This is a genomic window from Neptuniibacter caesariensis, assembly GCF_000153345.1.
Lineage (GTDB): Bacteria > Pseudomonadota > Gammaproteobacteria > Pseudomonadales > Balneatricaceae > Neptuniibacter > Neptuniibacter caesariensis.
Genome location: NZ_CH724125.1, coordinates 1990872 through 2048542, shown reverse-complemented (window position 1 = coordinate 2048542; position 57671 = coordinate 1990872). Strand labels below are relative to the sequence as shown.

54 protein-coding genes (2 of these 54 cut by a window edge) are annotated in these 57671 nt (G+C 47.2%); 24 read left to right on the top strand and 30 right to left on the bottom strand.

What is annotated here, in order from left to right:
* The 5 genes from ribBA to glyA all read right to left on the bottom strand — a co-directional run.
* On the bottom strand, positions 1-84 hold the start of the coding sequence (gene ribBA, locus MED92_RS09480) for a bifunctional 3,4-dihydroxy-2-butanone-4-phosphate synthase/GTP cyclohydrolase II (protein WP_007021311.1). Its footprint begins 1035 nt before the window's first position; the window shows 84 of its 1119 coding nt (coding positions 1-84); its start codon is at positions 82-84; its stop codon lies off the left edge, out of view.
* Between the two features lie 15 nt (positions 85-99).
* Complete coding sequence (locus tag MED92_RS09475; protein ID WP_007021310.1) at positions 100-768, bottom strand: riboflavin synthase; 669 nt, start codon at positions 766-768, stop codon at positions 100-102.
* Positions 769-1908, bottom strand: a complete 1140-nt coding sequence (gene ribD, locus MED92_RS09470; RefSeq protein WP_007021309.1) for a bifunctional diaminohydroxyphosphoribosylaminopyrimidine deaminase/5-amino-6-(5-phosphoribosylamino)uracil reductase RibD — start codon at positions 1906-1908, stop codon at positions 769-771.
* On the bottom strand, positions 1909-2379 hold the full coding sequence (gene nrdR, locus MED92_RS09465; RefSeq protein ID WP_007021308.1) for a transcriptional regulator NrdR: 471 nt from the start codon (positions 2377-2379) through the stop codon (positions 1909-1911).
* Between the two features lie 129 nt (positions 2380-2508).
* Positions 2509-3765, bottom strand: coding sequence for a serine hydroxymethyltransferase (gene glyA / locus MED92_RS09460; RefSeq protein WP_007021307.1), 1257 nt, complete (start codon positions 3763-3765; stop codon positions 2509-2511).
* 291 nt (positions 3766-4056) lie between these two features.
* Between glyA and ettA the strand changes: the two genes are divergently transcribed.
* On the top strand, positions 4057-5721 hold the full coding sequence (gene ettA, locus MED92_RS09455) for an energy-dependent translational throttle protein EttA (RefSeq protein ID WP_007021306.1): 1665 nt from the start codon (positions 4057-4059) through the stop codon (positions 5719-5721).
* Positions 5722-5785: 64 nt separating this feature from the next.
* Here ettA and MED92_RS09450 read toward each other — a convergent pair whose 3' ends face one another.
* A complete protein-coding gene (locus tag MED92_RS09450) occupies positions 5786-6943 on the bottom strand; it encodes a GGDEF domain-containing protein (RefSeq protein ID WP_007021305.1) in 1158 nt (385 codons plus the stop codon).
* 160 nt (positions 6944-7103) lie between these two features.
* Between MED92_RS09450 and MED92_RS09445 the strand changes: the two genes are divergently transcribed.
* A complete protein-coding gene (locus MED92_RS09445; protein ID WP_007021304.1) occupies positions 7104-7487 on the top strand; it encodes a PilZ domain-containing protein in 384 nt (127 codons plus the stop codon).
* On the opposite strand, the gene radA is transcribed toward MED92_RS09445, so the two are convergent.
* Complete coding sequence (radA, locus tag MED92_RS09440; RefSeq protein ID WP_007021303.1) at positions 7484-8863, bottom strand: DNA repair protein RadA; 1380 nt, start codon at positions 8861-8863, stop codon at positions 7484-7486. The genes MED92_RS09445 and radA overlap by 4 nt on opposite strands.
* A 146-nt stretch (positions 8864-9009) precedes the next feature.
* Here radA and MED92_RS09435 point away from each other — a divergent pair, with 146 nt between their 5' ends.
* Complete coding sequence (locus MED92_RS09435; RefSeq protein ID WP_007021302.1) at positions 9010-10287, top strand: O-acetylhomoserine aminocarboxypropyltransferase/cysteine synthase family protein; 1278 nt, start codon at positions 9010-9012, stop codon at positions 10285-10287.
* 74 nt (positions 10288-10361) lie between these two features.
* On the opposite strand, the gene can is transcribed toward MED92_RS09435, so the two are convergent.
* From can to hemE, 3 genes are read right to left on the bottom strand one after another with little or no spacing between them, the layout of a single operon-like run.
* Positions 10362-11090: a carbonate dehydratase gene (gene can, locus MED92_RS09430; RefSeq protein ID WP_007021301.1), complete on the bottom strand. Its 729-nt coding sequence runs from the start codon at positions 11088-11090 to the stop codon at positions 10362-10364.
* A gap of 50 nt (positions 11091-11140) precedes the next feature.
* On the bottom strand, positions 11141-11605 hold the full coding sequence (locus MED92_RS09425; RefSeq protein ID WP_007021300.1) for an SHOCT domain-containing protein: 465 nt from the start codon (positions 11603-11605) through the stop codon (positions 11141-11143).
* Positions 11606-11659: 54 nt separating this feature from the next.
* Entirely contained in the window at positions 11660-12724 is a 1065-nt protein-coding gene (hemE, locus tag MED92_RS09420) for a uroporphyrinogen decarboxylase (protein WP_007021299.1), read from the bottom strand.
* Between the two features lie 91 nt (positions 12725-12815).
* On the opposite strand from hemE, the gene MED92_RS09415 reads away from it, so the two are divergent.
* Complete coding sequence (locus MED92_RS09415) at positions 12816-13253, top strand: hypothetical protein (protein ID WP_007021298.1); 438 nt, start codon at positions 12816-12818, stop codon at positions 13251-13253.
* A gap of 45 nt (positions 13254-13298) precedes the next feature.
* On the opposite strand, the gene MED92_RS09410 is transcribed toward MED92_RS09415, so the two are convergent.
* From MED92_RS09410 to pilM, 10 genes are all read right to left on the bottom strand, one after another.
* The gene (locus MED92_RS09410) at positions 13299-14720 is read right to left on the bottom strand and encodes an FAD-dependent oxidoreductase (RefSeq protein WP_007021297.1); all 1422 of its coding nucleotides are present in this window, start codon (positions 14718-14720) and stop codon (positions 13299-13301) included.
* Between the two features lie 81 nt (positions 14721-14801).
* Entirely contained in the window at positions 14802-19253 is a 4452-nt protein-coding gene (gltB, locus tag MED92_RS09405) for a glutamate synthase large subunit (RefSeq protein WP_007021296.1), read from the bottom strand.
* Between the two features lie 195 nt (positions 19254-19448).
* A complete protein-coding gene (locus MED92_RS09400; protein ID WP_007021295.1) occupies positions 19449-21011 on the bottom strand; it encodes an AAA family ATPase in 1563 nt (520 codons plus the stop codon).
* 22 nt (positions 21012-21033) lie between these two features.
* Positions 21034-22128: a 3-dehydroquinate synthase gene (gene aroB, locus MED92_RS09395; RefSeq protein WP_040662526.1), complete on the bottom strand. Its 1095-nt coding sequence runs from the start codon at positions 22126-22128 to the stop codon at positions 21034-21036.
* Between the two features lie 13 nt (positions 22129-22141).
* Entirely contained in the window at positions 22142-22666 is a 525-nt protein-coding gene (aroK, locus tag MED92_RS09390) for a shikimate kinase AroK (protein WP_272941713.1), read from the bottom strand.
* A gap of 14 nt (positions 22667-22680) precedes the next feature.
* Positions 22681-24789, bottom strand: a complete 2109-nt coding sequence (locus tag MED92_RS09385; RefSeq protein ID WP_007021292.1) for a type IV pilus secretin PilQ — start codon at positions 24787-24789, stop codon at positions 22681-22683.
* An 11-nt stretch (positions 24790-24800) separates the two neighbouring features.
* Positions 24801-25364, bottom strand: a complete 564-nt coding sequence (locus MED92_RS09380; RefSeq protein ID WP_007021291.1) for a pilus assembly protein PilP — start codon at positions 25362-25364, stop codon at positions 24801-24803.
* Between the two features lie 7 nt (positions 25365-25371).
* On the bottom strand, positions 25372-25968 hold the full coding sequence (locus MED92_RS09375; protein ID WP_007021290.1) for a type IV pilus inner membrane component PilO: 597 nt from the start codon (positions 25966-25968) through the stop codon (positions 25372-25374).
* 1 nt (position 25969) lies between these two features.
* Positions 25970-26452, bottom strand: a complete 483-nt coding sequence (locus MED92_RS09370; RefSeq protein WP_238321502.1) for a PilN domain-containing protein — start codon at positions 26450-26452, stop codon at positions 25970-25972.
* Positions 26453-26521: 69 nt separating this feature from the next.
* A complete protein-coding gene (gene pilM, locus MED92_RS09365) occupies positions 26522-27583 on the bottom strand; it encodes a type IV pilus assembly protein PilM (protein WP_007021288.1) in 1062 nt (353 codons plus the stop codon).
* Between the two features lie 171 nt (positions 27584-27754).
* Between pilM and MED92_RS09360 the strand changes: the two genes are divergently transcribed.
* On the top strand, positions 27755-30094 hold the full coding sequence (locus MED92_RS09360; RefSeq protein ID WP_007021287.1) for a penicillin-binding protein 1A: 2340 nt from the start codon (positions 27755-27757) through the stop codon (positions 30092-30094).
* Positions 30095-30155: 61 nt separating this feature from the next.
* On the opposite strand, the gene MED92_RS09355 is transcribed toward MED92_RS09360, so the two are convergent.
* The 3 genes from MED92_RS09355 to rpmE form a co-directional block, all read right to left on the bottom strand.
* Complete coding sequence (locus MED92_RS09355) at positions 30156-31403, bottom strand: malic enzyme-like NAD(P)-binding protein (RefSeq protein WP_007021286.1); 1248 nt, start codon at positions 31401-31403, stop codon at positions 30156-30158.
* 161 nt (positions 31404-31564) lie between these two features.
* A complete protein-coding gene (locus MED92_RS09350) occupies positions 31565-32338 on the bottom strand; it encodes a thermonuclease family protein (protein ID WP_007021285.1) in 774 nt (257 codons plus the stop codon).
* A gap of 11 nt (positions 32339-32349) precedes the next feature.
* Positions 32350-32565 (bottom strand): 50S ribosomal protein L31, encoded by a 216-nt coding sequence (gene rpmE / locus MED92_RS09345; RefSeq protein WP_007021284.1) that lies wholly within the window; start codon positions 32563-32565, stop codon positions 32350-32352.
* Between the two features lie 173 nt (positions 32566-32738).
* On the opposite strand from rpmE, the gene MED92_RS09340 reads away from it, so the two are divergent.
* From MED92_RS09340 to MED92_RS09305, 8 genes are all read left to right on the top strand, one after another.
* Complete coding sequence (locus MED92_RS09340; RefSeq protein ID WP_007021283.1) at positions 32739-34934, top strand: primosomal protein N'; 2196 nt, start codon at positions 32739-32741, stop codon at positions 34932-34934.
* Between the two features lie 130 nt (positions 34935-35064).
* Entirely contained in the window at positions 35065-36750 is a 1686-nt protein-coding gene (argS, locus tag MED92_RS09335) for an arginine--tRNA ligase (protein WP_007021282.1), read from the top strand.
* A gap of 3 nt (positions 36751-36753) precedes the next feature.
* Positions 36754-37377, top strand: a complete 624-nt coding sequence (locus MED92_RS09330; RefSeq protein ID WP_007021281.1) for an SPOR domain-containing protein — start codon at positions 36754-36756, stop codon at positions 37375-37377.
* Between the two features lie 161 nt (positions 37378-37538).
* Positions 37539-38069 carry an ATP-dependent protease subunit HslV gene (gene hslV, locus MED92_RS09325; RefSeq protein ID WP_007021280.1) on the top strand — a complete coding sequence of 177 codons (531 nt, stop codon included), beginning with the start codon at positions 37539-37541 and terminating at the stop codon, positions 38067-38069.
* A gap of 20 nt (positions 38070-38089) precedes the next feature.
* A complete protein-coding gene (gene hslU, locus MED92_RS09320) occupies positions 38090-39424 on the top strand; it encodes an HslU--HslV peptidase ATPase subunit (protein ID WP_007021279.1) in 1335 nt (444 codons plus the stop codon).
* 11 nt (positions 39425-39435) lie between these two features.
* Entirely contained in the window at positions 39436-39816 is a 381-nt protein-coding gene (locus tag MED92_RS09315) for a gamma-butyrobetaine hydroxylase family protein (RefSeq protein WP_007021278.1), read from the top strand.
* A gap of 71 nt (positions 39817-39887) precedes the next feature.
* Complete coding sequence (ubiE, locus tag MED92_RS09310; protein ID WP_007021277.1) at positions 39888-40646, top strand: bifunctional demethylmenaquinone methyltransferase/2-methoxy-6-polyprenyl-1,4-benzoquinol methylase UbiE; 759 nt, start codon at positions 39888-39890, stop codon at positions 40644-40646.
* A 14-nt stretch (positions 40647-40660) separates the two neighbouring features.
* A complete protein-coding gene (locus MED92_RS09305) occupies positions 40661-41272 on the top strand; it encodes a ubiquinone biosynthesis accessory factor UbiJ (protein WP_007021276.1) in 612 nt (203 codons plus the stop codon).
* A 6-nt stretch (positions 41273-41278) separates the two neighbouring features.
* Here MED92_RS09305 and MED92_RS09300 read toward each other — a convergent pair whose 3' ends face one another.
* The 4 genes from MED92_RS09300 to MED92_RS09285 are packed head-to-tail and all read right to left on the bottom strand — an operon-like array spanning position 41279 to position 44377.
* Positions 41279-41698 (bottom strand): CopD family protein, encoded by a 420-nt coding sequence (locus MED92_RS09300; protein WP_007021275.1) that lies wholly within the window; start codon positions 41696-41698, stop codon positions 41279-41281.
* 10 nt (positions 41699-41708) lie between these two features.
* On the bottom strand, positions 41709-42473 hold the full coding sequence (locus tag MED92_RS09295; protein WP_007021274.1) for a DUF2927 domain-containing protein: 765 nt from the start codon (positions 42471-42473) through the stop codon (positions 41709-41711).
* 2 nt (positions 42474-42475) lie between these two features.
* On the bottom strand, positions 42476-43138 hold the full coding sequence (locus MED92_RS09290) for a fumarylacetoacetate hydrolase family protein (RefSeq protein WP_007021273.1): 663 nt from the start codon (positions 43136-43138) through the stop codon (positions 42476-42478).
* A gap of 33 nt (positions 43139-43171) precedes the next feature.
* Positions 43172-44377, bottom strand: coding sequence for an MFS transporter (locus MED92_RS09285; protein ID WP_007021272.1), 1206 nt, complete (start codon positions 44375-44377; stop codon positions 43172-43174).
* An 88-nt stretch (positions 44378-44465) separates the two neighbouring features.
* Between MED92_RS09285 and MED92_RS09280 the strand changes: the two genes are divergently transcribed.
* The 3 genes from MED92_RS09280 (at position 44466) to serA (ending at position 47140) form a co-directional block, all read left to right on the top strand.
* Positions 44466-45353: a LysR family transcriptional regulator gene (locus tag MED92_RS09280; protein WP_007021271.1), complete on the top strand. Its 888-nt coding sequence runs from the start codon at positions 44466-44468 to the stop codon at positions 45351-45353.
* 56 nt (positions 45354-45409) lie between these two features.
* A complete protein-coding gene (gene ppnP, locus MED92_RS09275; RefSeq protein ID WP_007021270.1) occupies positions 45410-45691 on the top strand; it encodes a pyrimidine/purine nucleoside phosphorylase in 282 nt (93 codons plus the stop codon).
* Between the two features lie 216 nt (positions 45692-45907).
* Entirely contained in the window at positions 45908-47140 is a 1233-nt protein-coding gene (gene serA / locus MED92_RS09270; RefSeq protein WP_007021269.1) for a phosphoglycerate dehydrogenase, read from the top strand.
* A 31-nt stretch (positions 47141-47171) separates the two neighbouring features.
* Here serA and MED92_RS09265 read toward each other — a convergent pair whose 3' ends face one another.
* Entirely contained in the window at positions 47172-48149 is a 978-nt protein-coding gene (locus tag MED92_RS09265; protein ID WP_007021268.1) for an alpha/beta hydrolase, read from the bottom strand.
* A gap of 266 nt (positions 48150-48415) precedes the next feature.
* On the opposite strand from MED92_RS09265, the gene MED92_RS09260 reads away from it, so the two are divergent.
* On the top strand, positions 48416-50593 hold the full coding sequence (locus MED92_RS09260; protein WP_007021267.1) for a malate synthase G: 2178 nt from the start codon (positions 48416-48418) through the stop codon (positions 50591-50593).
* Between the two features lie 122 nt (positions 50594-50715).
* A complete protein-coding gene (locus tag MED92_RS09255; RefSeq protein ID WP_007021266.1) occupies positions 50716-51549 on the top strand; it encodes an NAD-dependent protein deacetylase in 834 nt (277 codons plus the stop codon).
* Here the strand turns inward: MED92_RS09255 and MED92_RS09250 are convergent.
* The gene (locus MED92_RS09250; RefSeq protein ID WP_007021265.1) at positions 51546-51740 is read right to left on the bottom strand and encodes a (2Fe-2S)-binding protein; all 195 of its coding nucleotides are present in this window, start codon (positions 51738-51740) and stop codon (positions 51546-51548) included. The two genes, MED92_RS09255 and MED92_RS09250, sit on opposite strands and share 4 nt — an antisense overlap.
* 340 nt (positions 51741-52080) lie before the next feature.
* Here MED92_RS09250 and bfr (MED92_RS09245) point away from each other — a divergent pair, with 340 nt between their 5' ends.
* The 4 genes from bfr (MED92_RS09245) to MED92_RS09230 all read left to right on the top strand — a co-directional run bounded on the left by bfr (MED92_RS09245) (position 52081) and on the right by MED92_RS09230 (position 54731).
* A complete protein-coding gene (bfr, locus tag MED92_RS09245) occupies positions 52081-52545 on the top strand; it encodes a bacterioferritin (RefSeq protein WP_007021264.1) in 465 nt (154 codons plus the stop codon).
* Between the two features lie 15 nt (positions 52546-52560).
* Positions 52561-53034 (top strand): bacterioferritin, encoded by a 474-nt coding sequence (gene bfr, locus MED92_RS09240; protein WP_007021263.1) that lies wholly within the window; start codon positions 52561-52563, stop codon positions 53032-53034.
* A 185-nt stretch (positions 53035-53219) separates the two neighbouring features.
* Positions 53220-54374 (top strand): alpha-hydroxy acid oxidase, encoded by a 1155-nt coding sequence (locus MED92_RS09235; RefSeq protein WP_007021262.1) that lies wholly within the window; start codon positions 53220-53222, stop codon positions 54372-54374.
* A 75-nt stretch (positions 54375-54449) separates the two neighbouring features.
* Positions 54450-54731, top strand: coding sequence for a peptidylprolyl isomerase (locus MED92_RS09230; RefSeq protein WP_007021261.1), 282 nt, complete (start codon positions 54450-54452; stop codon positions 54729-54731).
* A 4-nt stretch (positions 54732-54735) separates the two neighbouring features.
* Here the strand turns inward: MED92_RS09230 and MED92_RS09225 are convergent, their stop codons facing one another.
* Positions 54736-56169 (bottom strand): sensor domain-containing diguanylate cyclase, encoded by a 1434-nt coding sequence (locus tag MED92_RS09225; protein WP_007021260.1) that lies wholly within the window; start codon positions 56167-56169, stop codon positions 54736-54738.
* Positions 56170-56347: 178 nt separating this feature from the next.
* Between MED92_RS09225 and MED92_RS09220 the strand changes: the two genes are divergently transcribed.
* Together MED92_RS09220 and MED92_RS09215 are read left to right on the top strand one after the other, a co-directional pair.
* Positions 56348-57514 (top strand): cytochrome-c peroxidase, encoded by a 1167-nt coding sequence (locus tag MED92_RS09220; protein ID WP_007021259.1) that lies wholly within the window; start codon positions 56348-56350, stop codon positions 57512-57514.
* Positions 57515-57653: 139 nt separating this feature from the next.
* A protein-coding gene (locus tag MED92_RS09215) for a hypothetical protein (RefSeq protein ID WP_007021258.1) crosses the window boundary here: on the top strand, positions 57654-57671 show its 5' portion. Its footprint extends 255 nt past the window's final position; only the first 18 of its 273 coding nucleotides appear in the window; it begins with the start codon at positions 57654-57656; its stop codon lies off the right edge, out of view.

The window sequence follows — 57671 nt, the reverse complement described above, 5'->3', positions numbered from 1 at the left end:
CTCGCGATCTTCATCGTCCATCAGGATAACCATTTTGCCCTGACGAATATCTTCAAGCAGTTCTTCTGGTGTATTCAATTTCATCTATATATACCGTCGTTAACGGTTAAAACCGTTTGCTATCAGGGTAGCCATAGACAACCCCTGAGTGTTCTCTTGATTATGTTCTTCAGCCTGACCATGGCCGATTAGTCGTTCCAGGTAACGCGCAATAATATCCACTTCTAAATGGACAAGGCGCCCAGGGACATATTCAGTCATAATCGTCTCTTGTGCTGTGTGTGGCACAATATTCAATTCAAAGCATTCCCCGTCAATGGCATTTACCGTCAGGCTAATACCATCAACCGTCACCGAGCCTTTTGCCGCCAGATAACGCTGTATATTTGCAGGCGCCTTTACACTAAAGCGGATAGAGCGAGCATCTTCTTTACGCTCAACAATCTCTCCCAGACCATCAACGTGGCCTGTAACGATATGCCCTCCCAGTCGACTGGTCGGCATTAACGCTTTTTCCAGGTTAACCCTTTCTCCCACACTCAAGGTATGGAATCGGGTATGCGCCAGCGTCTCCCTGGACACATCAGCAACAAAGCCATCACCGGGAAGCTCGACCGCCGTCAGGCAAACACCGTTAGTTGCGATACTGTCACCCAGCTTTACATCGGCCAGATCTAACTCACCGGTACGGACATACAAACGCATATCACCCGATTGTTCTTCAATACCTGCAATCGTACCTACGGCTTCAATGATTCCGGTAAACATCTAACTGTTTTCTCCATACAGGGGCTTAAGTATCAGTTTCATATCGTCCCCCAGCATGCGCATATCCATTCTTTTTAATCTAACCTGCTCTGACATTTTAGCTAAAGGTAGCTGAAATGCTGGACGCGCACTGCTACCCATTAATGTCATCGCCATATACAGATGCAATTGATCAACAAGCTTTGCGTCTATAAATGCACCGGCCAGGGTCGCCCCGGTTTCCACGAGTAGTTCGTTACACTGCTCTTCACCTGCCAGGTGCTTTAACAGCGCCACTAAATCTACGCGCCCCTGATTAGCAGGCATCTGGATAACCTCAGCGCCGGCTGCCTGTAATTTTTCAATGACAACAGCATCTTTGGATATCGTCGCAATCAACGTTCGTCCAGGCTGGCTCAGGATACTCGCATCAATCGGCGTTCTGAGATTAGAATCGAGAACCACCCTCAAAGGCTGCTGTTTGACGATCTCTTCTGCCTGCGCCAACCCAAGCTGTTCAGCCCTGACCGTCAGTGCCGAGTTATCGGTTAGAATAGACTCAACACCCGTCAAGATCGCAGAGCTCCTTGCTCGAAGCTTCTGCACATCACTTCGAGCGGCGGCGCCGGTAATCCATTTTGACTCACCAGATGCCATTGCCGTTCGGCCATCAAGACTCGTTGCAATTTTCAGGCTCACAAATGGGAGCCCTGTTTCCATGCGCTTTATAAATCCGGGATTGAGCGCCCTGGCTTCAGCTTCTAACAACCCAGATTCAGCAGAAATTCCCGCACTTTCGAGCATCTGGATACCCCGCCCTGCAACCTGCGGGTTTGGATCAACCATGGCACAGACAACACGGTTCACCCCGGCTTTAATCAAGCCTTCTGCACAAGGAGGTGTTCGTCCATAATGACTACAAGGTTCCAGCGTCACATAGGCTGTCGCACCTTTAGCCAGATCTCCAGCTTGCGCCATTGCATTCACTTCAGCATGGCCTTCACCGGCACGAAAGTGAAAACCTTCTCCGACAATTACCTCATCCTTGACCAGAACACATCCAACACGGGGATTAGGGTTTGTCGTATATAAACCCTGCTTCGCTAATACTATGGCACGTGCCATGTAGCGATGATCTGCAATTGACCAGGCGCCTGCCACTCAGGCATCCTCCTGCTGATGTTCCTCGGAGAGGCGCTCGATCTCTGCTTTAAATTCGTTGATGTCCTGAAAACTACGATAAACCGAAGCAAAACGAACATAAGCCACTTCATCAAGTTTGCTCAGCTCTGACATCACCTCTTCACCTACCTGACGAGAAGGTAATTCACGCTCCCCCGTCGCACGTAAACGGTGTTTAATACGACTGATACAAGCTTCGAATTCTTCAATAGAAACAGGACGTTTCTCAAGTGCTCTATGTATGCCTGCGCGGAGTTTGTCATCATCAAAAGGCTGACGTGAACCGTCCGCTTTAATCAAACGAGGCATCAGCAGCTCAGCTGCTTCATAGGTAGTAAAGCGCTCATTACAGTTAACACATGTCCGACGACGTCTGACCTGCTGACCTTCAGCCACCAGCCGCGAATCAACCACTTTGGTTTCATTGGCATTACAAAACGGACAATGCATCAACTATTCCTATCTAAAGAGCGTTATTGCTCTCTTAAACCAGATACCAGAGAACAAAAAGGGCGACCCTATTGGGTCGCCCGGGGATTGTACATTTTTCCGGCTATCAGGGATAGCGGAAAACCCTGATTACTTGTAAACAGGGTAACGTGCGCAGATCTCTTTTACCTGACCTTTAACACGTGCAATCACTTCATCGTTATCGATGTTATCAAGAACGTCACAGATCCAGTTAGTCAGCTCTGTCACTTCTGCTTCTTTGAAGCCACGGCGCGTTACCGCTGGTGTACCAATACGCAGGCCAGACGTCACAAACGGAGAGCGTGGATCATTTGGTACAGAGTTTTTATTCACAGTGATGTTTGCACGACCCAGCGCCGCATCCGCATCTTTACCTGTGTACTCTTTACCGATCAGATCAACCAGGAACAGGTGATCATCTGTACCATCAGAAACGATCTTAATACCACGTGATTTGAATGTTTCAGCCATTGCCTGAGCATTCTTAACAACCTGGCCTTGATACGCTTTCCACTCAGGCTCCATCGCTTCTTTAAAGCAAACCGCTTTAGCAGCGATAACGTGCATCAGTGGCCCCCCCTGAGATTCAGGGAATACTGCGAAGTTTAGCTTCTTCTGCAGATCTTCATCAGCGCGCGCAGACAGGATCAGACCACCGCGAGGACCGCCCAGTGTTTTATGTGTCGTTGTCGTTACTACGTCAGCAATCTGAATTGGTGATGGGTATTCGCCCGCCGCAACCAGACCCGCAATGTGCGCCATATCAACAAACAGGTAAGCGCCTACTTTATCTGCGATATCACGGAAACGCTGCCAATCAACAACACGTGAGTATGCAGAGAAACCGGCAACGATCATTTTTGGCTTGTGCTCTTCAGCCAGGCGCTCAACTTCTGCGTAATCGATCTCACCTGTTTCTGGGTTCAGACCGTACTGGACAGCGTTATAGATACGACCTGAGAAAGATACTGATGCACCATGAGTCAGGTGACCACCGTGTGCCAGGCTCATACCCAGAACAGTATCACCCGGCTGACAAAGCGCCATGTAAACAGCAGCGTTAGCCTGTGAACCTGAGTGAGGCTGAACGTTTGCGTATGTAGCACCAAACAACTCTTTAGCACGGTCAATCGCCAGATCTTCAACTACATCAACGTGCTCACAACCGCCGTAGTAGCGCTTGCTAGGGTAACCTTCAGCATACTTGTTAGTCAGTTCTGAACCCTGAGCTTCCATTACACGTGGGCTAGTGTAGTTTTCAGACGCGATCAGTTCGATGTGCTCTTCCTGACGTACTGCTTCAGCCTGCATAGCAGACCACAGATCAGCGTCGAAATCAGCGATAGTCATATCTTTGCTAAACATTGGATTTTCTGTCCCCTGAATACAATGTGGACCCTGTTCTGCTGCAAGGACAACGGCTAAAGCCGCCAGAACATTCCAGCGAAGAACCTTTTGGGAATTGGGAAAGCGCGTATTATAGCGAAACATTGCGCCGGATACACTTGAATCATCCGCAAAACTGCTTCAATTTCGCTCAATCAAAACAGATGAATCGGGAGCTGCGAGAATAACGTCAATCCAGATAGCCATAACAGGCTCCTTTCAGCTAAAATCAGTTCATTATTTTTTATCTATTACGAGACGGATTACTGCATGGCTCAGTACGTATATTCAATGAATCGCGTTGGCAAAATCGTGCCACCAAAACGTGAGATCCTGAAAGATATCTCCCTGTCTTTCTTTCCTGGCGCAAAAATCGGTGTACTAGGTCTAAACGGTGCAGGTAAATCCACCCTGCTGAAAATTATGGCGGGTATCGATACAGATATTATCGGTGAAGCACGCCCAATGCCTGGTATCAACGTTGGCTACCTGCCACAGGAACCAGAACTTGATGAAACCAAAACCGTCCGCGAGATTGTTGAAGAAGCAGTTTCCGATGTGAAAGAAGCACTGGATGGACTGGAAGCCGTTTACGCAGCCTACGCTGAACCCGATGCAGACTTCGATGAGCTAGCGAAGAAACAGGCGGAATACGAAAATCTTATTCAGGCTAAAGATGGCCATAATCTGGATACTGCCCTGGAACGTGCGGCCGATGCAATGCGTTTGCCTGCCTGGGATGCAGAAGTGAAGCACCTTTCCGGTGGTGAGCGCCGTCGTGTGGCTCTGTGCCGACTACTGCTGGACAAGCCGGACATGCTATTGCTTGATGAGCCTACCAACCACCTGGATGCAGAATCCGTTGCCTGGATCGAGCGTTTCCTTCAAGAATACCCAGGCACCGTTGTGGCTATTACCCATGACCGTTACTTCCTGGATAATGCAGCGGGTTGGATTCTTGAACTGGACCGCGGTCGCGGTATTCCTTACGAGGGCAACTACTCTTCCTGGCTGGAACAGAAAGAAGCACGCCTGGAACAGGAAGCAAAACAAGAAGCAGCTCACCGCAAATCTGTTTCTGCGGAACTTGAGTGGGTACGCCAGGGCTCTAAAGGCCGTCAGTCTAAGTCAAAAGCACGCTTGAAACAGTTTGAAGAGATGAACTCCAAAGAGTTCCAGTCTCGTAACGAAACTCAGGAAATCTATATCCCACCAGGACCTCGCCTGGGTGACAAAGTTATTGATGCTAACAGCATCTCTAAAGCTTACGGCGAAAAAGTTCTGTTTGAAAACCTTAGCTTTTCTATCCCTCAAGGCGCTATTGTCGGCATTATCGGTGGTAACGGTGCGGGTAAATCCACACTGTTCCGCATGATCGCAGGCGAAGAGCAGCCAGATACCGGTGAGATCGAAATCGGCTCTACTGTACAGCTGGCTTATGTGAACCAGTCGCGCGACCTAAACGGCGACAAAACAGTCTTCGAAGAACTGTCTGATGGTCAGGACATGATCACTGTCGGTAACTACACAACACCATCACGCTCATACTGTGGCCGTTTTAACTTCAAAGGCGGCGATCAGCAGAAGTTTGTTAAGGACCTGTCTGGTGGTGAGCGAAACCGTCTACATATGGCCAAGTTGTTGAAAGAAGGCGGCAACGTCCTACTTCTTGACGAACCAACCAACGATCTGGATATCGAAACTCTACGAGCACTGGAAGAAGCCCTACTGGCATTCCCAGGCTGCGCGGTAGTCATCTCCCATGACCGTTGGTTCCTTGACCGTATCTGTACGCACATGCTGGCCTACGAAGGTGATTCACACGTTGAGTTCTTCGAAGGTAACTACACGGAGTACCAGGCAGACTACAAACGTCGCTACGGCAAAGAGCACCAGCCTGAGCGTATTAAGTACAAGCGTATCGCGGATCTGTAATCTAAGAAACGTACATAAAAAAGCCGGGCAATGCCCGGCTTTTTTATGTCTGAAATATACCGATTTAATCCGCTATCTTAACCTTATCGCGACCTGTGCCTTTCGCCTCATAAAGCGCATCGTCCGAATGCTGCAGCAAGCTATCAATAGTGTCTTCCGCTTTTAGCTCCGCCACGCCAATACTGGTGGTAAAACCAATACGCTCACCTGTTGGGGTTTTAACCTGCTCGTCATAACAGGCCAAGCGAATCTTCTCAGCTACTTCCCCCGCTTGTTCAGCATCAAGTCCTGGAAGCACCATTAAGAACTCCTCACCCCCATACCTGCAGACAAGATCCAAGCGCTTACGGGCAAACTTGCGCATCACTTTAGCGAAGCGTTGCAGAACAATATCACCCGCTGCATGCCCATAGGTATCGTTAAAGCTTTTGAACTTATCCAAGTCAAAGAGCAGCACACTGAGTGGCTTCGATTTCTCCCGCATAAGTTTCATATCGCCACTCAGCTGTTCCATCGCCTGGCGTCGGTTAGCCAACCCTGTTAACGGATCTCGGGTTGCCTGACGATATAGCCCAAGTAGCATATTTAATTGATTTACCGCAGCCCAACCCGCAATAAGACCTAGTACACCTAACAACCACAGACTGTTTATTCCTTCAACACTTCCCGCCGTCCCCCTAACCAACTGAGTGGCATATTCAATAACCAGAATAAATGCGGTATAGCCCACAGCTTCCAGTATCGATAATGGAAAGACCGCCATCATGGTCATAATCATAAAGGGAAAGAAATGGTAGCCCGCTACATTTGACTCATAGCCATGACCGATCAGCATCGAACTTGAAACCGTTTGAAACGCAGAAAGAATCACAACCAACAGGATCAATCTCAGCTGGGCCAATTTCATGTTGTAACGTTTAAAACCCCATAATGCGAGCGCAATACAGCCAAGCGCGGCTCCTGCTCGGGCAATCGCTATAGATTGCAGCATATCCTGAGGCAACAGCAGATAATCAACTAACACCCACGCAGGCTGCACCAACGCCAGAAGCAGAGCAATGATCCGAATTCGTCGAAACAAGAAATGGCTGCGGGTTTGATTAAAATATCTGGAATGCCTTTTACCGCGGGAGACATCCAACAACGTTTCTATCAACATAACTTCCAAACTACTTGTGATGTTCTTCTTTTTATTTTTTACCAAAGCGGAGCTTACGCTCATTGTAGATGAAGCGCGTTGATTCAGCTCAGTCCTTGAAGCTATGCTAAAGCCCTTGTTTTTTCAAGGGATAATAATAATGATTAAACCTTGACCACAATTTTATTTGCAGTACTGTCTATAATAATGTGAGTAAGAAGCTCTGTCTTATAGGAGTCAGACCGTGACAACACCAGATATTGAACGCCGTCGCTTTACCCGTATCAGCTTTGATGCTGATACTGAATTGAAATACCAGGATCAAAGCTGGAATGTCTCGCTGATAGATATTTCATTCAACGGCATTTTGATTAAATCAGAGCAGCCATTGGCCCTGAATATTGGTGATGAGGTTGAAGCAGTCATTCATCTTTTAGGAGACGATATCGCCATTCGTACTCCTGCAACGCTGGCACATAACCGCGACCAGGAATACGGGTTCCTGATTGAGAACCTGGATCTGGATTCGCTGACTCTCCTGCGCAGATTGGTAGAATTAAACTTAGGGGATGAAGGCCTGCTTGAACGAGAACTAGACCACTTCTTTGATGATGGAAGCGCTTCTTAAAGCGCTTCCAGTGCCTCAGTCAATTTTGTTACAGGGACAATTTGCATCCCCGGAATTTTCTCTTTAGGAACATTACTCTTTGGAACGATCGCTCGCTTAAATCCGTGTTTTGCTGCTTCCCTAATACGCTCCTGACCATTAGGAACTGGCCTGATCTCACCCGATAAACCTACCTCACCAAAAACCATCAGTTCATGCGGTAGCGATTGATCACGAAAACTTGATACCACCGCCATAAGCAGAGCCAGGTCGGCACTGGTCTCAAGCACCTTGACACCACCCACCACGTTAACAAAAACATCCTGATCGCCAGTCATCAGGCCACCATGCCGATGCAAGACCGCTAACAACATGGCCATACGGTTTTGCTCTAATCCGACAGCCACACGACGCGGGTTGTTCATATGCGACTGATCGACCAGGGCCTGAATCTCAACCAGAAGCGGACGGGTACCTTCCCAGACAACCATTACAACACTTCCCGGGCTTGGCCCTTCCTCACGACTGAGAAAGATAGAACTTGGGTTCTTAACCTCTTTCAGCCCATTTTCCAGCATGGCAAATACACCCAGTTCATTCACTGCACCAAAACGGTTTTTGTGGGAGCGAAGCGTACGAAATCTGGAGTCTGACGAACCTTCTAACTGCAAGGAGCAATCAATCATATGTTCAAGCACTTTAGGGCCCGCCAGCGAACCATCTTTTGTTACATGCCCAACAAGAAACAGGACAGTACCCGTCTGCTTGGCATATCGGGTTAGATAAGCTGCTGACTCCCGCACCTGTGATACGGAACCAGGTGCAGACTGTACATCAGCCATGTGCATCACCTGTATTGAGTCGATAACCATGACTTTTGGCTGAATTTGCTGAGCCGTATCACAGATCTTCTCAACACTGGTTTCTGATAACATCTTTAGCTGGCCTGTTGGTAAACCCAGGCGATTAGCACGCATTGCCACCTGCTGAAGCGATTCCTCGCCAGTCACATAAAGGGCAGGCATCTGCTCTGCAAGATAACACATGGTTTGCAGTAGTAATGTACTTTTACCCGCACCAGGGTGACCGCCCATTAGCACCGCTGAACCCGGCACCAAACCACCACCTAAAACACGATCGAGCTCACCCGCTCCCGATGAGAAACGCGGCATCTCTTCCAGAGCAACCTCTGAAAGATTAACGATATTTTGCTTTCCTGCTCCGCCAGCATAGCCATCAAAACGAACATTTCTGGCTTCTGCAGCCGCTGTTTTTGCCGTAGTCAGGCGAACTTCTGTCAGCGTATTCCATGCATTACAAGAGGTACACTGGCCCTGCCATTTTGTGTAATCGGCACCACAATCGTTGCAGACATAAGCAGTTTTCTGACGCGCCATTTCGTACCCCATCGGTGTGCTAAAGCAATGAATTCTACCTAACCCAATCCAGATAGCCTATAGGCCTTTCTTTATTTTAAGATTGCACTACAATCGACTGTCTAACTATGAATTCAGGGTAAACCCCAACATCCAAGGAGATGCATATGAAACTGGAAACCGTTGCAGTCCACGGCGGATACGAGCCAGATCCAACTACAAAATCGGTGGCGGTACCGGTTTATCAGACAACGTCATATGCCTTTGATGACGCGCAACACGGTGCAGACCTCTTTGACCTTAAGGTCCAGGGTAATATCTACACACGCATCATGAACCCAACGCAGGATGTTCTTGAAAAACGCGTTGCCGAGATGGAAGGCGGTATCGCCGCTCTAGCCGTTGCATCTGGCATGGCGGCAATTACTTACACTCTGCAAACCCTGGCTGAAACAGGCGACAACTTTATTTCGACCAGCGAGCTATACGGCGGAACGTACAATCTATTCGCTCACACACTGCCGCGCCAGGGCATCGAATGCCGTTTTGTAAATAAAGATGATTTTGCAGCCATTGAAGCGCAGATCGATGATCGTACTAAGGCGATCTACTGTGAATCTGTTGGTAACCCTTCTGGTGGCATTGCCGATATTGAAAAACTGGCAGAGATCGCCCACCGCAATGGCGTGCCTCTGGTAGTAGATAACACGGTACCAAGCCCAGCCCTATGGCGCCCAATCGAACACGGCGCAGATATCGTTGTCACCGCCGCAACCAAGTACATTGGCGGACACGGCAACTCCCTGGGCGGCGTTATCATCGATTCTGGTAATTTCCCTTGGGCGGACAATGCCGAACGCTTCCCTCTTCTAAATACGCCTGACGTTTCATACCACGGCGTTGTTTACACAGATGCTTTCGGACCCGCTGCATTTATTGGCCGCTGCCGCGTAGTTCCTCTGCGTAATATGGGTGCGGCACTGAGCCCAATGAACGCCTTCTTGCTACTTCAGGGGCTGGAGACACTCGCTTTGCGTATGGAACGCATCAACGAGAACACTAAGAAAGTTGCGCAGTTCCTGGAAAGCCATGATGAAGTTAGCTGGGTAAAATATGCTGGCCTGGAAAGCCACAAAGACTTTGCTCTTGCGCAGAAATATATGGATGGTCAGGCATCCGGTATTCTTAGCTTCGGGGTGAAATCTGGCCGTGAAGGTACCCGTAAGTTTTATGATGCCCTGCAGATTTTCCTGCGCTTGGTTAACATTGGTGACTGCAAGTCTCTGGCATCCATTCCTGCTGAAACAACCCACCGTCAATTGAATGATGAAGAATTGGCCTCTGCTGGTGTTTCTCCGGAAATGGTTCGACTATCTGTAGGTATCGAGCATATCGACGACCTTCTTGCGGACCTGGATCAGGCCCTGGCTGCCGTTTCTCAATAGGCCAAGTCAAAGACGAAAAAGCCGCGATGAACGCGGCTTTTTTATGCAACTAAATATCACAGCATAGCTAAAGATCAATTAAAGATTGAACGCACCTTATCCCATAAAGTACGCGCACTTTCCTGACTCTTATCTGACACCTGGGCAAGTTCTCGAAGTTTACCCATTTTATTCATCGCCAGTTGATACTGCTCTTCAACCGCTTCTGCACTGGAAGCATTAAACTCCAGATCATTTACCAGCCCATCACCCAGACCATAAATCCAACCATGCACGGTCAGATCCTGTCCATTAGCCCATGCTTGTTGGACAATCGTCGTTTCACAAAGGTTTACCGACTGCTCAATTACATTGAGTTCACATAGACGATCAAGCTTCTGCTGAGATTCATCCCAGGTGGACAGGAAGTCCATATGCTTCTGGTAGACCCTACGAATGTTACGCAGCCAATTATCGATTAAGCCATGCGGTTCGCTTTCGATGGAAGCAGCAACACCACCACACCCATAGTGGCCAACCACCAGAATATGCTTAACCTTAAGTACTTCAACCGCATACTGAACCACCGAAAGGCAGTTCATATCGGTATGCACAACTACATTCGCCACATTACGGTGTACGAAGAGCTCACCGGGCAACATGCCAACGATTTCATTGGCCGGAACACGGCTGTCGGAGCAACCGATCCACAAATATTCGGGCGCTTGTTGTTGCGCTAATGTTTCAAAAAACTGCGGATCTTCCTTGTTGATTTTATCCGCCCAATCGCGGTTTTTTTCTAATAGTTCGGTTAGCCTATGCATAGCGATTTCTTATAGCAAAAGCGGGCCATAAGCCCGCTTAAAAAGTATGATTAACCTTTGGTTAAAATAGCTTTACGAGAAGAGTTGTACTCGTCTTCAGTAATCAGCTCTTTGTCACGAAGATCTTTTAGCTCCTGCAGTCTCTTTTCAAGATCCTTCTCTGCTACAGCTAACTGCTCAGAACTACACTCTTTATCATTTCGCAATGAATCAATACGCGCCAATCTTGCACTGGCAGCATTTAGCGCACTGTTGTAGTTACTGTTTTTCGCAATTAGATTGAACGGAAACCACAACACCCCATCCAAAACATCCTTGCCAGTCACATCATCTTTATCCTGATTGACGGCATTTACAATCGCTTGTACACGAACCTGTTCAGCGGTTAGCTGATCACAAGACATCAAATCATCTGATGCATTGTAAGCAGTCACAACTTCATGATTCGCACTTCCCGCACAGCCCGCAAGGACCACAGCTGAAACGATAATGGATAGAGTAGTTTTATTCTTCATGAATACATCCTTGAATAAGTTGATTACTTCACAGAAGCTCCAGCTTCTGAATAACTATTTGTGGTATTTAGCACTCAGTTCATGAACCGCATCAACGAATGCTTTTGGTGCTGCCGGATCAACAAACTGATGGATGCCATGGCCTAGGTTAAAGACATGGCCAGGCCCCTGACCGAACTGACCAAGAATGAACTCAACTTCCTGTTCAATACGGCTAGCAGGCGCATACAACACGCTTGGGTCCATATTGCCCTGAAGAGCAACCTTATCCCCAACGCGCGCGCGAGCATTGCCAATATCCGTTGTCCAGTCCAGACCCAATGCATCTGATCCAGCTTCAGCCATTGACTCAAGCCACTGCCCGCCATTTTTAGTGAACAGAATCACAGGCACTTTACGACCGTCGTACTCACGGATAAGACCATCAACAATTTGCTTCATGTACTTAAGAGAGAACTCCTGATAACAAGGGCCACTCAACGCCCCACCCCAGGTATCAAAGATCTGTACCGCCTGAGCGCCCGAACGAATCTGTTCGTTCAGATAAGTCGTAACCGACTGAGCCAGCTTATCCAACAGTGCATGCATAATCTCTGGAGTCGCATACATCATCTGCTTGATATGACGGAAGTCCTTACTGGAACCACCTTCTACCATGTAGGTAGCGAGAGTCCACGGACTACCAGAGAAACCGATTAGTGGTACGCGGCCATTCAGTTCACGGCGGATCTCTTTAACCGCATTCATCACGTAATCAAGATCGGCTGCTGCATCAGGTACAGGCAACTCGGCTACATCCCGCTCAGTACGAATAACTTTTTTGAACTTCGGGCCTTCTCCTGTTTCAAAATAAAGTCCCAGACCCATAGCATCAGGAATTGTCAGAATATCTGAGAAGAGAATAGCCGCATCAAGATCATAACGTTCTAATGGCTGAATCGTTACTTCACAAGCCAATTCTTTGTTTTTGCAAAGGCTCAGGAAATCACCTGCTTGAGCACGCGTCTCACGATATTCAGGAAGGTAACGCCCTGCCTGACGCATCATCCAAACAGGTGTTGCATCTACGGGTTCGCGCAGCAAAGCACGTAAAAAACGATCATTCTTTAATTCAGCCATTTGTATCAGCCACTTATATTCTGTAAATTCAAATTTGCGTTATTCTAACGATTTCTGAGATGAATTACCTGCCCAAATTAACTGGTGTTTAATGCGGTTATTGAAAAACACACTACTTGCTCTTGGCATCATTTCTCTTGCAGGGTGCAATTCCCAACCAATCCAGCCGATTGAAAGAGCCCCGAGACCACTCTCCGTTTTTCAGAAAGAGGTCATCAACCTTTCCGTCACTAGCAGCCCCGCAATTTCAGCAGAGGAGCAACAGAGGTTTAAGCGCCATTTATCTTCACGCTTGAAGCTGTATGGAGCTCATAAGGTTTTGTTTACTTCTGCCCAAACCTCAGGCCTGAAAATTCTCGTCCAGATTAAAGACTCAGATGATGGTAGCAGCCACGCCATCGCCATATCCCGAGGCGAACGATCCCTGATCTCGGAGGCCTACTCAAGTGACATAACCGCAGAACAGGCGATTAATACGTTTTTACATAAAGTTCATCACCAGATAGCTTCCGCCAGCAGCTTCTTCTAGGCGAAAAAAAAGCCGCATTAAGCGGCCTTTTTTTGTTGGCAAGCATTAAACCTCAAGGTAATCCAGGATACCTTCAGCAGCCTTGCGGCCCTCAGCAATTGCCGTAACAACCAGATCAGAACCGCGAACCATATCACCACCGGCAAACACTTTCTCGTTTGTCGTCTGGAATGGGAATGCATTCTGTTCTGGCGCTTTAACACGTCCATCTTCATGCAGATCGATACCAAAGTCGGCAAACCAGGGCGCTGGGCTTGGTCTGAAACCGAACGCTACAAGAATTGCATCCGCAGGCAGAACTTCTTCTGAACCCGGTACTACCTCAGCACGGCGACGACCATTTTCATCTGGCTCGCCCATCTGCGTACTAATAACTTTCAGACCTGTGACCTTGCCGTTCTCACCAACCACTTCAACTGGCTGACGGTTGAACTGGAATTCCACGCCTTCTTCACGTGCATTTTCCACTTCTTTCTTAGAACCCGGCATATTGGCTTCATCTCGACGGTAGGCACATACCACGGACTCTGCACCCTGACGGATCGAAGTACGGTTACAGTCCATCGCCGTATCACCACCACCCAGGACAACAACTTTTTTGCCCTTCATGTCGATGAAACCGTTTTCGTCCTGCTCGAAGTCCAGGCAGTTATTCACGTTGGAGATCAGGAATGGCAACGCATCGTATACACCATCCAGTTCTTCACCCGGGAATCCGCCCTTCATGTAGGTATAAGTACCCATGCCCAGGAATACTGCATCGTATTGATCGATCAGCTCCTGCATTTGAATATCTTTACCCACTTCAGTATTCAGCTGGAACTCTACGCCCATCTCAGTGAAAACTTCACGGCGACGAGACATTACATCTTTTTCCAGCTTGAATTCCGGAATACCAAAAGTCAGCAATCCACCGATTTCCGGGTTACGATCAAATACAACAGGTTTAACCCCATTACGTACCAGAATATCCGCAGCAGCCAAGCCTGCAGGGCCTGCGCCAATCACTGCAACTTTTTTATCAGTCTTTGGCACTTCTGACAGATCAGGTTTCCAACCCATCGCAAACGCCGTATCGGTAATATACTTTTCAACAGAACCGATTGTTACTGCACCAAAACCATCGTTAAGGGTACATGCACCTTCACAAAGACGGTCTTGTGGGCATACCCGACCACACACCTCAGGCAGGGAGTTTGTCTGATGACTTAGCTCAACTGCTTCCAGAATGTTGCCTTCCGAAACCAGCTTAAGCCAGTTAGGGATGTGGTTGTGCACTGGGCATTTCCACGAACAATAAGGGTTACCGCACTCCAGGCAACGATGAGATTGCTCAGAAGCAGATTCTTTGGCAAATGGCTCGTAGATTTCACCAAAATCTTGTTTACGAACCTTTGCATCAATTTTCTTCGGTCCATCGCGACCTACGTCGAGGAACTGAAAATCGTTGTTTAGACGGTCAGCCATAATCCTCACCTCTTCATTGCAACCCCCTGGCGTTGCCAGGGGCTTGCTGATTACTCTTCATCTATCTAGGTAGCTTGCAACTTATTCTGGACGAGTACGGATACTCGTCAGCAAATCATTCAAGCTTGCAGCTTTTGGCTTAACCAGCCAGAAGCGACCAATATAATCGTCAAGGTTATCAACGATCTCCTGGCCCCAAGCGCTACCAGTCTCTTTAGTGAATTCAATAATCACTGAGCGTAGATGATTCTTGTAAGCTTCCATATTTTCGGTATGAACACGCTGGATCTCTACCAGTTCGTGGTTGTACTTATCCACAAAGCTGTTATCCATATCCAGTACGTAAGCAAAACCACCGGTCATACCGGCACCGAAGTTATACCCTGTCGGACCCAGTACAGTTACCAAACCACCTGTCATATATTCACAACAGTGATCGCCGGCACCTTCAACTACGGCGTGAACGCCGGAGTTACGTACAGCAAAACGCTCACCCGCCTGACCCGCAGCAAACAGCTTACCGCCTGTTGCTCCGTACAAGCATGTATTACCCATAATTGAGGTTTCGTTAGACTTAAAAGTCACCTCATCAAATGGACGGATAACGATCTTACCGCCAGCCATGCCTTTACCAACATAGTCATTGGCATCACCTTCCAGGTACAGATTCTGTCCACCGGCGTTCCAAACACCGAAAGACTGACCTGCATGTCCCTTAAAGTTGAAGGTAATTGGCTGATCAGCCATACCCAGGTTGCCATGCTTCTTCGCAATAGCGCCTGAGGTACGAGCACCTACGGAACGGTCACAGTTAGTAATAACCAGTTCGTATTCACCACCGGTCTTATCGGCAATCGCCTGCTCAGCCAGAGCCAACATTTTGCTGTTAAGCTCAGCCAGATCGTAAGGCTCATTACGCTCAACCTGACAAGTATTCGGGAACTCATCGCCAGCTGATGTCAGGATCGGAGTCAGATCCAGGTTCTTCTGGCGCGGTGTTTCACCATCCAGGATTTCCAGCAGATCTACACGACCTACCAGCTCTTCCATAGAACGAACACCCAGTTGAGCCATGATCTGACGAGTTTCTTCTGCAACAAAGCGGAAGAAGTTCTTAACCATCTCAACAGTACCGCGGAAGTGATCTTCACGCAGTTTATCGTTCTGAGTTGCCACACCGGTCGCACAGTTATTCAGATGGCAGATACGCAGGTATTTACAACCTAATGCAACCATCGGCATAGTACCGAAACCGAAGCTCTCAGCCCCCAGAATCGCGCCTTTGACTACGTCCAGGCCGGTTTTTAGTCCTCCGTCTGTCTGAAGACGAACCGATCCACGTAGATGGTTACCACGCAGCGACTGATGGGCATCCGCCAGACCCAGCTCCCAAGGAGAACCGGCATAGTGGATAGAAGTCATCGGCGAAGCGGCTGTACCACCGTCATAACCCGAGATAGTAATCAGGTCAGCATAAGCTTTGGCTACACCACAAGCGATCGTACCAACACCTGGACGAGATACCAGCTTAACGGATACCAGTGCTTCTGGATTTACCTGTTTCAAATCAAAGATCAGCTGCGCCAAATCTTCGATAGAGTAGATATCATGATGTGGCGGAGGCGAGATCAATGTCACACCCGGCACAGAATAACGTAAACGCGCAATCAGGCTGTTTACCTTACCACCAGGAAGCTGACCACCTTCACCAGGCTTCGCACCCTGAGCCACTTTGATCTGCATAACTTCTGCATTTGACAGATACTCTGGCGTTACACCGAAGCGCCCAGATGCCACCTGTTTGATCTTAGAGCGCTTGATAGTGCCATGACGAGCTTCGTCTTCACCGCCTTCACCGGAGTTAGAACGGCCACCTAGCTCATTCATTGCAACCGCCAGGGCTTCATGCGCTTCTGGAGAAAGCGCCCCCAGAGACATCGCAGCAGAGTCGAAACGCGGGAAGATGTTCTCTACTGGTTCAACCTCATCAATCGAGATTGACTGAACATCTTTACGTAGCCCCATCATATCACGCAGGGTCGCATAACCACGGTTATTTACCAGCTCGGCATAACGGCTGTAAGCTTCCTGGCTACCGGTTTCTACCGCTTCATGAATAGTGCGAACAACATCAGGGTTATAAGCGTGGTATTCACCATCATGCTTATACTTCAGCAAACCACCCGCCTGAATTGGCTTACGCGCAATCCATGCTTCTTTAGCTAACAGACCTTGTTCGAACTGGAAGTCTTCAAAGCGAGCACCTTCAATACGGCTGGTTACACCTTTGAAGCACAAGTCTACGATCTCAGAACTCAGACCGATCGCCTCAAAGAGCTGTGCACCACGATAAGATGCAACAGTAGAAATACCCATCTTAGACAGGATCTTCATCAAGCCTTTGTTAATACCTTTACGGTAATTCTCGTGAGAATCCAAAGGCTGTAACTGAAGTTCGCCAGACGCACACAGGTCGTTTAGTACTCGATATGCGAGATATGGGTAAACCGCAGTTGCACCGAAGCCAAATAGCACTGCAAAGTGATGAGGGTCACGAACCGTGCCACTTTCAACAACGATATTAGCATCACAGCGCAGACCTTTATCAACCAGACGGTGATGAACGGCACCTGTTGCTAGTGCAGCATGCACTGGCAGATGGCCACGCGCAATATTCGCATCGCTAAGTACCAGGATGACTTTACCATCACGCACACACTTTTCAGCCTGATCTGCAATCGACTCAATCGCTGCCTTCAGGTCAGTCTGATCTGGATTGTAGTTCAGATCAATCTGAGCTACTTCAAAACCAGGCTCATCATTATCACGTAAACGATTGAACTTACTCGCTGACAAAACCGGAGTCGTCAGAATAACTCGACGCGCATGTTCAGGCGTCTCTTCAAACACATTACGCTCTGCACCAATACATGTCTCCAGAGACATAACGATCGCTTCACGCAGAGGATCGATTGGTGGGTTAGTCACCTGTGCGAACTGTTGGCGGAAGTAGTCATACAGAGAACGAACACGGTGTGAAAGAACCGCCATCGGCTTATCATCACCCATGGAGCCGATCGCTTCCATACCGCTCTCACCAAGAGGACGAAGAATCTGATCGCGCTCTTCAAATGTAACCTGGAACATCTTCATGTGAGTTTTAATCTCATCAGCCGACATTTCAGGGAAAGAGCGAGATTCTTCTTCAAGGTTCATCGTCTGTTCCAGACGAAGCGCATTCTCTCTAAGCCATTTTTTGTATGGCTTAGCTGACTTAAGGTGGTTATCTACATCTTGCGTATGCAGAACATCACCTGTCTGAGTATCAATGGCAAGAATCTGACCCGGACCTACGCGGCCCTGAGCAACAATATCTTTAGGCTCGTATGTAAATACGCCAATCTCAGAGGCTGTACAGATATAACCATCTTTGGTCATCACCCAACGAGATGGGCGAAGACCATTACGGTCCAGCATACATACAGCAAAACGACCATCAGTCATTACCATACCGGCAGGACCGTCCCACGGCTCCATATGCATGGAGTTATAGTCGTAGAAAGCTCGCAGATCTGCATCCATCGTATCAACATTCTGCCATGCAGGAGGAACGATCATACGTACAGCACGATAGATATCCATACCACCGACCAACAAGAATTCCAGCATGTTATCCATACTAGAAGAATCGGAACCTGTGGTATTTACAATCGGCTGAAGTGCATCAAGATCTGGAAGCAGTTCTGTAGAGAATTTGCTCGCACGCGCCTTGGCCCAGTTTCGGTTACCTTCAACAGTATTGATCTCGCCATTATGCGCCAAAAAGCGGAATGGCTGAGCCAACGGCCAGCGTGGTGCTGTGTTAGTAGAGAAACGCTGGTGATAGGTACATACCGCAGTCTCCAGACGCTTATCCGCCAGATCCTGATAAAAAACTGGCAGATCAACAGGCATTGTTAGTCCCTTATAGGAAATAACTTTGTCTGAGAAACTACAAATATAGAAATCTTCATCGGCTGCCATAGCAATTTCTGCGTTGCGTCTAGCAACAAACAGACTAATTGCTAATTCACGCTCAGATTGGCCTTTCGCTTGAATAAAGACCTGCTCAATGAGCGGCAAAGTATCCTTTGCAATAGGGCCAAGACATGACTCGTCTGTTGGTACAACACGCCAGCCGGCAACCTCTAGACCTTGCGCTTCAGCAGCTTTATTCACAGCTGCACGCGCCGCTTCAGCTTTATCCGCATCACGAGGCAAGAAGATCATACCCACTGCATAGTGTTCACCCAGCTCAACGCCAAGTTCGTCTTTTGCAACAGTTCTCAGGAAGCTATCTGGCTTCTGCATCAACAGGCCACAACCGTCACCTGTTTTGCCATCGGCAGCAATACCACCACGGTGTGTCATACACGCCAGCGCTTCGATTGCTTTATCCAGCAAATCATGGCTAGCCTGGCCCTGCATATGCGCCATCAGGCCAAAACCGCAGTTATCTTTAAACTCACCTGGGCGAAAAAGACCTTTGCTCATAAGTCATTCCCCACTTAAAAGTACTTATATATCAATATCTTAATATTTCTTTTTGCTGCAAAATATGCGCCACTCAGCAAAAAGGGACAGCCATTCTACACGTGAAGTGGGTTTGGGACAAATTTCGAACAGGCAAGAACAGGCGAATTCACTGTTTTTTAGACAATAAGCAGAAAATAAACCTAGAAAAAACGATTATTTTTTCTTTCTAATATCTAGCTGGACACCCTGCAGGCTTCTCGCCCAGGGTTTAGTTTTCTGCAGTGCAGCAGGCAGTTTGCGGATAGAGGCGTTAGCTACATCTCTGTTCGCATAATTACCGTAGACCACAACATGCCAAGGGGCACCTTTGTAAACGGTTGAAAAATAGTAAAATTGACTTCCGCCACCATGCTTACTGATAAACTCAGTCGCACTCGACTTGGAACGTGCACCTAACAGCTGCAATGTATAACTTTTAGGAGAGAATCCCAGCAGTTTATTCTCATAGCTGCTATAAGTGGCTGAAACACTAGCAGCCTTAGGCAATTGCTCTTTAATGATCGTAGGAGCACTTTTAGCAGGCTCTTTATTTGCTACAACTGGTGCAGCCCCTGGAGATAACTCCTGCTCAACCTTAGAGACAACAGGCGTATTCTCGACAATATTCCTTAGGTCTCGCTCTAATTTTTGCGCTTTGGGTTCGACTTGTTGCTGATCTGGAGCCCTCTCAACAACTTCTTGTTTCGGAGCAACAGGCTGAACCTTTTGTACTTCAGCAGCAAGTTTCTCTTCTTGGGCTTTCAATCGATTCGCTAATTCTGTCTTAGCTGACGAGACAGGCTCTACCGAATTTTCCTTAGGAACTACAGCTTGGGGGGAGGTTTCCATCGTAGGTTGACTTTTTAGCGCGAGTTCCTGCGCATCATCCCCTTCTGAAGCAGCAACCGGTAAAGGCAAGCTCACCCTTTCAATTGAGTCTGGTTGAACCATTGAAGGCTCATCAGGCATAAACTGAACCAAAGAAACCGCCACAATCCCTAATAGCACCACCCCTATCCCTGCCATATGAACAGGCGGTAAAGGAAAAGCCGTTCGTTTTTTACTTGAATAGGCTGGAGCAACTTTACCCCCAGCAAGCAAGGTTTCGATACGACCCGGCATCCCTTCGGCCAGCTTAATTAGCTCAGCTTTCTTCTTATCAGGGAGTGACGACACAGCTGGATGACAAATCTGAAGATAATCCAGTGATTCCTCATCACTCATTCCTTCGATATTAATCTGGTGAACACGCCCCTCCATCTGCTTCACAGACAGATTTTGCATGACAGATTCAGCGTATTCAAAATCAGACATGAGTACGAGCTGAGCATCCGCCGCATGCAGGTTCAGCAACAATTCCAGAGCATCATTGGAAAGATATTCTGCATCATCAACCAAGATCAGACATTTCCGCCCAGCATTGCGCATTGCCTTGAGTTGGTTATGGAAAGCCGTTAACAACCCTGCAAAATCATTCTCTGTAAATTCATGCTCAGGAAGTTGCGCTGATAAATGTTGCAAAAGTTTCTGCGGGCTTATTTCCGATTCAGGCCTCACAGAACAGCAAGCCAAGGTAGTATCCGATTCCTCAGGTTGCAACTGAGCCAAAATCGTACTTTTTCCCGCCCCTCTACTTCCGGAGATCAACAGAAGAAAATCAGAAAAGCGCACTAAATGCTTAAGTTTATCAAGCAGTTGTAAACGGCTAGGCGGTTCAAAGTAGATATTTGTTTTCATTCGATGATTAGCTGTCGCTGGCTCAAATAAACTTCCCTAATTTATCCCCTGCGGAGAGCGTTTGCTCAAATAACTCAACAGGGAAATCAGCAGTCACAGTTGCTTTACCAATCTCTTTTAAAAGTACTAAGCGTATAGAACCGTCCAGTACCTTTTTATCTACTGCCATATGCTCCTTGAATTGCACGCTGGTCATCTGCTCCGGCGGATAAATTGGCAGATTTGCTGCAGCAAGAATGCTTTCAACCCGCTTCACATCGCTTTCACTGATCCAGCCAAGGCGGCATGAGAGATCTGCGGCCATCATGGTGCCAGCCCCTACAGCCTCACCATGAAGCCAGGCCCCATACCCCTGCTCAGCTTCGATAGCATGACCGAATGTGTGGCCTAAATTCAACCACGCACGAATGCCTGCTTCTCTTTCATCCTGAGCGACAACTTCAGCCTTAACTTCACAGGAACGATAGATTGCCTGCTCTAAAAGGTCCGGCTGCAGACCCATTAGTCCATCAATATGATCTTCAAGATAACAAAGGAAAGCTTCATCGTAGATCAGTCCGTACTTAATAACTTCCGCCATTCCAGCTGACAGCTCTCGTTCGGCGAGCGTATTCAAAACATCGGTATCAATCACCACGCACTGGGGCTGATGAAAAGCCCCAATCATATTTTTTCCTTTAGGATGATTTACACCTGTTTTTCCACCTACCGATGAGTCAACCTGAGAAAGCAAAGTGGTTGGCACCTGAATAAAATCAACACCCCGCTGATAGCAAGCGGCGGCAAAGCCCGTCATATCCCCAATAACACCACCTCCCAGAGCGACCAAAGTGGTGGTTCGGTTATGCCGCTTTTCAAGTAGCGCGTCAAAAATGGTATTGATCTGATCGATATTCTTATACTGCTCACCATCGGGTAAAACCACGTGATCTACAGTCAGTGAATTCGGCAAAGATGAAATCAAACGTTCCAGATAAAGAGGAGCAATTGTCTCATTCGTTACGATCAGTACCTGCTTGCCCTTTATATAAGGAGCCATTAGCCCCTGATCCAATAAGCCCTGACCTATAAAAATCGGATAGCTTCGTTCACCTAAATCTACTTTTAGAGTTCGCATAAGATAGTACTGATCACTCTCCATGTAGCGGAGATTTTGCCTTCATCTGTTTAATAATTTCACTTGCTACGGTTTTAGGATGCCGTTTATCGGTCTTAATAATAATATCCGCAGCCTCAAGATATAGAGGATGACGCTTTGCCATCAAATCCTCTAGTACCTGCCGAGGGTTTTCGGTTTGTAGAAGCGGCCGGTTCTTATCCCTGGCTGTACGATCCAACTGCTGTTCGACCGATGTTTCTAAATAAACAACTGTACCATTACCCTGTAAGCAAGCTCGATTAGCACTACGGATAACAGCACCGCCTCCAGTTGAAAGGACAATAGATTTTTTTTCAGCAAGGTCTTTGATTACGCTCTCTTCTCGATCACGAAATCCTTCCTCGCCCTCCACATCAAATATCCAAGGAATGTCTGCACCCGCGCGATTTTCTATCTCGCGGTCTGAGTCCAGAAATTCTAATTTGAGTTCTTGAGATAGCAAACGGCCTATGGTGCTTTTTCCAGCTCCCATAGGCCCGATTAGAAAGATGTTCAATTAAACAACCATTACTACTGCGCTGTCAGTGAATTACGTACCAGTTTTGGCGTGATAAAGATCAGCAATTCAGTCTTTTCAGCTTGGTTTTCTTTATTTCTGAATAATGGCCCCATTATAGGCAAATCGCCGAGAAGAGGCACTTTATTGATCGTTTCACTGGTTTCATTCTTAAACACGCCACCCAAAACGATTGTCTGCCCATCAGGTACGACGACCGTTGTCTGTAACTCATTATTATCAATACTGATTTCACCATTTGGCAAGACCTGCCCAATCGAATCCTGCGTAATAAGCAAATCCATCGCAATTCGATCACCTGGATTAATTCGCGGCGTCACATCAAGACTCAACACGACATCTTTGAATTCGATGCTTACTTCACCGTCTTCTACTGTCTGATAAGGAATTTCAGAACCGGATTCAATTTTGGCTTGCTTGCCATTGGTCGTCAGAACCTTCGGCTGCGAAACAATTTCAGCTTTACCATCAGTCTCCAATGCCGATAATTCAAGCGCTAAAAGAGAACTTGCACCTGGTTTGAAACCAATCGCGATGGTGCCGGGAGAAGTAACACTTGCGCCAAGGTCTACCATTAAGTTACTGGTATTCCCAGCAGTAGTATTGCCAAAATTGACGTTACCAATACTATTATCAACAATCCAACCTTTGCCATTATCAACATCGTTGTAGCCAAAGCCCCATTTCACGCCTAAATCTTTAGTTACATTAGAAGTTGCATTCACCAAACGAGCTTCTACTAAAACTTGCTCTACTTCCACATCGAATTTTTTTAGAATATTACGAATATCTCTAAGCGCTGTAGCAGTTTCACGAACCATTAGCACATTAGTTTCGTCATCAGCCATCACAAAGCCACGCTCAGAAACCATTTTAGCTTCCTGAATTGTAGACATCATTTCAGATGCCTTACGGTAATCAACCTGAATAAACTCTGTTCTCAAAGGAGCTAATTGTTCGACTTGCTTAGAACTTTCCAGTTCCTGCCTTTCTCGTTCTGCAATCTCTGCCGCAGGAGCAATCAACAAGACATTACCTACGGTTCTTTGATCCAACCCCTTGGTTTTCAGAATAATATCCAGAGCCTGATCCCAAGGAACATTTTTGAGGCGAAGAGTAATATTGCCGCCTACAGTATCACTTACTACTAAATTCAACTCTGCAACTTCCGCAATAATCTGAAGCACTGAGCGTAACTCAACATTTTGGAAGTTAAGATCAATTTTCTCGCCCGTAAACTGAAATAGATCTTTAGTTCTCTGGTCTTTCTCAGCCTGAGACAATGGCTTGAAATCCAGGATCAACTTGTTGTCGGTTTGATAAGCAAGATACTCATAAGGCTCTGCACTTGGCTTCACTAAAATACTCGTATTTCCTTTATTAGCCATTGCATCAATAAACATCACTGGGGTAACAAAATCTTGTACGTCTACTCGCTGCTCTAAAGCGCGTGACAAATCAGCACCCATCAAATTAATGACAACATTATTACCCTCTTCTTGAATATCTACACCAGCCTTATCATCCGAAAGGCTTATCGATACTCGACCTATACCACCTTCAACACGTTCAAAGTCTAGGCCTTGCACTCTCGTTTTCTCTTCTTTAAAGGCAGCTGCCACCTGCTGTTCGTTCTTCACAACATTCGCGATAGAAGCAGGCTTTTTGATTGGCAAGGTTTTATCCTGAAGCACAACAAACAAGCTATTATTTTCAGTAAAAGTTTTATAAGTTGCTGGTTCAAAAAGATTCGCCACAACTCTCAAACGTCCCTCTGCCTCGGCAAAATTAACGCCATCAACATAGCCAGTTTTTACATCCAATGATCTCGTGGTCAGATCACTGCTGACACCCCAAAGATCCATCACCAAACGTGCAGGATCATTAATCATATAGGCTTGGGGAGCCGGCGGGGCAGAATCAAAATCAAACCGAAGCTCAATCTTCCCACCAGGCAGCGCGACAAAATTTGCATCTTTAAGCTTGATTTCGGCAACTGCCCAACTTGAATAAAGCAGACCCATTAAAATCAAAGCCATGATTTTAAGACGCTGCAAAGAACGTCCTAAAACTTCTTTTGACTTGTTTAGTTGATTCATCATGATAATGTCCCTTATTCCTGCTCAAGCAAATCAATGCTACGTGGTCGTTTCATCCAACCACCACGCCCATTTGAAATAATTTCAGATAATTGGATACTCCTATCATCTATAGAAGTAATCTCTCCATAGTCCAAACCCATAAAATTCCCTTTCGAAACTCTGTGAAGCTCAGAATTTGAATCTTTAATCAAGGCCCATAGAGATCCATTCTTTAATTCAATAGTACCAACCATCACCAACGAGTCTAAAGCAAACGTTTCTAAATACTCTTTTTCGCGCTTTTTATCTGGCTGAAGCTGAGTTTGTTCTTCTTGAGGTTCGCTTTCATCACCATCTTTGAGATTTTCGATTGGTAACAAAGCAGTAAAAGGCTCCCTCATCGAGGCACCTTCATAGACAAAGCTATGGTATGGCTTAAATTCAGGTAATGGTTCAATTGGACCAGCAGGCTTACTGTTTTGAGTCACAACGAACTGTTTTAAATCAGCAGTACCTTCGACCCAATCTATACAACCAGTTAAAGAACTCGCAATAGTGATTAAAACCACAAACCTTTTAGGCAAAGACATATCCATAAGAAACCTACTTCGCATCATCAAATCTATAAGTTTTAGCACTGATATTCATAGTTACTTGTTGCCCTGTTGGAGTTATAGAATAATTATGCAAGGTAACAATCCTAGGTAAAGCTGCTATACCACTTACAAACTGCCCTAATTGATGATATGAGCCTATAACAGAGATATTTATTGGTAGTTCTATATAAAAATCCTGTTTAGTTTCAGACTGAAGTGATATGGAGCCTATACTCAATCCACTACCGGTACCTAGCAAAGTTAAATCATCAAGTAACCCTGGCACTTCTTTCTGAGTTGGTAATTGTTTCTTCAATTCTGCAAAACGCTCTTCAACGTCTTCCATCTGTTTCTGCAACGCTTCAAGGTTTGCAACCTGATGCGCTTTTTGGGCATAGATGTCTTTCAACTGCTGTTCTTTAGAAATCTCCTTACGGAGGTTTTTTTGTTTATCTACCGCATAAAAATGCCAACCTGCAGCAACCAATGCAGCTATAACCAAAAGATAACAAATGACCTTGACACCTACAGGCCAATTACCAGAAGTTGCAAAGTCTAGATTATTAGGATCAAAACCCTTGAAAGCATTCTTAACCATGCTCATCTTAATTTGCCTCCGGTTTTGGAAGAACAACAGGGACATTCAGATTGAAGCTATTAGAATCTTCCTGGACCTGGCCTACACTACTCAAGCTGGGCTCTCCAAACCAGAGGGATTGATCTAGATTCCTCATCAACGTTGAAACGTCAAGTTTGTCAGCCGCCATCCCGGTAATCGAGACATTTGCTCCCGTCCGAGTTAAAGAAGAGTAGTGCACACCATCAGGCAATACTCTAACCAGCTCATCAAAATTCCTAACAATGACCGGTCGAGAACTTTGCAAATTTTGAATTGTATTCAACCTTTGTAATAAGGCCTCTTTCTTAGCTTTAAGCTCTTTAATTTGAGCTATCTGCTTATCAAGCTTTGCAGTCTCAGCTTTCAAATAATTGTTACGCTCTAACTGGCGGTTTTTCATTTCATCAAAATAGAAGCCAACGGCAAAAACAATCAGACCAGCAAAAACAGCCGCTCCAAGTAAGTTCATCGAGAACTGTTTCTGTCTCTCTTGCGCTAACTCTTCTCGCCATGGCCTTAAATTAATTGTCGCCATCTTTTATCCCTCAAATCCGCGCATTGCAAGGCCACACGCTTTAATCAAGGACGGAGCATCTCTATCTAATCGGGAGCGATTCACCCTTGAATTAATAGCTAAACTAGAAAAAGGGTTAGCCATTTTTGTAGGTATACCCAACTCTTCCGTCAACTGATCAACCAGCCCATCGATTGTAGATGTACCTCCAGAGAGATATAAGACGGATAGCTCACTATGAGCTCCTGACGAGTAGAAGAATTGTAATGATCTGGATACCTGCTGAGCTACCGTACCCCTGAATGGCATAACAATCATTTCATTAATCTCTGACGATATATCACCTAACCGTAAAGACTGCTCTACCTCTTCGATACTCATTCCATATTGCTGATGAATCGAATTGGTTAGATCATTACCCCCAAAAGCCTGTTCTCGGCTATAAACAATCTCACCAGACTTAAACACATTTAAAGTCAAGGTTGCCGCACCAATATCCACCACGCCAACCAGGTTTTCACTCCCCACCTCTTCATTTATTAACAAAGGAAAAGCTCTTTCTACGGCATAAGTATCAACATCTACGACTAAGCATTTGAGACCTGCTCCACCGATAGCATCTTCCCTCTGCTCCACATCACTTTTCCTACAGGCAACCAGTAATATTTTATTGAGACTGTCATTGTTAGGAACCTTGCCTTGAACCTCAAAATCCAGAGCAACTTCATCAAGAGGGTATGGAATGAATTGGTCCGCTTCTACCTTAATCTGATCTTCTAATTCGAATTCAGTAAAAGCATTACTCATTTCTATTTTTTTTGTGATAACAGCAGAGGCAGGTACAGCGGCTACTGCAGAAGACATTTTACCGCCCGCAACCTTAACGGCCTTTTCTATTGTCGTGGTTACTTCAATGACATCTTGAATGTTGCCATCAATAACAGCGGTGGGAGGTAGAGAGACCACGGCATAGGCTTCCAGTGAGAAGCCATTGCCACTTTTTGATAAAGCAACAAGTTTTACTGAGGATGAACCTACATCCACCCCAACCAAGCTACCCGACTTATTCCCCAGAAAGCCAAACACAAACGAATTCCCTAACTTAATGTTGCGTTAATGTATAGTAACTACTCTATATTCAACTCTAGCGCTTAATTGTAAAAATTAAAAACAAATTACTGCTAGAGGATCACTATCAGGTGTCTATATAATAGACCTTTATCAATTTTTTCTTATATTAAGACTAGCATGTCAGCTATGGTTTCGTTTTTCAAACTTTTGTTTAAATTAGGTATTTTCTGTTTTTTCCTAGGAAGCATAGCGCTTGCAGGGGCATATTTTTACTTCTCACCAAAGCTTCCAGATGTCGAATCATTGCGCGAAGTAAAATTCCAAACCCCTCTTAGAATTTATTCCCAGGATGAAAAGTTAATCGCTGAGTTTGGCGAAAAGCGCCGTACCCCGATTAATTTTTCTGAAATACCTCCTCAATTTACCCATGCACTGACTGCCGCCGAAGATAGTCGCTTCTTCGACCATTTCGGCATCGACATCAAAGGCCTTACCCGAGCTGCCTTTCAATTAGCTACCACAGGAAAAATCCAAAGTGGCGGCTCGACCATTACAATGCAGGTTGCAAAAAACTTTTTCCTTACTCGTGAACGCACATTTACACGTAAGTTCATGGAGATCCTGCTAGCACTAAGGATTGAGCAGGAACTAAGTAAAGAAGAGATCTTTGAACTCTACATAAATAAAATTTACCTTGGCCATCGTTCTTACGGTATTCAGGCTGCTGCCAATGTCTATTACGGCAAAGACATCGAAAACTTGAGCCTTGCCCAACACGCAATGATTGCAGGCTTACCAAAAGCTCCTTCTGCCTTTAACCCCATTACCAATCCTAGTCGAGCAATTGAGCGCCGCAACTGGATTTTAAAGCGAATGCACTCGCTCAGTTTCATTAATGACCAGCAACTGGAAGAAGCAACTAAATCTCCAGTTACGGCCAAATACCATACCAGCGACATTGAATTGCGTGCTTACTACGTCGCCGAGATGGTTCGTAAGAACCTTTACGACAAATATGGCGAAAACCTATACACAGATGGCTATAAGGTTTACACCACTTTAGACAGCTCCTTACAAAGCAGTGCCAATGTAGCTGTTTCTAATGGTCTCATTGCCTACTCTGAACGTCATGGGTACCTCGGCGCTGAAGCCAAATGGGACCTAACACAGGAATCGATGGTCGAGATTCAGAAAAAACTTAATAAGACTATCTCTTATGGCGTTTTAAAACCTGCTGTTGTTTTGTCTACAGGCGATAAAGAGGCCGAGCTTCTGTTAAAAGATGGCGAAAAAGCTACGCTGAAGTGGGAAGGCATGTCCTGGGCAAAACCATACAAATCAGTAAACCGCGTTGGAAAATCACCTAAGAAAGCCAGCGATATTATGGCAACGGGTGATCTGATCAGAATCCGTGAAAAGGATGGCGAGCTTCACCTTACTCAAATCCCTAAAGTACAAGGTGCAATGGTCGCTCTGAATCCTCAGGATGGCGCCATAGTATCACTGGTCGGTGGTTTTAATTTCACCCATAACAAGTTTAATCGCAGCACCCAGGCTGTTCGCCAACCCGGATCTAACTTTAAACCATTCATTTATGCTGCGGCTTTAGATAAAGGCTATTCGGCTGCGTCACTGATTAACGATGCCCCAATTGTTTTCCATGATAAAAAACTGGAAGGCAACTGGCGTCCTGAAAACTCAAGCAAAAAGTTTTATGGACCCACACGCTTAAGAGAAGCCCTATACCGTTCCAGAAACCTGGTATCTATTCGCCTTCTTAGAGCTATTGGTATTGATACAGCTCAATCCTATCTGGACCTTGCTGGGTTTGACCGCACGAAACTCCCTAACAACCTTTCCTTATCACTAGGTAGCGCTGATGTAACCCCTCTCCAGCTAGTGACAGGCTATGCCTCTTTCGCTAACGGCGGCTATAAGGTCAACCCTTATTTCATACAACGAATCGAAAACTCTTTTGGCGAAGCACTTCACACCGCCAAACCTTTAACAGTCTGTAGTGAATGCACAGAGGAAATTCCCAACAAGGCCCCCCGGATTTACGATGAAAAGGTCACCTTCCTGACTTACAACATAATGCAGGATGTGATTAAGCGCGGCACTGGTCGTAAAGCCCTTGTATTGAAACGCACAGACATCGCTGGAAAAACAGGTACAACCAATGACCAGAAGGACGCCTGGTTCTCAGGTTTCAATAGGGACTATGTTGCTACCGCTTGGGTAGGCTTTGACCAACCAACAACACTAGGCAGAAGAGAGTTTGGTGGTACCGCGGCATTACCTATATGGATTGATTTCATGCGTGAAGCGTTGAAAGAAAAGCCTGAAAACGCCCCCTCTCCACCTGAAGGTATTGTGAGCGTAAAAATCGACCCTAAAAGCGGAAAGCTAGCCTATCCTGGGCAGTCAGACGCTATCTATGAGTTCTTCCGCAAACCTAATATCCCAAGAGGCTATGCGTCACCTTCCAGCAGCAGACAAAGCAACGCAGCAGAAGAACTCTTTTAAGTAACAGTCAGACACAAAAAAACCGGCTATAAGCCGGTTTTTTTTTATACTTAACTCGCCATTAAGACAGTGGGTAATTGTCTGGTAGTGGCAGTCGAGCAACACCTGTATCGATAGCTGCCTGAGCAACTGCAGTTGAAACCGCGCCTAGCAGACGGGAATCAGTCGCTTTTGGAATGATGTAGTCACTACCGAATTCCAGAGAATCCAGACCGTAAGCATCCAGTACTTCCTGCGTTACAGGCTCTTTAGCCAGCTCAGCCAATGCACGCACCGCCGCAGCTTTCATCTCTTCGTTGATCGCCGTTGCGCGAACATCCATCGCACCACGGAAGATGAATGGGAAGCCAAGAACATTGTTCACCTGGTTAGGGAAGTCTGAACGACCTGTTGCCATGATTACATCATCACGCGTTTCGTGAGCAAGTTCAGGACGAATCTCTGGGTCAGGGTTTGCGCACGCAAATACAACCGGGTTAGCGGCCATCTTGGAAAGCTGCTCACCTGATAGCAGGTTAGGACCAGACAGGCCAACAAATACGTCAGCGCCATCAATTGCATCGTCCAGAGTACGCTTATCAGTTTCAGATGCAAACGCCGCTTTCTCAGGCGTCAGATTTTCACGACCAGAGTGGATAACACCCGTACGATCAATCATGTAGATATTTTCTACTTTAGCGCCCATATTAACCAGAAGCTTCATACATGCGTGAGCGGCAGCACCTGCGCCCAGACATACGATAGATGCCTCTTCCAGTTTTTTACCTGCAATTTCCAGAGCATTGATCATGCCGGCAGCCGTTACAATCGCTGTACCGTGCTGATCATCATGGAATACTGGAATATTACAACGCTCAATCAGAACACGCTCGATCTCAAAGCACTCTGGTGCCTTAATATCTTCTAGGTTGATACCACCAAAAGTATCTGCAATGCGTGCTACTGTGTCGATAAAAGCCTGCGGACTCTCAGCATCAACTTCGATATCAATAGAATCAAGGCCAGCAAAACGCTTGAACAACAGAGCCTTACCTTCCATAACAGGCTTGGATGCCAGAGGACCTAAGTCGCCCAGACCCAGAATTGCAGAGCCGTTAGAAATTACTGCGACCAGGTTACCCTTTGCCGTGTAACGGTATGCATTTTCAGGATCCTTTGCGATCTCACGAACCGGCTCCGCTACACCCGGGCTGTACGCCAGAGAAAGGTCAAGCTGAGATTCAGCCTCTGTAGAAAGTTCCACGCTGATTTTACCCGGGCGCGGAAACTCATGGTAATCAAGAGCGGCTTGTTTCATATCTTCAGACATAGCTGCTGTTCCAATCTAGTTAAAAAGTCGAACAAAGAACTATATAGAAAAGGGTTATTTCGAACAACTATCAGAATCATTCAACAGGCTTTTTTTCTGACCGATAAGCCTAAAGAACTAAAAAAACCTATCTGGAAGTCTCTATTGAGCAATATCTTAGTCTAAATACGTAATTGAGCAGGATGGGTTAACTGCATAAACCAAGGCAGATAATGCTTAGGAGTTTTAGCTGATTTTGGTCTGATCCAGCCACGAACTTCCACCTCACGCCCAAGCAGTTTTTCCAATGATTGATCAAACAGTAATGACGTTTCCTTACTAATCTTTATCGCCAACTGAGATTCAATTTCTAATATATAACCCGTTTTGATTGTTTTAACGGCAGCAACGCGCCCTCTTAACAGGCGAAATCCACTCTCTCCGGAATGCAGTGCCGCCACATCCCGAACAGGCTCAGACCATAGCGCTTCACCCTTTTTACGTGCTATTGCTTCAGCATCACTAAGACAGCCCAGAAAACGAGTATTGGGAGGAATAGCCACATAATGACCCAATCCCTCTTCTATCAACATTTCTGATACAAGAGCACCATCTGCAAACAAATAGGCTAATTTGCGCTTATAACGGTCATAGGACTGACGCCCAGGAAGTAACTTTATATCAGCCCCTGCAAGAATCCCCTCTAAACGGGATTTGGCTTCTTTCGCGTAAGGCTCGGCAGGAATCCCTTCCTTTTCAGTTTCAGGCGTATTGATACCGATCAAGCGAATGCGCCTCCCATCAGTCAAGCGGACAGTATCGCCATCATAGACATGGGCAACTTGAACTCGCTGCACAGAGGAAGGCATAGAGCAGGCAGCATACAGATTAGGTATCCAAAGCCCTGTAAACAAAAAAGCGCCCCACAATGGAGGCGCTTTTTTTAGAATTCGCATTGCGATTTCACTTATTTTTTCAGGCCGCGAGAACCGAAACGCTTGTTGAAGCGATCGATACGCCCACCTGAAGTCGCTTCTTTCTGCTTACCAGTGTAGAAAGGGTGGCAAGCGGAGCAAACGTCCAAGTGAAGATCTTTGCCAAGAGTAGACTTGGTCTTAACAACATTACCGCAAGAACAAGTTGCGTTAATTTCTGTGTATTCTGGGTGGATACCAGCTTTCATGATAAACCTCGATAGAATTCATGCCGCCACCTGATCATCTCTTCTGCCAGGCACCGCATTGATTTAAACTACTGACTTAAACCATCAGTACGTTAAGTAGGCGGCGGATTATACGCATGCATATAAAGCTTAGCAACACAAAACTGCCTAAATAATGAGCAATTAACGTAAATATGAGCATTCTCCGCCTCGCCATACCTAGTCCTTTACGCCGACTGTTCGATTATCTGCCCCCCGAGGGTATTTCTGTAGAGAATCTACAGCCAGGCATCCGTGTCATAGCTCCCTTTGGTCGACGCGAGGTGATTGGTGTTCTGATTGAAGTAGCCGAAGAGAGTGAATTCAGCCTTAATAAGCTAAAACGTGTGAAATCGCTCCTCGATAATAGCCCACCATTGCCACAACACCTTTTTAAGTTAGCTCGATGGGCTGCCAGTTATTACCAACACCCCGAGGGGGATGCCATTCAACAAGCCCTGCCTGTCTTACTGCGTAAAGGGAATGCTTGTGAGTTTCAGCACGAAACTCTGTGGCGAGCCTCTGAAACGGCCTCTACTGATCAATTAAAGGCAAACGCGATACGTCAGATAGAACTACTACAGCTTCTGCTGGAACATCCTCAAGGGATCAGCACCGACGCATTAAAAGCTGAGGGTGCCAACATATCCGCTTTATCTTCACTAGCAGAAAAAGGACTTGCAGAATCATTTCAGCGGAAACATAGCCATCACGATGAACAGATCCTTCACGAAGCGCCATTAACACTAAATAGTGAGCAACAGCTCTGCATTGAGCATATAAATGGCCAGCATGAGTTTGCTATCAATTTGCTGGAAGGGGTCACAGGCTCCGGTAAAACTGAAGTATATCTTCAGGCAATCGAAAAAGTGCTTCGGCAAGGCAAACAAGCCCTGGTTCTAGTGCCTGAAATTGGACTGACTCCGCAAACTGTAAGCCGGTTCAAGCAGCGTTTTAGTGTACCTATTGTGGCATTGCACTCAAACATGACAGATCGCCAGCGCCTCGATGCGTGGCTGCAAGCCAGAGAGGGTATCGCACGTATCATCATAGGCACCCGCTCGGCGATTTTCACCCCGATGAAAGCGCCAGGCATTATCATTATTGATGAAGAGCATGATGCTTCCTTTAAGCAACAGGATGGTTTCCGTTACTCAGCCCGCGACCTTTCCGTTATGCGCGCTAGGGATGAAAAAATTCCTGTCATTCTTGGCAGTGCCACTCCCTCTTTGGAAACGTTGCACAATGCTATTGAAGGTCGCTATCACTGGCTGAGAATGACCCAACGAGCGGGCAATTCGGCGCCTCCAGAATTTAAGTTACTGGATATACGGCAGGAGAACCTCAGTGAAGGTTTGTCGGCGCCACTGATCAATGCGATCCGCAAGCACCTGGAATCAGGCACTCAGGTGCTAGTCTTCCTTAATAGACGAGGATATTCACCAACACTGACCTGCCATGACTGCGGCTGGATAGCCGATTGCAATCGCTGCGACGCTCACATGACGTTGCACCAAAGACCACCACATCTGCACTGTCACCACTGCGATAAGCAAGCTGCAATTCCACAACGCTGCCCTGAGTGCAACAGCGATCAGCTACAACCCGTCGGTGTTGGTACAGAGCGGAGTGAACAGGCGCTTAAAGCCATGTTCCCCGACTTCCCGGTCATCCGTGTCGACCGCGATAGCACCCAACGCAAAAACGCGATGCAGGAGATCATGCATAAGGTCAACACCGGCGATCCCTGCATTTTAGTGGGCACCCAGATGCTGGCTAAAGGCCACCATTTCCCCAAAGTCACTCTGGTCGCGATCCTAAACGCAGATAGCGGACTGTTCAGCGCTGACTTCCGAGGTATGGAGCGAACAGCGCAACTCATCCTGCAGGTCGCAGGCAGAGCAGGTCGAGCAGATCATCCAGGTAAAGTGTTAATGCAAACTTACCATGCTGACCACCCGACATTACAAACCCTGGTAAATCACGGTTACTGTGCTTTTGCGCAGGAAGAACTACACAACCGCAAAATGGCGCAACTTCCACCTTATACTCACTATGCGCTATTACGGGCCGAAACCTCTACTCAGGGCCGAGCCGAATCGTTTCTGGCTGCCATCCGTCAGCAGTTGGAAGACGATATGCTTTTACCCCACGATGCAAGCTGGATTGGTCCTTTCCCCTCCCCTATGGAGAAAAGAGCCGGAATGCATAGGGCGCAGTTGATGATCTATGCTGAAAACCGAAAATCTCTGCACCAGTTACTCGCCAACCTGTGCTGGTATCTGGAGCAAAACAAAGAATCAAGAAAAGTCCGCTGGTCCATAGATGTCGACCCCGCGGATACTTTTTAGCCAGTTAGGCTGCAAGACACTTAACATAGAGAAGATTTACAGGGATAATACGCGGTTCCTTAGCGGCTCAAATCTGACATATCAGGCCCGCGAGCCCACTGACAGACTTCAAACGGTAGTAAGTACACTAATGAAACAGATTATTGCAGAGCTGATTGAATCCGCGCTGAAAAACCTGATCGAGAACGGCACCCTGCCTGCAGATGTGCAACCTAAGATTATGGTTGAAAACACCCGTGACAAGAGTCACGGTGATTACGCCTCTAACATCGCTATGACCCTGGCAAAAGCGGCGAAAAGCAACCCTCGTCAGCTTGCAGAAAAGCTGGTTGAGGCACTACCGGAATCAGATAATCTGAAGCGTACTGAGATTGCTGGTCCTGGCTTTATCAACTTTTTCATCAGTGGTGCCTCCACAGGGAACCTGGTTAAAACCATCTTGACTGAAAAAGAAGCTTACGGTCGCAATAACGATGGCGCAGGCCGCAAAGTACAAGTTGAGTTTGTATCAGCCAACCCGACCGGCCCACTCCATATCGGCCATGGTCGAGGCGCTGCAGTAGGCGATTGCCTATGCCGACTAATGGACGCTAACGGCTGGGATGTAACTCGAGAGTTCTACTACAACGACGCCGGCCAGCAGATTAATAATCTGGCATTTTCCGTTCAGGCTCGCTGTAAAGGCCTGACACCCGAGGATCCAAGCTGGCCTGCTGATGGCTACCGTGGTGACTATATTGTTGAACTCGCTGAAAGTTTCATGCGTGGCGATACAGTAAAATCTGAAGATCAGAGCTTTACTGGAACTAAAGATGCCGAAGATCTAGAAGCCATTCGTCACTTCGCTGTTGCTTATCTTCGTCATGAGCAGGATCTTGATCTGCAGGCTTTCGGTGTAGATTTTGATGTGTTCTTCCTCGAGTCTTCGCTATATACCGAAGGTAAGGTTGAAGCCGCAGTTCAGAAGCTGATCGAAAATGGCTACACCTACGAAGATGATGGAGCACTCTGGCTTCGCACTACAGATTTTGGCGATGACAAAGACCGCGTTATGCGTAAAAAAGATGGTGGCTATACTTACTTCGTCCCGGATGTCGCTTACCACCTGAACAAATGGCAGCGTGGCTTTGATACGGTCATCAACGAACAAGGTGCCGATCATCACAGTACTATCACCCGTGTACGCGCAGGCCTGCAGGCACTTAAAGCCGATATTCCTAAAGGCTGGCCTGATTACGTGCTTCACCAGATGGTTACCGTCATGAAAGGTGGAGAAGAGGTTAAAATCTCTAAACGTGCGGGTAGCTACGTCACTCTGCGCGACCTAATTGAAGAGGTTGGTCGTGATGCAACTCGATATTTCCTGGCTGCACGTAAATCCGACAGTCACCTGACTTTCGATATTGATCTGGCACGTTCCGAGTCTGCCGATAATCCGGTTTACTATATTCAGTATGCTCATGCGCGTGTTTGCTCAATCTTCCGCAAGCTGAAAGAGAACAACCTTAGCTGGGACGAAGCCACCGGCATTGAAGCACTCGATAGTCTTGAGCTTGAATCAGAAAAGAACCTGGTGATCAATCTGGGTCGCTACCCGGAGGTCGTGAAGAACGCAGCAAATGCACGCGAACCTCACCAGATTGCTAACTACCTTAAAGATCTGGCTGCTGAGTTCCATACCTACTATAACTCTGAGAAAACACTGGTAGAAGATGCCGACTTGCGTAACGCACGTTTGACGCTGGCCGTTGCCGTTCGCCACGTACTGGCAAATGGTCTGGATCTACTTGGCGTTTCTGCACCGGAGCAGATGTAACCAATGGCATCCCGAAAGGACTATGCTAAGAATAAGCGCGGTAAGGCTTCTGCCAGCCGCGCTAAGCCCACCCCTAAGCGTGCACCCGCGAAACCGAAAAAGCGCTTTCCGACGGTACTCTTAGCGATCACCCTAATGATGCTATCGGGGCTTGGCTACGGTCTGTACCAACTGACTCAGGTGGACCCAGGCTCTAGCAACACACCACTAGCCAAAAGCAAACCTGCACCGCAAAAATCCCCACCCGCTAAAAGTCAGGCACCTGTCGTTGAGCAAAGCACAACCGCGGAAGATAAAAAGCGCTTTGAATTTTACGAGATGCTGGAGAAAAGTGAGGTAAAAGCGCCTCAGGTGGATGCCTACAAATCCACACCTAAGGACGCTAAGACCCAGCATAAATATCTATTGCAGGCAGGCTCTTTTAAATCCAAGGCTGATGCAGAACAGATGCGTGCCCAGCTTATTCTGCTTGGCTTACCGAATGTTCACACTGACACCAGCAAGAGCAAGGATGGAACCTTGTGGTACCGTGTGCGCTTAGGCCCATTCGACAACCGCTCCCGCCTTTCAAAAGCCTATGACAAGCTGGTTCAGCAGAATATTCAACCACTTCGCATCAAGCAGTAACCCTTCTGGAATCTACGTCTAGCGACTAGATTCCAGATACTCACCTCTTTTGACTTGAAATTAACGCAGTCGTCACCATCTTTCTGTAAACCCTAGTATTCAATGCCCTTACTACATCGCGTTACCAGGCATTGAGCCCACTCCCTAAGGAGCTATAGAAAATGACAACGATTGTATCTGTACGTCGTGGTGACAAAGTCGTCGTAGGCGGCGATGGTCAGGTTTCACTGGGTAATACCGTTATGAAAGGTACCGCCCGCAAAGTTCGCCGCCTGGCCAAACACGATACCATTACTGGTTTCGCAGGCAGTACCGCCGATGCCATCACCCTGCTGGATCTGTTTGAAGCCCAGTTGGAGAAGCATCAGGGAAACATTTTCAATGCGGTTGTAAGCCTGGCAAAAGAGTGGCGCGGTGACCGCGTTTTACGCAAGCTTGAAGCATTGATGCTGGTCGCTAACAAAGAAAAAACTTACCTGATCTCAGGCAGTGGCGACATTATTGAACCTGAAGATGGCGTAATCGCTATCGGTTCTGGTGGTAACTTTGCACTGGCAGCGGCCCGTGCGCTAACCGATAACACCGAGCTACCAGCCAAAGATATTGTTGAAAAGAGTCTGCAGATTGCAGCCGGTATCTGTGTGTTCAGTAATGACAACCTGACAATCGAAGAACTCGATTCTGTTGCCTGATTCAGCTTAAGGAAATCAATATGTCTAATATGACCCCTCGTGAAATCGTTTCTGAGCTGGACCGCCATATTATCGGCCAGGATGAAGCTAAACGTTCTGTCGCGATTGCTCTGCGTAACCGCTGGCGCCGTATGCAGCTGGATGAAGAGCTGCGTGTTGAGGTAACCCCAAAGAACATTCTAATGATCGGTCCTACTGGTGTTGGTAAAACCGAAATTGCCCGCCGCTTGGCAAAATTAGCTAATGCCCCTTTCATCAAAGTAGAAGCGACAAAATTTACTGAAGTGGGCTACGTAGGTCGTGATGTTGAGACGATCATCCGTGACCTTGTGGATATGGCGATCAAAATGATGCGTGAACAGGAGATGGAAAAAGTCCGTTTCCGTGCCGAAGAGGCCGCTGAGGAGCGCGTTCTAGACGCATTGTTACCACCGGCACGTCCGACCGGTTTTGGCGAAGAGCCAGCCAAGTCTGAAGATAGCGCAACCCGTCAAGTATTCCGCAAGAAACTGCGTGAAGGTCAACTGGACGATAAAGAGATCGACATTGAGATTGCGCAGCCTCAGATGGGCGTTGAGATCATGGCGCCTCCAGGTATGGAAGAGATGACCAACCAGCTGCAGAGCATGTTCTCTGGCATGGGCGGCGGTAAAAAACAGCAGCGTCGCATGAAGATCAAAGACGCGTTTAAGATGCTGACCGACGAAGAAGCAGCCAACCTGGTTAAAGAAGATGAACTAAAGCAGAATGCTGTTGAGCTGGTTGAACAACACGGCATTGTCTTCCTTGACGAGATCGATAAGGTTTGCAAAGGCGGATCAAACAGCAGCGGCGATGTTTCCCGTGAAGGTGTTCAGCGCGATCTGCTTCCGCTGATTGAAGGCTGCACGGTAAGCACAAAATACGGAATGGTGAAAACCGATCATATTTTGTTTATCGCTTCAGGCGCTTTCCACTTGGCTAAACCTTCGGATCTTATCCCTGAGCTACAAGGCCGTTTGCCGATCCGCGTCGAACTAAACGCCCTGACACCAGATGATTTCCGTCGTATCCTGAAAGAGCCCAATGCATCGCTTACTCAGCAGTACCAGGCACTACTGAAAACTGAAGGCGTAGACGTTGTCTTCACCGATGAAGGCATCAGCCGTATTGCTGAACTTGCTTTCGACGTTAATGAAAGCACTGAGAATATTGGCGCACGCCGACTGCATACAATGATGGAGCGTCTCCTCGAAGAGCTGTCTTTTGCCGCATCAGACTGCAATGGACAAACCATCACTGTCGATAAAGCATTTGTTGATCAGCAACTCAGTGAGCTCAGCAAGGATGAAGATCTGAGTCACTACATCCTGTAACGGAGTTTCCCATGTCAAAAGCGCCACTACCATCGCAGATTAAACTGCATAAAAAGTCCCGTACGCTGGAACTCACGTACGGGAGTGACAGTTTTGAGCTAACAGCTGAGTACCTGCGAGTGCACTCACCTTCAGCGGAAGTGCGTGGTCATGGCATTGGGAACGGCGTACTGCAAACCGGCAAAAAACTGGTGGGAATCAATGAACTGATTCCTTCCGGTAACTATGCGCTAAAGATCGTCTTTGATGACGGCCATGACAGCGGTCTCTATACATGGGACTGCTTGCATGATCTGGCATACAACCACGATCAGTACTGGGCTATCTATCTGCAAAAGCTAGAAGATGCAGGTGAAAGCCGTGATGGTGGGTTAATCGCCATCGGTAGATAAACAAAGACAAGGGCCAAGCATACCGGTACAATTTGGCCATCGTATTTTTGAACAGATTCAGGACACTCCACATGGCTGACCAGCATAAAAACGACACGACTCACTTTGGTTATGAAGATGTTCGTACTGAAGATAAAGTGAATCGCGTTGCCGATGTTTTCCACAGCGTAGCTGGTAAGTACGACCTGATGAATGACCTGATGTCTGGCGGTGTTCACCGTCTCTGGAAACGCATCACCATCGAACAGAGTGGCGTTCGCACTGGAAATACTATTCTGGATATCGCCGGTGGAACCGGGGATCTGACCATGCGTTTCTCACGTCTGGTTGGTCCAAGCGGCAAAGTTGTTCTAGCCGATATCAATGACTCGATGCTGAAAGTGGGTCGTGACAAATTACTGGATAAAGGCGTTACCGGAAACGTTGAATTTGTTCAGGCAAACGCAGAATGTCTGCCATTCCCTGATAACACCTTTGATGTGATCACCATTGCCTTCGGCCTGCGTAATGTGACGGATAAAGACGCCGCGCTTCGTTCCATGGCGCGTGTTCTTAAGCCGGGCGGTAAACTGATGGTACTCGAATTTTCAAAAACCGATAACCCGCTACTGACCAAAGCTTACGATTTCTATTCGTTTAATATCCTGCCGCAGATGGGTTCTATGATTGCAGGCGACGCTGACAGCTACCGCTATTTAGCTGAGTCTATCCGTATGCACCCGGATCAGGAGACCCTGAAATCGATGATGCAGGATGCAGGCCTGACCAACTGCAAGTTCCAGAATATGACCGGTGGCATAGTCGCGCTGCACACAGGCATCAAGCCATAAGCGGGTAGCTAACAATGATTGAGATGCTGCAAGCTTCCCTGTTTACAACCGCTGAAGCGCTTATCAACAAGCTTATTCATCGTGATCCTGTAACACTTCAGCATCTTGCCCGATTAGAGGGTAAGGTCATTCAGATTGAACTGACTTTTCCACAACTCAATCTGTTTTTACTGCCAAATTCTGACGGGGTACAGATTCAGTCTGTCTATCAGGACACACCTGATGCCATCCTCAGGGGCACAGCCAACGACTTCTTAACGCTAGCCAGCAGTAAAGACAAAGCTGATGCGATGTTTGGTAAAACCATCCAGATATCAGGTGACAGCGCTCTCGCAACGCGATTTCAGGAGATCCTCGCCGATGCCCAGATTGATTGGGAGATGATGCTCGGCGATATCATTGGAGACTTACCTGCCCATCAGATTGCACTCTATGCCGCCTGGAAAGCGCAGTGGTACAAAAATGCCGGAAGCAGCTTAATCAGCAACCTGGACGAGTACCTTAAAGAGGAAGTGCGCTTTATCCCCACCCGCCCGGAAGCTGAACACTTCTATTCAGAGATTGATGCACTTCAGGAAAGAGTCGAGCGGCTAGCAGCCAAAGTTGCCGCCAGCACTCGTAGATAAGTCTGTTCAGAATGGTTTCACAACTACAAAAATCAGTATCGGAATAAAGATCAGTAACGGCAACTCATTGAATAAACGAAAATAGCGGCCGCTTTTGTCCAGGCTTCCGGCTCTCATCTTGTTTAAATAAGCTTTGCACCAGAAGTGATAACCAATCAACAGGCCAACAAATAGCAGCTTGGCATGCATCCAACCACCGCTAATACCGAAGCCAATCATTAGCCACAAACCCAATCCCAGGGTAAACACTGCCATAATGGTCATAAAGCCAAACAACTTACCGGCCATTATTTCCAACCGCGCGACATCCTGTCCGGCTTCGCGACCTTCGACATAGTGAACAAAAATACGTGGCAGATAGAAAATGCCCGCCATCCAGCTAGTCATTGCCAGAATATGAAAGACCTTGACCCATAAAAAAGCCACAATAAATTCCTCAGTAGCCTAAAAGAGAATAAAGTTCGCCTCGTTTCACCTCACGTTGCGCGGAGCTGATTGTACCTTGTTGCTGCCAGCTTCGGATCAACTTTTTTAATATAGGCCGAACTTCTCGTTGATCCATACCCGGCTCAACTTGCGGCTGATATAGCATCTTCAACAACAGATAATCCAATCCGGATAATAGGTCTTCAGGCGTTTTATCGTTAAAAATCGACGGGTAGACCTTATCAGAATCATTTGGCAGGCCCATCACCTGGGTAATCTCTTCAACAATACAGGTCACCAATTTTCCATGCATACGCGCCTGATCGACCGGAATAATAACATCCGCCTGGATTATCTCCCCACGCCCATCGGTTCGGAAATTCGCCATACAAACTGCACCATGAACCACCTTCTCCGCCTCTTTTCCAAAGCGCTTGCGAACCTGTGATCGCCATTGCGCCTGCCTGGTAAAAACTACGGTGAGATTTGCTTTACGTTGTTCAGAGACCAGCCTTATAGGATGCCCGGTTATCTGGGAGAGATGTTTGATATGCATTCTGACCAGATCAGTATGCAGTTCCCGGTCTGCAACCTGATGATCCAGCCAGACATTAACAGGTTTTTGCCAACGCCTGACGAGCTGCCCTTGCTGTGTATACTCGTTACGCAAAGCTATTTCGGAAAATGCCTGGACCAGATACTCGGGTGCCTGCCAGTGCGGAGCCGCCTTAGCGGAGAAAGCGACACAGAAAAACAGAATAAATCGCAACAACACGATTAGATCGCTTCAGTCGAGATGGCAATAAGATCAGCAAGTTCAACCTGCAACTGATCACCCGCCTTTACTGGACCAACACCTGCAGGCGTTCCTGTCAGAATCACATCACCAGGCTCAAGCGTGAAAAACTCACTAGTATGACTAATGAGCGGTAGCACCCTGTTCAACATCAAAGCGCTATTACCTTGTTGACGTAACTCGTCATTTACAAACAACCGAATCTCAACATCCTGTAGGTCTGTTATTTGATCCGCTGTTACAAATGCAGAGAGCGGACAAGAACCATCAAAGGCTTTTGATTTCTCCCATGGATGGCCTTTTTCCTTAAGACGCCCCTGTAGTTCGCGCAAGGTTAGATCTAACCCCAAACCTACACCAACAATGGCTGCCGCCGCTTCAGCTTCGCTTGCATGGGTCAGCTGTTTACCGATCAGGATCGCCATCTCCGTTTCAAAGTGCACCTCACCATGATCCTGAGGCACCTTAAAAGGCTCAGCCATATCCACAACGCAGGTAGAAGGCTTGATAAATAACATCGGCTCGGTCGGGATTGGATTATTCAGTTCAGCTGCATGATCCGCATAGTTACGCCCTACACAGATAACTTTCCCTGTTGGCAATCCAGCTGATGACCCATCTTGATAACGATGTTGATATCCCATTCCAAGCTCCTCAGTTAACTAATAAACCTGAGTTTAACCGGCACAGTCGATCGCCACCAGCGTTCTACGGGTTTTATGATAGAGAACAAGGGCGCATAACAAAGTAGCGCAAAGCACCAATAGCGACCCGTAAATAACCCCATACCAGCCCGCCATTTGCCAAAATGGATCCAGATAAAAGCCGCCACTACTCGCACCAAGATAGTAAAACACCAGGTAGATTGATGAGGCTGTTGCCTTTGCCCCCTCAGCATGATGGCTCACCCAGCTGCTGGCCGTTGAGTGCGCGACAAAGAACCCAAACGCATTGATAAATAAACCCATGATGATGGCCCAGATCGAAGGCACCAGAGTCAGAAGCGACCCTAGCATAATAAATAGCACCCCAAATGCCATCACCAGAGGCTGAGGCAACCAGTGAGCGAAACGCCCTGACACTGCAGATCCCAGTGTCCCGCTAAGATAAGTCAGGAACAGCATGCCCAGGACACTGGCAGTAAGATAGTAAGGCTCATCGGCCAATAAAAAAGTCACATAGCTGTACTGGTTGATAAAAATAAAGAAGTTAAACCCACCAAACAGGTAAGCCAGCAACAGCAAAGGATTACGAAGATGCCTGCCTATATCTGACAACATCTTTGCAGGCTGTAACCGTTGCGGTTTGAAATGATTAGACTCCGGTAATAACCAGACAAACAAACAAAGACAGATCAGGCTAATCAGGCTCATAGCCGCAAAAGCAGACTGCCAACCCAACAGATCTCCCATAAATCCACCGATCAGACGCCCACCTATGCCTCCCAGGGTATTGCCACTGATATACAGGCCAACGGCAACCAACATAGCCGTTTTTTTGAACTCATCCCCCATGTAGGCAATAGCAATCGCTGGCAAACCCGCCAGACAGATTCCCTGTATAGCTCTGAGCAGAATCAGAGTATTAAACTCAGTCACCTGAGATAGCGCAAAACAGCAGAGAACCGCGCCACACATACTAATCACCATCAGCCGGGTCCTACCCAGAGCATCTGATAGAGGGCCAAAAAGTAACAACGACAGCCCAAGGGTCAGAGTGGTGACTGTCAGGCTCCAGCTTGCCTGCAATGGAGTCACCGCAAACTCATCGGCCAACATAGGTAACAGAGGTTGAGGGACATAAAGATTTGCAAAAATCATGAACGAGCCCAGGCATAATGCCAGCGTCGCCCGCCAAAATGCTTTTGTTCCTGATTCGATCATTATCCACCTCTTTAATTTGCGGCCAGAGTAACAATCAATTTAAAATCATTAAAATATATAGAAATTATCTTAACCATATATTTTTATTATGCTGGATATTAAACACCTGCTCTATTTTAAAACGGTTGCCGATCAACGCAGCTTCACAAAAGCCGCAGAGATGCTTCATATTGCCCAACCCGCAATTAGTATGACCATCCGCAGGCTCGAGGAACAGCTAGACCTGCGACTGCTCCACCGAGGTGACCGTCAGATCGGCCTGACCGATGAAGGTGAACGACTTTATCAGCATGCCCAGCGAATACTACAAGCGGCAGATGATGCTCTCCTTGAGATGCAGGAGATCAAAGGCCTGCTTAAAGGCGAAGTCAGGGTGGGTATTCCGAGCATGCTCGGCTCTTATTACTTCCCGCCGATTCTCATGGCATTCAGGCACCGCTTCCCGCAGCTGAACCTTCGAGTAATTGACGGCGGCGCAGGCAAACTCCAATCACTACTGGAACAAGGCGATCTGGACCTTGCCGTTGTAGTAGATCAAATCCCTTCGGCTGGCCTGGAATCTGAAACCTTTCTGCGGGAACAGATGATGGTAATCTGTCCACAGGATCATCATTTTGCTCGCAAACATGCGATTGATCCCAAAGAGCTTTTCGCCGAAGAACTGGTGATGTTTAACAGCGGCTTTTTCCACCGCAACGTTGTTGACCGACTCTCCGCAGAAACAGGCATCAAACCTAACATCAGCTTTGAAACCAATCTGATTCCTTTAATCAAATCGATCGTCAAGCAGGGGTTTGCTATATCAACCCTGATGGAGATGGTTATCAGAGATGAACCCGAGCTTGTAGCCCGGCCCTTTTCAGACCCCGTCTGGCTGGATCTCTCTATTGCATGGCGTAAGGATGGTTATCTGTCCAAAGCAAACCGGACCTTTGTCGACTTTGTAATCGAACATAGCGACGCGAATTGCAGATAATTTGCAGCGATCTGTAATTATCTTTATGATTCGCGGCAAATTTAGGAGATCAAAAAATGCTGAACGTAAATGAGTACTTCGACGGTAAAGTAAAATCCATCGGTTTCGAAAACAGTGAAGGTAATGTCACTTCAGGTGTCATGGCTCCAGGCGAGTATGAGTTCGGCACCAGCGAAGATGAACTGATGAAAGTCGTAAGCGGAGAGCTTATCGTTAAACTACCTGGTAGCGACGAGTTTCAGTCTTACCCAACGGGCACAGAATTTAAAGTTGCTGCCAATCAGAAGTTCCAGTTGAAAGTTGAGCAGGCAACTGCTTACCTATGCTTCTACGGCTAAGCACTTTTCTTAAGGGGTGATTTTCACCCCTTTTCCCTACTTTTCCACACAAAATCCAACCTTTCTCACTTTAAGTTGAATATTTTTCCAGCAAACCCCGCTGTACATTCATCCTTTTCAACTTTGCCTGTGATAATATTCGCGCTCAGAACTAAGCATTAAACCTGTGGCACGTCCCTAGCGGAACCAAGCCACTTAATAAAAGAGCTGCACACCATGAGTCAAACAACCTCTCTTGATAAAAGCAAAATCAAGATATTGCTGTTGGAAGGTGTCCACCAGTCTGCTGTGGATACATTTAACCAAAACGGTTACACCAACATTGAGTTTCTGACGGGTTCACTGCCAGAAGAAGAACTGATTGCACGTATTAAGGATGTTCACTTCATCGGTATCCGCTCGCGTACTCAGCTGACTGAGAAAGTCTTTGCTGCTGCCGAGAAACTGGTTGCTGTTGGTTGTTTCTGTATCGGAACAAACCAGGTGAATCTGGAAGCCGCGACGATGCGCGGTGTTGCAGTCTTTAATGCGCCATTCTCTAACACTCGCTCTGTAGCTGAACTGGTGATCGCTGAAGCAATCCTATTGCTGCGCGGCGTCGCTGAGAAGAATGCTAAAGCTCACCGCGGTGAGTGGCAGAAATCAGCTAAGAACTCCTACGAGATCCGTGGTAAGAAGCTGGGTATTGTTGGTTACGGCAGCATCGGTTCTCAGTTGAGTGTTATTGCTGAATCCCTAGGTATGAAAGTCTACTTCTATGACGTTGTGACTAAACTGCCACTGGGTAATGCAACACAGGTTGGCTCTCTTAAGGAACTGCTTAACATCAGTGATATTGTTTCCCTGCATGTACCTGAGACACCGTCTACACAAGATATGATGGGTGAAGCTCAGTTTGCAGAGATGAAACAGGGCTCTATCTTCCTGAACGCTGCACGCGGTACGGTTGTAGTGATCGACGAGCTATGTAAAGCACTGGATTCAGGTCGTCTGCTGGGCGCAGCTGTCGATGTATTCCCAGTTGAACCACGTACAAACAACGATGAGTTCATCTCACCTCTTCGCGAGTATGACAATGTGATCCTGACACCTCACGTAGGTGGTTCTACTATGGAAGCTCAGGAGAACATCGGTTACGAAGTAGCAGAGAAACTGATCAAGTACAGTGATAACGGTTCCTCTATCACTTCAGTTAACTTCCCTGAAGTTGCGCTGCCAGAACATCCAAATGTTCACCGTCTGCTGCATGTTCATAACAACGTGCCTGGCATTATGACAGCGATCAACAGTGTATTCTCGGAGAACAGCATCAACATCAGCGGCCAGTACCTGCAGACAAATGAGAAAGTAGGTTACGTTGTCGTAGACGTTGATGCCGATTACTCTCAGGTTGCCCTACAAAACCTGAGACAGATCGAAGGCACTATTCGCTGCCGCCGTCTGTTCTAAGCGTTACTCAGATCCAAATAAATGGGCTGCTTTAGGGCAGCCCATTTTCGTTTTCCCAGTTGTCAAAGACCTGACACAGATGATTGAACACCTGATCCCTGTATTCAGGGGATTCATTCACCAGATGATGTTTTGCCTGCTTAATTAGCTTCAGCTCCAGTTCGGGGTACAAGCGCCCTAGCTCCGCCATATTATGGTGCCAATCCACCGTACCATCATCAGTTCCCTGAATCATGTGGATTTTCCCCCGTACCGGTGGATGGTTTTCAACCCACTCTCCCCAGGCGAGCATCGCACCTACCCAGCTAACCGGTATTTCACGGTGCTGTAAAAGATCCCTCTCAGAGATAAAACGCATAAATGACTTATCGTGAGAATTGTTGCTATAACGTCTTGGCACCCGCTTCAGCACATACTTAAACCAACGGTACTTGCGCCGAATCGAACGCCACATAGCAGGCCTGACCAACGGCGCCAGCAGTACACGCTCACCTAATAGAGGGAGATTTCCATGACTAAAGAGTAACTGATGTGCCATCACCACAGCAGCTCCGGTACTTTGCCCGACCAGATGCAATGGATAAACTAAATCCTGCTCAAGCTGGGCAACCAGTTCGGCCAACTGTGTCGCATAATGGTGAAAGTCATCCACTGCCAACGCATTACCATCCGATAATCCATGCCCGCTAAGGTCGTAACAGAGCACATTGAAACGCTCCTGAAACAGGTTAAATATCAGGTGCTGATATAGCCCCATATGATCCATATAGCCATGAACGACAATCACAGTGCCCCGCGCTGAGCGTCCTGGGGGTTGAGCAAAAGACTGAACGGTGACATTCACTTCATCCAGCTTCATACGGCCAACCTTATACACAGCCATTTCAGCCAGATCCTGAAGGTGATAAAAGCTCAGATAGGCCCGCACACTCTCTGACGGAATGCCTGCAACAGCCCCCTGAAAGTCAGGAAGCCCCCTGATCAGAATATCTCGGTCAAAACCTGCCATTCATTCTCCAAAGCGTTTATCAAAACGTTATAAAAACAGAGAGTTACACCAATAACTGTAGCCTAAAAATCGACACATTCGTCCAACTTATAGCGAATATAAGGCGCAGTTATCATACTTTTGGGTCGAGTTGAGCGACAATACCCCTACATTGCGCTACTGTTGCATTGCACAAAGATGGCGCTTTAACACCAATCGCCACATAACATTCAGTTCACGGTTGCCTCGCACCTGGACTGTCAGAATAGAAACTGGGGCAATATATTATGAGTCAAAGGGTACAGAGCGGCGGCCTTCAGGTTGCACAGGCTCTTTACGATTTCGTTAACAACGAAGCACTGCCAGGCACTGGCGTAACCAGCGAACAGTTTTGGGCAGGATTCGACGCAATCGTGCACGACCTGGCGCCAAAAAATCGCGAACTCCTGGCTAAACGCGATGCGATTCAGGAGCAGATTGATGCATGGCATCGTGAGCGTCAGGGTCAGGCATTTGACCTGGAAGCCTATAAGGCGTTCCTGACAGAGATCGACTACCTTCTGCCTGAAGGTGAAGATTTCGAAGCATCCACTGCCAATGTTGACCCTGAAATGGCGACCATGGCGGGCCCACAGCTGGTAGTACCAGTCATGAATGCACGTTTCGCTCTCAACGCAGCGAATGCTCGCTGGGGCAGCCTATACGATGCTCTGTACGGTACTGACGCAATCTCTGAAGAAGGCGGTGCTGAAAAAGCTGGCGCTTACAATCCAGCTCGCGGCGCGAAAGTGATTGCTGCAGCACGTGACTTCCTGGATCAGGCTGCACCGCTGGCAGAAGGCTCTCATAAAGATTCTACAGGTTATAGCATTGCTGAAGGCAAGCTAGCTGTAGCCATGAAAGATGGCAGCACAACCACACTAGCAGATGCAGAGAAGCTTATCGGTTACAACGGTGATCTGTCTGCACCGGAATCCATTCTGCTCGCGAATAACGGTCTTCACTTCGAAGTTCAGGTAGACCGTAACAGCCAGATCGGTAAAGACGATGCAGCGGGCATCAAAGATATCGTGATGGAAGCAGCACTGACTGCGATCATGGACTGTGAAGATTCTGTTGCAGCAGTCGATGGCGATGACAAAGTCGTTATCTACCGCAACTGGTTGGGTCTGATGAAAGGCGACCTGACTGAAGAAGTCAGCAAAGGCGGTAAGACTTTCACTCGTTCTATCAATGGCGATCGTGAATTTACTGCTCTGGACGGTTCTTCACTGGCACTTAAAGGCCGCAGCCTGATGTTCGTTCGTAACGTAGGTCACCTGATGACTAACGAAGCGATTCTGGATAAAGATGGCAACGAAGTACCAGAAGGCATCATGGACGGCATGGTGACTACCCTGATCTCTATCCACGACATCAAAGGTAACGGTAAGTACAGCAACACTGTGACTGGCTCTACTTACATCGTTAAGCCGAAGATGCACGGTCCAGAAGAAGTTGCTTTTGCCAACGAACTGTTCGGCCGCATCGAAGATGTACTGGGTCTGGAACGCTTCACCATGAAGATGGGTATCATGGATGAAGAGCGCCGCACTACCGTTAACCTGAAAGAGTGTATCCGCGCAGCTAAAGAGCGTGTTGTATTTATCAACACAGGCTTCCTGGATCGCACGGGTGACGAGATCCACACGTCTATGGAAGCGGGTCCGATGATCCGTAAAGGCGACATGAAAGCGGCTTCCTGGATCGGTGCTTACGAAAACTGGAACGTTGATAACGGTCTTCTGTGTGGTCTGCAAGGTCGCGCACAGATCGGTAAAGGCATGTGGCCAATCCCTGATCAGATGGCAAACATGTTGGAAGCGAAGATCGGCCACCCGATGTCTGGTGCAAACACTGCATGGGTTCCATCTCCAACAGCGGCGGTACTACACGCAACGCACTACCATCAGGTAGACGTATTTGCCCGCCAGGACGAATTGAAAGCACGTGACCGCGCAAATCTGGATGACATCCTGACCGTACCCGTTGAAGCAAACCCAAGCTGGTCTGCTGAAGAGATTCAGGAAGAGCTGGATAACAACGCACAGGGCATCCTGGGTTACGTTGTTCGCTGGATCGACCAGGGTGTTGGTTGTTCTAAAGTACCCGACATCAACGATGTTGGCCTGATGGAAGACCGCGCGACGCTGCGTATCTCCAGCCAGCACATTGCTAACTGGTTGCGCCATGGTATCTGTTCTGAAGAGCAGGTCATGGAAACGCTTAAGCGCATGGCTGCTGTTGTAGATCGTCAGAACGAAAACGATCCTCTGTACCGTCCAATGGCTGGCAACTTTGAAGATAGCGTAGCATTCGCAGCAGCTTGTGAGCTGGTAATCGAAGGCTGTGTGCAGCCAAACGGTTACACAGAGCCAGTGCTGCACCGTCGCCGCATCGAAGCTAAAGCTAAATTTGGTGCTTAAACGTCACTTTGTGACTTAATCTGATTAAGTCAGCAAAACGTAAAAACCGTGCTCCTTCCAAGGGCACGGTTTTTTTGTTTCAGGTAGACTTAAAAGAATCACAGAGAAAGACATAAACGCTTATGATCAAGCATGCTGAACAGCTAGCAGAATTTATCCACAGCCATCCCAAACTCGTGGTATTAACCGGCGCCGGTGTAAGTACTGACTCGGGAATTCCCGCTTATCGGGATCAAAAAGGTAACTGGCAACATTCAGCTCCGGTCCAGCATAAAGAGTACATGGAAAGCCATTATGCCAGGCAGCGTTACTGGGCTCGTAGCTTAATTGGCTGGCCATTAATGCGCGATGCAAAACCCAGCACAGCGCACTATGCATTGAGCAAATTAGAGCAGATGGGGTATATCCAGCTTCTGATTACCCAGAATGTTGATCGTCTTCACCAACATTCCGGCAGTGAAAAAGTACTCGATCTACACGGACGTTCAGACAAGGTCAGGTGCATGAGCTGCGCTGCATACTATGATCGCAAAGATATCCACAACCAGACAGCTGAGGCTAACCCACAATTTGAAATAGTGGCTGCTGGCGCACGTCCTGATGGTGATGCGGATCTAGAAAGTGAGGCTTTCGCTGATTTTACGGTGCTTGACTGCGAAGCTTGTGGGGGGATTCTGAAGCCCGACGTCGTCTATTTTGGTGACAATGTCCCCAAAGAGTCGGTTTTCAATGCGTTGGATGTTTTGCAAGAAGCGGATGCCCTGTTGACCGTTGGGACATCACTCATGGTCTATTCGGGCTACCGGTTTTGTAAGAAAGCCAAAGAATGGAATAAACCTATCTGCGCGTTAAATCTTGGTGTAACACGTGCTGATGAACTACTGTCTCTTAAGCTGGATGCGCCTATTGCCGAAACACTTGGCGGCGCAGTAGAGATGTTGCAAAATCAGCGCTAAGCAGGCACTGCCAGTTCGAAGTCAGATTCTGCAATATGTTCCTGCATCACTTTACGTGCCGCACAAACACACTTGCCACACTGGCTACCAACCGCCAGTTCTTTATTCAAATCCCGCACTGAACGCGCGCCCTGATCAACCGCATCGCGGACATCACTGCAGGTAATATTTTCACAGATACAAACAAACATGATGCTAATAATCTATCTCAATCCGAATCGGTAATGATAATAGTTTTCATCAGCATCATATACAACAACAAAAACGCGAATCTTGTTGAAAATTATTCTCAATGAATTTGTAAATATCTCATTCTACTCATATAAAACATAACTTACTGAATTAGTTGGTTATTTTAAAAAGCCCTACAAAACTGGTTGATAATTATACAGAATCGCAATGAGAATCTAACGCATTAAACTTACCAACCTATTGTTTTATATAGAGTTTTTTGATTTTGTCATATTTATATCCTAGACTTTTTGCACTTTATAAAACGCTGGGCGGTAAGTATTAAAAAGGAGATCCCCCATGCAAGGCGATAAGCAAGTTATCAGCTACCTGAACAAGGTACTAACCAGTGAATTAACGTCTATTAACCAGTATTTCCTACATGCACGGATGTACAAAAACTGGGGACTGGATGAACTGAATGAGAAGGCTTACAAAAAATCCATCAAAGATATGAAGCAAGCCGATGACCTGATCGAACGCATTCTGTTCCTTGAGGGCCTGCCCAATCTTCAGCAACTGGGAAGACTTCGAATTGGCGAACATACCGAAGAGATGCTTCAGTGCGACATGGACTTCCAGCTGGAGCAGCTTCCTCTGCTGCGAGAAGCGATCGCATACTGCGAAACAGCCAGCGACTACGTGAGCCGTGAACTACTCGAAAGCATACTCGAGTATGAAGAGGACCATGTCGACTGGATCGAAACCCAGCAGTACCTGATCGACAATGCTGGCATTGAAAACTACCTGCAATCACAAATGTAAGTGGAGATATAGACCATGAAAGGCAATCAACGCGTAATCGACGCCCTAAACGGCCTGCTGGCGATGGAACTGGCAGCAATGGATCAGTATTTCATCCACTCACGCATGTATGACGATTGGGGCCTGCATAAGCTGTATGAGCGTATCGATCATGAATTCGATGATGAAAAAGGCCATGCTGCAGCATTAATTGAGCGTATGCTGTTCCTTGAAGGCACGCCGGACATGACCACCCGCGACGGTTTCAAGGTCGGCACAGATGTACCTTCGATGCTGGAGTCCGACCTGCGGGTTGAGTACGAAGTGGATAAAAAGCTAAAAGATGCCATTAAGGTATGTGAAGAAGAGCAGGATTATGTGAGCCGTGAAATCCTGGAGAAACTTCTCGAAGATACCGAAGAAGATCACGCCTACTGGCTGGAAAAACAGTTGGGGCTTATCAAACGAATCGGATTGCAAAACTACCTGCAGTCACAGATGGGCGAATAACCCCCGCCTTCCCCTTCTTTAAAAAGCGCACTTATGTGTGCTTTTTTTGTACCAACAACAATCTGGTCAGACCAATCTTTCCAAATGCATTAAGTTCTTATTCGTATTTATTTACACTGTAATTTCAGCATGGCCGATCCGGCCATTAAGAATAAAAACTAAAGACTGTCCCAAGGAAAGGTTCTATGCCCACTATTGTAGAGATCGCAGATCTGAAAAAACTGGCGCAGAAACGTGTGCCTAAGATGTTTTTTGACTATGCCGATTCCGGCTCATGGACAGAGAGCACCTATCGCGCAAATGAAAGTGATTTCCAAAAAATTATGCTTCGTCAGCGTGTTGCTGTAGACATGACCAACCGCAATTTGAAAACGCAGTTGGTCGGTCAAAACATCAGCATGCCCGTTGCGATTGCACCTACCGGCCTGGCAGGCATGCAACATGCAGACGGCGAAATGCTTGCCGCTCAAGCCTGCGAAGAAGCCGGTATCCCTTACACCCTATCGACCATGAGCATCTGCTCTATCGAAGACGTAGCCGCAGCAACCAGCCAACCATTCTGGTTCCAACTCTATGTGATGAAAGACCGTGGTTTTGTAAATAGTCTGATTGACCGGGCTAAAGCCGCTGGATGCAGCGCGCTGGTTCTGACCTTCGATCTGCAGATCCTCGGTCAACGCCACAAGGATATTCGCAATCAACTCTCCGCTCCTCCACGTCTGACACCCAAGCACCTTTTACAGATGGCAACCCGTCCCGGTTGGTGTTTGAAAATGGCAGGCACGAAACGCCATGATTTCCGAAACATAGTGGGTCACGCACCTGGGGTAACAGATCTATCCTCTTTGGGTGCCTGGACCGCCGAACAATTTGATCCCAAACTCTCCTGGGAAGATATCGAGTGGATTAAAGAGCGCTGGGGCGGACCTCTGATTCTTAAGGGCATCCTCGATCCGGATGATGCAGCCATTGCAGCACAAAGCGGAGCGGATGCACTCATTGTGTCTAACCATGGAGGAAGACAACTCGATGGTGCCCGCTCATCTATCCAGGCACTTCCCAGCATTGTTGATAAGGTTGGCGATCAGATCGAAATTCATCTTGATGGTGGCATTCGCTCAGGGCAGGATGTCTTAAAAGCCCTGTGTATGGGTGCAAAGGGGGTCTATATCGGTCGCCCTTATCTCTATGGTTTGGGCGCTTTAGGGAAACCCGGAGTGAGTAAAGTTCTGGAGATCATCCGCAATGAGCTCGATATTACAATGGCGCTTTGCGGGGAAAGAGATGTCACTCAACTGGGCCTGCATAATATAGACCCCGCCTCAGAATTTATTAAATAACGGCTATTCAGAATAACTCTCTGTACTCAAGATCACGTATAATTAACAGATCAATGAAACAGAGAGTTACCTACCATGGCAAATCGTGCTTGTGCCCGACATATCCTTGTCAAAACCCGAGATGAAGCTGAGCGACTAAAAAAACGCCTCAAGCTGGGCAATGACTTTGGCAAACTGGCAAAGAAATACTCTTTATGCCCCTCAGGGAAACGGCACGGGGACCTGGGTGAGTTTCGCCGCGGTCAGATGGTGAAACCTTTTGAAGATGTCGTCTTTAAAAAGCCATTGCATGAAGTACACGGACCGGTAAAAACCCGCTTCGGCTGGCACCTGATTGAGACAATCTATCGTAAATAGCGATTCAAGCTAACTCAGCCCGATCGCGACCTGCTTTTTTCGCCCGGTAAAGGCCCGAGTCGGCCTCTTGAACGTGGCGGTCCAGATCAAAATCATCTCTCTGCTCTGCCACACCAATACTGACCGTGAGTCGCTGTTCTGATATAGCGGCTAAATCCGGTTCCAGAGAGATACGAGTTCTAATCCGCTCAGCAATATCTCTGGCATTATCTGAATCCGTTCCAGAGAGTAGTAAAAGGAACTCATCGCCTCCCCACCGGGTGACCAAATCGGAAGGTCTGACCGCTTCAGTCAGAATTTCAGAAATACCCTTCAACACCAGATCACCTGCATTATGTCCATACCGATCATTGATCTCTTTAAAATGATCTATATCCACCAGCAATAAACTCAAAGGCTGCCCATTTCGCTGGTGTTGATTACGAATCGCTGCATAACGATCGATAAACGCCCTACGATTTAACAGGCTGGTTAATGGATCACGCCAGGCAATCCCTTCTAACTCGGCTTGGTAGTGCCTGATGACTCGCAGTAACAGCGCTAACACGATCAGCGTAACCAGAATACACACGATAGCCGTAACAATAAGCGACGGACGCAGGGCATCAAATACCTTCTCTTCCTCAGCCTCAACACAGAGAATCAAACCTAGCTCTTCGATATGCCGGGTATTAAGCAGGTAAGTTTTGCCATGACGCTGGTAGGAAAAAGAGCCCTGCGGCTCAGTCAGGATAGACTGAACAATCTCTTTCATCCCAGGTTCCTGGGATAAGTTCTCTGCTACTTGATGCTGTTCATCATGGAGCAAGACATTACCCAAACGCGTGACAAAATAGACATTGTTCGAGTAACGTTCTCGATATTCACTGAGAATACTTTTAATGCTTTCAAGGTTGAGGCCCAACCCTGTAGCACCGATAAATTCACCATCAGGGCCATGTATCTTGTAATTAATAAAGATCGTCAACGCATCCTTATTAGCCATATCGGGATCTATATTGAGCTCACTTTCCTCTTCCATAAGGCGCACACGGAAATACCATTCATCACGAGGATCCGTCTTAGAAACCTGCTTCAGCCAGCCACCTGCATGGTAGTAGTTACCTGACTTTTCAGACACCATAAACGCTGTGAAAGCGCCGTACTTCTGTTTAATACCATTAAGATAGCGGGTGACTGCGGCAATATCCGTTTCTCCTTCCAGGATCCAATCCTGCAGGAATGTATCATTGCCCATAAATGATGAGACTGTGCGAGGCAAAATCAGATCACGCTGGACCTCGGCATAGATGTTATCGCTGGTCAATGGCAGCTCATGCTGAACCATAGCTTCCAATGCAGCCTGACGTGATATTACAAAACTGACCGTCGCGGTAATGGCAAAACCTATCACTATTAACAGGCTAACCACCAAGAGCATCTGCTGTTTGAATCTCAATGAACTATCTTCCTTAGCAACCTTCCTCTACGAAGGTACCCTGCCTTACCACGCTAATCCAGCCCTATTGTTTGTACCCATCAGCCCACTTAGTTGATCAAAATCATCAGCAGACATGTAAATAAATGTATAATCATTCGCATTAACTTATGCAATCAATTCTTATGAGCAAAGAATTATGTCGATAACTCACGCAAAACTGGCCATGTATCTCTCTGCGGTCTTGCTTATATCAGCCTGTACTGAAAACAATAGCCAACCAACACAGCTATCACTCAACAAAGAGCAACTGGGGCAGCAACTCTTTTTCGATACAAACCTGTCGCTTAAGCGTACCCAGTCTTGCGCAACCTGCCACGCACCGACAAACGGTTTTGCTGACCCCAGGGATAATGGTGTTGCTGGAGCGTTTTCGCTGGGTGATGACGGAAAATCTCTTGGCGATCGCAATGCGCCAACGGCGGCATACGCAATGTTCAGTCCCGAGTTTCACCTGAATAAGGAAGGTCAGTATGTAGGCGGCCAGTTTCATGATGGACGAGAGTCGAACTTAGCCGGACAAGCGGGCGGGCCACCTATGAACCCTGTCGAGATGGGTCTTCCATCTAAAGCGTTTACCGTGGCACGCCTGCAGGAAAGCCCCGTTTATATCGCTGCATTCGAAGCCATTTACGGCTCGAAAATATTCACCGATCAAGATAAAGCCTACGCAGCGATGGCCGACAGCATTGCCAGCTTCGAACGTACCGAATTGTTTGCACCGTTCGATTCAAAGTATGATCGCTATCTGCGTGGTGAATACAAGATGACGAAGCAGGAAGAACTGGGGCGTACACTGTTTTTCTCACAGCAGTTTACGAACTGTAACCTCTGCCACCAGTTAAATAAATCGCAACGCCATCCGCAAGAGACGTTCACTAATTATGAATACCATAACATTGGCGTCCCAACCAATATCGCGGGTCGGGAGAAGAACGGTGTAGCCATCACCACTCAGGATTTAGGCTTACTCAACAACCCACAGGTTAATGATCCAAAACAGGCAGGCAAGTTCAAAGTGCCCACCTTAAGAAACATAGCAGTCACCAGCCCTTATATGCACAACGGTGTATTCCAGGATCTTCGCACTGTGGTGCTGTTCTACGATAAATACAATAGCCGCAGTGCCAAGCGCCAGATCAATCCAGAAACAGGAAACCCATGGGGCAATCCTGAAGTGGCAGAGAATATATCCTTCAAGGAACTGGAAACAGGACCTGCTCTAAAAGAGCAACGAATCGACGCCTTGGTTGCGTTTATGAAAACTCTAACGGACAAACGCTACGAACACCTGCTTGAAAAGTAACCCTTTTCCGATAACAAAGGGCCTCGGCCCTTTGTTATTACGCTGCATTCAGCATTTTCTGCATTCACATAAGCTTCTGTTAAGTTTCGATCATTAAACTAGGTCCTATTACTTACCTAGCTATTGTTGATGCCGAACCATGCCAAAGTTGATCAAA

Coding starts and splice junctions, on each gene's coding strand:
- MED92_RS09425 (WP_007021300.1), bottom strand. CDS start 11,605: ATGAAGAATAAAACTACTCTATCCATTATCGTTTCAGCTGTGGTCCTT.
- MED92_RS09315 (WP_007021278.1), top strand. CDS start 39,436: ATGTCAAAAGCGCCACTACCATCGCAGATTAAACTGCATAAAAAGTCC.
- MED92_RS09375 (WP_007021290.1), bottom strand. CDS start 25,968: ATGAGCATGGTTAAGAATGCTTTCAAGGGTTTTGATCCTAATAATCTA.
- rpmE (WP_007021284.1), bottom strand. CDS start 32,565: ATGAAAGCTGGTATCCACCCAGAATACACAGAAATTAACGCAACTTGT.
- MED92_RS09220 (WP_007021259.1), top strand. CDS start 56,348: ATGTCGATAACTCACGCAAAACTGGCCATGTATCTCTCTGCGGTCTTG.
- MED92_RS09290 (WP_007021273.1), bottom strand. CDS start 43,138: ATGGGATATCAACATCGTTATCAAGATGGGTCATCAGCTGGATTGCCA.
- hslV (WP_007021280.1), top strand. CDS start 37,539: ATGACAACGATTGTATCTGTACGTCGTGGTGACAAAGTCGTCGTAGGC.
- ppnP (WP_007021270.1), top strand. CDS start 45,410: ATGCTGAACGTAAATGAGTACTTCGACGGTAAAGTAAAATCCATCGGT.
- MED92_RS09450 (WP_007021305.1), bottom strand. CDS start 6,943: ATGAGCGTAAGCTCCGCTTTGGTAAAAAATAAAAAGAAGAACATCACA.
- MED92_RS09250 (WP_007021265.1), bottom strand. CDS start 51,740: ATGTTTGTTTGTATCTGTGAAAATATTACCTGCAGTGATGTCCGCGAT.
- MED92_RS09265 (WP_007021268.1), bottom strand. CDS start 48,149: ATGGCAGGTTTTGACCGAGATATTCTGATCAGGGGGCTTCCTGACTTT.
- MED92_RS09230 (WP_007021261.1), top strand. CDS start 54,450: ATGGCAAATCGTGCTTGTGCCCGACATATCCTTGTCAAAACCCGAGAT.
- bfr (WP_007021263.1), top strand. CDS start 52,561: ATGAAAGGCAATCAACGCGTAATCGACGCCCTAAACGGCCTGCTGGCG.
- ubiE (WP_007021277.1), top strand. CDS start 39,888: ATGGCTGACCAGCATAAAAACGACACGACTCACTTTGGTTATGAAGAT.
- can (WP_007021301.1), bottom strand. CDS start 11,090: ATGCATAGGCTAACCGAACTATTAGAAAAAAACCGCGATTGGGCGGAT.
- serA (WP_007021269.1), top strand. CDS start 45,908: ATGAGTCAAACAACCTCTCTTGATAAAAGCAAAATCAAGATATTGCTG.
- aroB (WP_040662526.1), bottom strand. CDS start 22,128: ATGCGAACTCTAAAAGTAGATTTAGGTGAACGAAGCTATCCGATTTTT.
- bfr (WP_007021264.1), top strand. CDS start 52,081: ATGCAAGGCGATAAGCAAGTTATCAGCTACCTGAACAAGGTACTAACC.
- ettA (WP_007021306.1), top strand. CDS start 4,057: ATGGCTCAGTACGTATATTCAATGAATCGCGTTGGCAAAATCGTGCCA.
- MED92_RS09400 (WP_007021295.1), bottom strand. CDS start 21,011: ATGAAAACAAATATCTACTTTGAACCGCCTAGCCGTTTACAACTGCTT.
- argS (WP_007021282.1), top strand. CDS start 35,065: ATGAAACAGATTATTGCAGAGCTGATTGAATCCGCGCTGAAAAACCTG.
- MED92_RS09435 (WP_007021302.1), top strand. CDS start 9,010: ATGAAACTGGAAACCGTTGCAGTCCACGGCGGATACGAGCCAGATCCA.
- gltB (WP_007021296.1), bottom strand. CDS start 19,253: ATGAGCAAAGGTCTTTTTCGCCCAGGTGAGTTTAAAGATAACTGCGGT.
- MED92_RS09370 (WP_238321502.1), bottom strand. CDS start 26,452: ATGAACTTACTTGGAGCGGCTGTTTTTGCTGGTCTGATTGTTTTTGCC.
- MED92_RS09380 (WP_007021291.1), bottom strand. CDS start 25,364: ATGGATATGTCTTTGCCTAAAAGGTTTGTGGTTTTAATCACTATTGCG.
- MED92_RS09355 (WP_007021286.1), bottom strand. CDS start 31,403: ATGTCTGAAGATATGAAACAAGCCGCTCTTGATTACCATGAGTTTCCG.
- hemE (WP_007021299.1), bottom strand. CDS start 12,724: ATGGCTGAATTAAAGAATGATCGTTTTTTACGTGCTTTGCTGCGCGAA.
- MED92_RS09330 (WP_007021281.1), top strand. CDS start 36,754: ATGGCATCCCGAAAGGACTATGCTAAGAATAAGCGCGGTAAGGCTTCT.
- MED92_RS09280 (WP_007021271.1), top strand. CDS start 44,466: ATGCTGGATATTAAACACCTGCTCTATTTTAAAACGGTTGCCGATCAA.
- MED92_RS09385 (WP_007021292.1), bottom strand. CDS start 24,789: ATGATGAATCAACTAAACAAGTCAAAAGAAGTTTTAGGACGTTCTTTG.
- MED92_RS09235 (WP_007021262.1), top strand. CDS start 53,220: ATGCCCACTATTGTAGAGATCGCAGATCTGAAAAAACTGGCGCAGAAA.
- MED92_RS09285 (WP_007021272.1), bottom strand. CDS start 44,377: ATGATCGAATCAGGAACAAAAGCATTTTGGCGGGCGACGCTGGCATTA.
- MED92_RS09350 (WP_007021285.1), bottom strand. CDS start 32,338: ATGCGAATTCTAAAAAAAGCGCCTCCATTGTGGGGCGCTTTTTTGTTT.
- MED92_RS09415 (WP_007021298.1), top strand. CDS start 12,816: ATGCGGTTATTGAAAAACACACTACTTGCTCTTGGCATCATTTCTCTT.
- MED92_RS09255 (WP_007021266.1), top strand. CDS start 50,716: ATGATCAAGCATGCTGAACAGCTAGCAGAATTTATCCACAGCCATCCC.
- glyA (WP_007021307.1), bottom strand. CDS start 3,765: ATGTTTAGCAAAGATATGACTATCGCTGATTTCGACGCTGATCTGTGG.
- MED92_RS09360 (WP_007021287.1), top strand. CDS start 27,755: ATGGTTTCGTTTTTCAAACTTTTGTTTAAATTAGGTATTTTCTGTTTT.
- hslU (WP_007021279.1), top strand. CDS start 38,090: ATGTCTAATATGACCCCTCGTGAAATCGTTTCTGAGCTGGACCGCCAT.
- MED92_RS09410 (WP_007021297.1), bottom strand. CDS start 14,720: ATGGCTGACCGTCTAAACAACGATTTTCAGTTCCTCGACGTAGGTCGC.
- radA (WP_007021303.1), bottom strand. CDS start 8,863: ATGGCGCGTCAGAAAACTGCTTATGTCTGCAACGATTGTGGTGCCGAT.
- MED92_RS09260 (WP_007021267.1), top strand. CDS start 48,416: ATGAGTCAAAGGGTACAGAGCGGCGGCCTTCAGGTTGCACAGGCTCTT.
- MED92_RS09305 (WP_007021276.1), top strand. CDS start 40,661: ATGATTGAGATGCTGCAAGCTTCCCTGTTTACAACCGCTGAAGCGCTT.
- nrdR (WP_007021308.1), bottom strand. CDS start 2,379: ATGCATTGTCCGTTTTGTAATGCCAATGAAACCAAAGTGGTTGATTCG.
- MED92_RS09340 (WP_007021283.1), top strand. CDS start 32,739: ATGAGCATTCTCCGCCTCGCCATACCTAGTCCTTTACGCCGACTGTTC.
- MED92_RS09475 (WP_007021310.1), bottom strand. CDS start 768: ATGTTTACCGGAATCATTGAAGCCGTAGGTACGATTGCAGGTATTGAA.